45 protein-coding genes and 3 pseudogenes are annotated in these 57,671 nt (G+C 44.6%); 28 read left to right on the top strand and 20 right to left on the bottom strand.

The genetic code is table 11. The features are described from left to right. Positions 1-317: 317 nt before the first annotated feature. The 3 genes from QZ918_RS19475 to QZ918_RS19465 all read left to right on the top strand — a co-directional run bounded on the left by QZ918_RS19475 (position 318) and on the right by QZ918_RS19465 (position 4,096). On the top strand, positions 318-1,727 hold the full coding sequence (locus tag QZ918_RS19475; RefSeq protein WP_293337784.1) for an amidohydrolase: 1,410 nt from the start codon (positions 318-320) through the stop codon (positions 1,725-1,727). A 169-nt stretch (positions 1,728-1,896) separates the two neighbouring features. Next, entirely contained in the window at positions 1,897-3,087 is a 1,191-nt protein-coding gene (locus QZ918_RS19470) for a glycoside hydrolase family 10-like protein (RefSeq protein ID WP_293337782.1), read from the top strand. A gap of 325 nt (positions 3,088-3,412) precedes the next feature. Next, the gene (locus QZ918_RS19465) at positions 3,413-4,096 is read left to right on the top strand and encodes a TIGR02117 family protein (protein ID WP_293337780.1); all 684 of its coding nucleotides are present in this window, start codon (positions 3,413-3,415) and stop codon (positions 4,094-4,096) included. Positions 4,097-4,109: 13 nt separating this feature from the next. Here the strand turns inward: QZ918_RS19465 and QZ918_RS19460 are convergent, their stop codons facing one another. Beyond that, positions 4,110-4,256 (bottom strand): hypothetical protein, encoded by a 147-nt coding sequence (locus tag QZ918_RS19460; RefSeq protein ID WP_293337778.1) that lies wholly within the window; start codon positions 4,254-4,256, stop codon positions 4,110-4,112. 12 nt (positions 4,257-4,268) lie between these two features. Here QZ918_RS19460 and hisA point away from each other — a divergent pair, with 12 nt between their 5' ends. Together hisA and QZ918_RS19450 are read left to right on the top strand one after the other, a co-directional pair. Then, positions 4,269-5,042, top strand: coding sequence for a 1-(5-phosphoribosyl)-5-[(5-phosphoribosylamino)methylideneamino]imidazole-4-carboxamide isomerase (gene hisA, locus QZ918_RS19455; protein WP_293337776.1), 774 nt, complete (start codon positions 4,269-4,271; stop codon positions 5,040-5,042). A gap of 233 nt (positions 5,043-5,275) precedes the next feature. Then, on the top strand, positions 5,276-6,694 hold the full coding sequence (locus QZ918_RS19450; RefSeq protein WP_293337790.1) for a cation:proton antiporter: 1,419 nt from the start codon (positions 5,276-5,278) through the stop codon (positions 6,692-6,694). Between the two features lie 167 nt (positions 6,695-6,861). On the opposite strand, the gene QZ918_RS19445 is transcribed toward QZ918_RS19450, so the two are convergent. Next, a complete protein-coding gene (locus QZ918_RS19445) occupies positions 6,862-9,036 on the bottom strand; it encodes a glutamine synthetase III family protein (RefSeq protein ID WP_293337774.1) in 2,175 nt (724 codons plus the stop codon). A gap of 936 nt (positions 9,037-9,972) precedes the next feature. Continuing rightward, positions 9,973-10,584, bottom strand: coding sequence for a 2OG-Fe(II) oxygenase (locus QZ918_RS19440; protein ID WP_293146347.1), 612 nt, complete (start codon positions 10,582-10,584; stop codon positions 9,973-9,975). A gap of 560 nt (positions 10,585-11,144) precedes the next feature. On the opposite strand from QZ918_RS19440, the gene QZ918_RS19435 reads away from it, so the two are divergent. Continuing rightward, positions 11,145-12,269, top strand: a complete 1,125-nt coding sequence (locus QZ918_RS19435) for an ankyrin repeat domain-containing protein (protein WP_293337772.1) — start codon at positions 11,145-11,147, stop codon at positions 12,267-12,269. Between the two features lie 267 nt (positions 12,270-12,536). Here the strand turns inward: QZ918_RS19435 and QZ918_RS19430 are convergent, their stop codons facing one another. Then, positions 12,537-13,802, bottom strand: a complete 1,266-nt coding sequence (locus QZ918_RS19430) for a CCA tRNA nucleotidyltransferase (RefSeq protein ID WP_293337770.1) — start codon at positions 13,800-13,802, stop codon at positions 12,537-12,539. Positions 13,803-13,910: 108 nt separating this feature from the next. Here QZ918_RS19430 and QZ918_RS19425 point away from each other — a divergent pair, with 108 nt between their 5' ends. From QZ918_RS19425 to tsaB, 3 genes are all read left to right on the top strand, one after another. Next, entirely contained in the window at positions 13,911-14,159 is a 249-nt protein-coding gene (locus QZ918_RS19425) for a Ycf34 family protein (protein ID WP_293146353.1), read from the top strand. 241 nt (positions 14,160-14,400) lie between these two features. Further along, entirely contained in the window at positions 14,401-16,110 is a 1,710-nt protein-coding gene (locus QZ918_RS19420; RefSeq protein ID WP_293337768.1) for a serine/threonine-protein kinase, read from the top strand. Between the two features lie 2 nt (positions 16,111-16,112). After that, on the top strand, positions 16,113-16,844 hold the full coding sequence (gene tsaB / locus QZ918_RS19415; protein ID WP_293337766.1) for a tRNA (adenosine(37)-N6)-threonylcarbamoyltransferase complex dimerization subunit type 1 TsaB: 732 nt from the start codon (positions 16,113-16,115) through the stop codon (positions 16,842-16,844). A gap of 115 nt (positions 16,845-16,959) precedes the next feature. Here tsaB and QZ918_RS19410 read toward each other — a convergent pair whose 3' ends face one another. Continuing rightward, entirely contained in the window at positions 16,960-17,223 is a 264-nt protein-coding gene (locus tag QZ918_RS19410; RefSeq protein ID WP_293146359.1) for a J domain-containing protein, read from the bottom strand. Between the two features lie 251 nt (positions 17,224-17,474). On the opposite strand from QZ918_RS19410, the gene QZ918_RS19405 reads away from it, so the two are divergent. The 9 genes from QZ918_RS19405 to QZ918_RS19365 all read left to right on the top strand — a co-directional run bounded on the left by QZ918_RS19405 (position 17,475) and on the right by QZ918_RS19365 (position 26,911). After that, entirely contained in the window at positions 17,475-17,756 is a 282-nt protein-coding gene (locus QZ918_RS19405; RefSeq protein ID WP_293146361.1) for a ribbon-helix-helix domain-containing protein, read from the top strand. A gap of 194 nt (positions 17,757-17,950) precedes the next feature. After that, a complete protein-coding gene (locus QZ918_RS19400; protein ID WP_293337764.1) occupies positions 17,951-18,142 on the top strand; it encodes a hypothetical protein in 192 nt (63 codons plus the stop codon). Next, entirely contained in the window at positions 18,130-18,438 is a 309-nt protein-coding gene (locus QZ918_RS19395; RefSeq protein WP_293337762.1) for a type II toxin-antitoxin system RelE/ParE family toxin, read from the top strand. Before QZ918_RS19400 ends, QZ918_RS19395 begins: the two co-directional genes overlap by 13 nt. Before the next feature lie 114 nt (positions 18,439-18,552). Beyond that, positions 18,553-18,702, top strand: coding sequence for a hypothetical protein (locus QZ918_RS19390; protein ID WP_293337760.1), 150 nt, complete (start codon positions 18,553-18,555; stop codon positions 18,700-18,702). Between the two features lie 28 nt (positions 18,703-18,730). Then, positions 18,731-21,424 (top strand): CHAT domain-containing tetratricopeptide repeat protein, encoded by a 2,694-nt coding sequence (locus QZ918_RS19385; protein WP_293337758.1) that lies wholly within the window; start codon positions 18,731-18,733, stop codon positions 21,422-21,424. Between the two features lie 200 nt (positions 21,425-21,624). Next, the gene (locus tag QZ918_RS19380; RefSeq protein ID WP_293337756.1) at positions 21,625-22,248 is read left to right on the top strand and encodes a DUF3859 domain-containing protein; all 624 of its coding nucleotides are present in this window, start codon (positions 21,625-21,627) and stop codon (positions 22,246-22,248) included. Positions 22,249-22,339: 91 nt separating this feature from the next. Continuing rightward, positions 22,340-24,172: an asparagine synthetase B family protein gene (locus QZ918_RS19375; protein ID WP_293337754.1), complete on the top strand. Its 1,833-nt coding sequence runs from the start codon at positions 22,340-22,342 to the stop codon at positions 24,170-24,172. Positions 24,173-24,359: 187 nt separating this feature from the next. Then, complete coding sequence (locus QZ918_RS19370; RefSeq protein ID WP_293337752.1) at positions 24,360-25,589, top strand: diaminopimelate decarboxylase family protein; 1,230 nt, start codon at positions 24,360-24,362, stop codon at positions 25,587-25,589. 20 nt (positions 25,590-25,609) lie between these two features. Beyond that, positions 25,610-26,911, top strand: a complete 1,302-nt coding sequence (locus QZ918_RS19365; RefSeq protein WP_293337750.1) for a toprim domain-containing protein — start codon at positions 25,610-25,612, stop codon at positions 26,909-26,911. A 249-nt stretch (positions 26,912-27,160) separates the two neighbouring features. On the opposite strand, the gene QZ918_RS19360 is transcribed toward QZ918_RS19365, so the two are convergent. The 3 genes from QZ918_RS19360 to QZ918_RS19350 all read right to left on the bottom strand — a co-directional run bounded on the left by QZ918_RS19360 (position 27,161) and on the right by QZ918_RS19350 (position 32,479). Beyond that, positions 27,161-28,915, bottom strand: coding sequence for an asparagine synthetase B family protein (locus QZ918_RS19360; protein WP_293337748.1), 1,755 nt, complete (start codon positions 28,913-28,915; stop codon positions 27,161-27,163). A gap of 286 nt (positions 28,916-29,201) precedes the next feature. Beyond that, positions 29,202-30,026 (bottom strand): SDR family NAD(P)-dependent oxidoreductase, encoded by an 825-nt coding sequence (locus QZ918_RS19355; RefSeq protein ID WP_293337746.1) that lies wholly within the window; start codon positions 30,024-30,026, stop codon positions 29,202-29,204. Positions 30,027-31,045: 1,019 nt separating this feature from the next. Beyond that, positions 31,046-32,479, bottom strand: coding sequence for a carotenoid oxygenase family protein (locus QZ918_RS19350; protein ID WP_293337744.1), 1,434 nt, complete (start codon positions 32,477-32,479; stop codon positions 31,046-31,048). Between the two features lie 473 nt (positions 32,480-32,952). Between QZ918_RS19350 and QZ918_RS19345 the strand changes: the two genes are divergently transcribed. The 7 genes and pseudogenes from QZ918_RS19345 to QZ918_RS19315 all read left to right on the top strand — a co-directional run bounded on the left by QZ918_RS19345 (position 32,953) and on the right by QZ918_RS19315 (position 42,127). Then, positions 32,953-33,966, top strand: coding sequence for a S66 peptidase family protein (locus tag QZ918_RS19345; RefSeq protein WP_293337742.1), 1,014 nt, complete (start codon positions 32,953-32,955; stop codon positions 33,964-33,966). Between the two features lie 169 nt (positions 33,967-34,135). Continuing rightward, a complete protein-coding gene (locus tag QZ918_RS19340) occupies positions 34,136-34,897 on the top strand; it encodes a class I SAM-dependent methyltransferase (protein ID WP_293146381.1) in 762 nt (253 codons plus the stop codon). 609 nt (positions 34,898-35,506) lie between these two features. Next, positions 35,507-36,514, top strand: coding sequence for a cytochrome c oxidase subunit II (locus QZ918_RS19335; protein ID WP_293337740.1), 1,008 nt, complete (start codon positions 35,507-35,509; stop codon positions 36,512-36,514). Between the two features lie 72 nt (positions 36,515-36,586). Further along, entirely contained in the window at positions 36,587-38,398 is a 1,812-nt protein-coding gene (gene ctaD, locus QZ918_RS19330) for a cytochrome c oxidase subunit I (RefSeq protein ID WP_293337738.1), read from the top strand. Positions 38,399-38,942: 544 nt separating this feature from the next. Next, on the top strand, positions 38,943-39,569 hold the full coding sequence (locus QZ918_RS19325) for a cytochrome c oxidase subunit 3 (protein ID WP_293337736.1): 627 nt from the start codon (positions 38,943-38,945) through the stop codon (positions 39,567-39,569). A 187-nt stretch (positions 39,570-39,756) separates the two neighbouring features. Next, complete coding sequence (locus tag QZ918_RS19320) at positions 39,757-40,038, top strand: HNH endonuclease (RefSeq protein ID WP_293146394.1); 282 nt, start codon at positions 39,757-39,759, stop codon at positions 40,036-40,038. Between the two features lie 628 nt (positions 40,039-40,666). Next, positions 40,667-42,127, top strand: a pseudogene (locus QZ918_RS19315) (IS5 family transposase). Positions 42,128-42,255: 128 nt separating this feature from the next. Here QZ918_RS19315 and QZ918_RS19310 read toward each other — a convergent pair. The 3 genes and pseudogenes from QZ918_RS19310 to QZ918_RS19295 all read right to left on the bottom strand — a co-directional run. Beyond that, a pseudogene (locus tag QZ918_RS19310) lies at positions 42,256-42,678 on the bottom strand (IS1634 family transposase); the annotation flags it as partial. A 232-nt stretch (positions 42,679-42,910) separates the two neighbouring features. Continuing rightward, on the bottom strand, positions 42,911-43,348 hold the full coding sequence (locus tag QZ918_RS19300; RefSeq protein ID WP_293337734.1) for a transposase: 438 nt from the start codon (positions 43,346-43,348) through the stop codon (positions 42,911-42,913). Next, positions 43,345-43,779, bottom strand: coding sequence for a helix-turn-helix domain-containing protein (locus QZ918_RS19295; protein WP_293337732.1), 435 nt, complete (start codon positions 43,777-43,779; stop codon positions 43,345-43,347). Before QZ918_RS19295 ends, QZ918_RS19300 begins: the two co-directional genes overlap by 4 nt. Before the next feature lie 653 nt (positions 43,780-44,432). On the opposite strand from QZ918_RS19295, the gene QZ918_RS19290 reads away from it, so the two are divergent. Then, positions 44,433-45,110, top strand: a complete 678-nt coding sequence (locus tag QZ918_RS19290) for a pentapeptide repeat-containing protein (RefSeq protein ID WP_293337730.1) — start codon at positions 44,433-44,435, stop codon at positions 45,108-45,110. A 40-nt stretch (positions 45,111-45,150) separates the two neighbouring features. Then, positions 45,151-45,831, top strand: coding sequence for a pentapeptide repeat-containing protein (locus QZ918_RS19285; RefSeq protein WP_293337728.1), 681 nt, complete (start codon positions 45,151-45,153; stop codon positions 45,829-45,831). Between the two features lie 315 nt (positions 45,832-46,146). Here QZ918_RS19285 and QZ918_RS19280 read toward each other — a convergent pair whose 3' ends face one another. The 4 genes from QZ918_RS19280 to QZ918_RS19265 all read right to left on the bottom strand — a co-directional run bounded on the left by QZ918_RS19280 (position 46,147) and on the right by QZ918_RS19265 (position 53,648). Further along, positions 46,147-51,207, bottom strand: coding sequence for a DNA/RNA non-specific endonuclease (locus QZ918_RS19280; protein WP_293337726.1), 5,061 nt, complete (start codon positions 51,205-51,207; stop codon positions 46,147-46,149). A 316-nt stretch (positions 51,208-51,523) separates the two neighbouring features. Further along, a complete protein-coding gene (locus QZ918_RS19275) occupies positions 51,524-51,772 on the bottom strand; it encodes a hypothetical protein (protein ID WP_293337724.1) in 249 nt (82 codons plus the stop codon). A 607-nt stretch (positions 51,773-52,379) separates the two neighbouring features. Continuing rightward, positions 52,380-52,553, bottom strand: coding sequence for a hypothetical protein (locus QZ918_RS19270; RefSeq protein ID WP_293152810.1), 174 nt, complete (start codon positions 52,551-52,553; stop codon positions 52,380-52,382). A gap of 195 nt (positions 52,554-52,748) precedes the next feature. After that, positions 52,749-53,648, bottom strand: a complete 900-nt coding sequence (locus tag QZ918_RS19265) for a hypothetical protein (RefSeq protein WP_293337722.1) — start codon at positions 53,646-53,648, stop codon at positions 52,749-52,751. A gap of 103 nt (positions 53,649-53,751) precedes the next feature. Between QZ918_RS19265 and QZ918_RS19260 the strand changes: the two genes are divergently transcribed. Then, positions 53,752-54,687 (top strand): metallophosphoesterase family protein, encoded by a 936-nt coding sequence (locus tag QZ918_RS19260; protein WP_293152816.1) that lies wholly within the window; start codon positions 53,752-53,754, stop codon positions 54,685-54,687. Between the two features lie 99 nt (positions 54,688-54,786). Here the strand turns inward: QZ918_RS19260 and QZ918_RS19255 are convergent. The 5 genes and pseudogenes from QZ918_RS19255 to QZ918_RS19235 all read right to left on the bottom strand — a co-directional run. After that, positions 54,787-55,044 (bottom strand): annotated as a pseudogene (locus QZ918_RS19255) (transposase); the annotation flags it as partial. 179 nt (positions 55,045-55,223) lie between these two features. After that, positions 55,224-55,520 (bottom strand): (2Fe-2S) ferredoxin domain-containing protein, encoded by a 297-nt coding sequence (locus tag QZ918_RS19250; RefSeq protein WP_293152819.1) that lies wholly within the window; start codon positions 55,518-55,520, stop codon positions 55,224-55,226. A 106-nt stretch (positions 55,521-55,626) separates the two neighbouring features. After that, positions 55,627-55,839, bottom strand: a complete 213-nt coding sequence (locus QZ918_RS19245; RefSeq protein ID WP_293337720.1) for a hypothetical protein — start codon at positions 55,837-55,839, stop codon at positions 55,627-55,629. Continuing rightward, on the bottom strand, positions 55,832-56,809 hold the full coding sequence (locus QZ918_RS19240; protein ID WP_293337718.1) for a cysteine synthase A: 978 nt from the start codon (positions 56,807-56,809) through the stop codon (positions 55,832-55,834). The genes QZ918_RS19245 and QZ918_RS19240 overlap by 8 nt, the downstream gene beginning before the upstream one ends. A 63-nt stretch (positions 56,810-56,872) precedes the next feature. Then, on the bottom strand, positions 56,873-57,457 hold the full coding sequence (locus tag QZ918_RS19235; RefSeq protein WP_293337716.1) for a Uma2 family endonuclease: 585 nt from the start codon (positions 57,455-57,457) through the stop codon (positions 56,873-56,875). Between the last annotated feature and the right edge of the window lie 214 nt (positions 57,458-57,671).

Raw genomic sequence — 57,671 nt, 5'->3', positions numbered from 1 at the left:
TATGGTAATTTTACACTCGTCATAAAAATTAGGTACGTAGTTGCGCTTCAGCGCTCTTTATAATATTAGGAAAGAGGGCTCGCATCCCAACAACGTACCTTGGCTAGCGATACTTTGGGTAATTTTATATATCGTATCCTGACAATAAAACTGCCCTGCCAGTAAAGCACAGGTGAGGCTCTTCCTCGCTTATATGCGTTACCAGGCATAACCTCGGAACGAGATTAAACAATCTTTAAAAGCTGAGAACGAGATGAAAGAAGATGATTTAGTCCTAAAATAGAAATAGATGTGAATTCACCAGACAGGGTAAATCTATGAGTTTTACAATCCAAAATGCTTTAATTCCTGTTGAGAGTGGCTATGAAACCGCAGACGTGCAAGTGGCGGATAATTGCATAAGTGCGATCGAACCTAATTTAGATCCGACAGGAACAACAATGGATGGCAAAAATAAGCTGCTGCTGCCCGGTTTTGTCAACGCGCACACCCACTCTTCTGAAATGTGGCAGCGCGGGATTATTCCCCCTTTGCCCCTGGAGTTGTGGATTGGGGAACTGTACGATTTCACGCCTCTCGATCCCGAACAAGTTTACTTGAGTGCCTTGGGAACTGCGGTAGAAACTTTGCTCTCTGGCGGTACAAGCGTAGTCGATCATTTAGTTTTGATTCCGGGGCAAGAATTAGAGACAATTGCCGCCGCAGTTCGCGCTTATCAAGAAATCGGCATCCGCGCTTTTATCGGGCCGTTAATTCAAGATGAATCCCTGACAGCGGGAATGCCTGCGGGCGAGGGCGGTATCGAACACGCTGCTTACATTCGCTCGACAAAGGCAACTTTGGAACTCATGGAAGCAGCTATCAAACAGTTTCACCATCCCGAAAAAGGTGTTAATATATTGCTGGCACCGACGGGAATTCAACTGTGTTCCGATGCTTTGTTTGAAGGCTGCATCGATTTGGGCGATCGCTACAATCTTTGCCTGCACGCCCACCTCTTGGAAACGCCCGCTCAAAAACAGTTGGCTCACGAAAAATACGGCTGTAGCGCTGTCAAACATTTGCAACAAATCGGTTATTTAAGTCCGCGCACTTCCTTAGCGCACTGCGTGTGGCTGGACGATGCTGATATTGGAATCCTGGCAGCAACTCAATCGACAGTCGTACACAATCCCCTCAGCAACCTGCGGCTGGGAAGCGGGATTGCACCAATTTTAAAATACCGCCAAGCCGGAGTAAACGTATCTTTCGGCTGCGACGGCGCCGCTAGCAACGACTCTCAGGATTTGCTGGAAGCAATTAAAATTGGTTCGATTCTGCACAATATTACGGATTTGGATTACCGCCACTGGATTACACCGCGTCAGTCTGTAGAAATGGCATCGCTGGGCGGAGCAAAAGGCTTGAATCTCGGCGATGAAATGGGTTCGCTGACTGTCGGCAAAAAAGCGGATTTTGTGCTGTACGATTTAACCAGTTTATCATTGTTGCCGCGCACCGATCCGATTGGCTTGCTAATTTTGGGACGCCCGACAAATGCGGTAGACAGTGTTTGGGTAAACGGCAAACAAATTGTCGCTGAAGGGAAGGTGAAAACGATCGATGTTGATGGTTTGAGGCGGCAATTATTCGATCGCAGCGAGTGGAGTAGCAAGCGTCAATCACCAATGGTGGGCGAGATTGAATCGCACTACCGCCAAGTGATGAAATTGCCACTCGGCGGTTGAAACCAGGCTTATACAAACAAAACCTGAGGAAGCGGGTTGAAGAAAGACTCGGCGGTTGAAACCGCGACTATACAGACAAAACCCGCCTCCGCGGGTTGAAGAATAATTGTCAGGTTTGCAATGCGAACGTTACAGTATGATGTTAAATTGTGGTGTTTGCGAAAAATCGATGATTAAACTGCACAAATGGCGGCGGATACTGGCTTTAATAGCTATTTTTGCGATCGCCCTTAGCTCCGCCGCAATTTTCTCCCCCCGAATCGAAGCTCAAACTTCGCCCAAAACCCCAACAACCGAATTGCGCGGCATCTGGCTGACGAACATTGACAGCGACGTTATTTTCTCGCGCAGCAACATAATTGACGCTGTCAACCGACTGGACAAACTGAACTTTAACACCATTTATCCCACGGTTTGGCAAGGAGGCTACACGCTTTATCCCAGCCCTGTAGCCAAACGAGTATTCGGAAAGTCGATCGACCCATCACCAGGATTGCAAGACCGAGACATTCTCAAAGAAATTATAGCACAATCCCACAAAAAAAATATAGCAGTAATCCCGTGGTTTGAGTTTGGTTTCATGGCCCCCGCCGAATCGGAATTAGCCAGACTTCACCCCGACTGGCTGGCGAAGCGGCGCGACGGTTCAACTATTTGGAAAGAAGGCACGCACGATCGAGTTTGGCTGAATCCTTTTCATGCAGAAGTCCAGAAATTTATCTTAGATTTAATCTTAGAAATCGTCGATAATTACGATATAGATGGGATTCAATTTGACGACCATTTCGGTTTGCCCGTAGAGTTTGGCTACGAGCCGCAAACAGTGTTAATGTATGAGAAACAAATCAAAAGTCCTCCTTCCAATGACGCCCGCGAAACCTTCTGGATCCGCTGGCGCGCCGACAAAATCAACGACTTCATGGGACAAATTTCCCGCGCCATCAAATCCCGCAAACAAAAATGTATTATTAGTGTATCTCCCAATCCCTTGCACTTTGCCTTACCCGCCCACTTGCAGGACTGGTTTACGTGGGAAAGACGCGGTTACATCGAAGAACTTATAGTACAGGTGTATCGCAACGACATCAAGCGTTTTAATGCCGAACTGGAACGGGAAGAAGTCAAAATCGCTAAAAAACACATTCCAACTGCGATCGGTATTTTAACAGGTTTGAAAAACAGTTCTATTCCGCTGCCACAAATTCAAGAGCAAGTGCAAGCAGTCCGAAACAGAAATTTTGCAGGAGTTTCCTTCTTTTTCTATGAAAGCTTGTCAAATTGGGCGAAGGAAACTCCCCAACAGCGAGACTCTGCACTGCAAGAATTCTTTCCCGCAAAGATGCAACGCCCACCAGTTTAAAACCTTTCGTAATGAGGACTTCAGTCTTCTTCGTTCGTAGTGAGGACTTTAGTCCTTCTTTGTTCGTAGTGAGGACTTTAGTCCTTCTTTTTCAGATTATTAAGGACAGTCATTCTTCGTTCGTAGTGAGGACTTTAGTCCTTCTTTTTCAGATTATCAAGGACTAAAGTCCTCACTACGAACCTTGAAATAGGACTTTAGTCCTTCTTTCTTAAATTTTTAAGGACTAAAGTCCTCACTACGAACCTTGAAATAGGACTTTAGTCCTTCTTTTTCAAATTTTTAAGGACTAAAGTCCTCACTACGAACCTTACAAAGAGATATAATGTTTAACACTAAATTAATTTGCCGCATTTGTATTTTTAATTTATGTCTGATTGCTGTCCTTGCTGCAATCGGCTACCTGACTCCCCGAAAGTGGGGAGACACCTCGCAAAAAAATCGCACAGTTAGCGTACAAGTTTCTAACCAAGGCATCCACACCGAAATCATCGTTCCAGTTAAAAATCAATATTTTAACTGGAATCAATATTTACCAATTACAGAAATAGGACGGGAAGCAAATTATGATTATAAATATTTGTCTTTTGGGTGGGGAGATCGAGCTTTCATGTTGGAAACTCCCACCTCAGCAACCATCAACCCAGTTATAGCTTTCAACGCGCTATTTCTCCCGACTCCGTCTACCCTCCACGTTCAAGGTTATCGAGTTTTTCCCCAAGATATAGAAACTAAATGTGTTAAAATTAGTGTGGAAAATTATCGGAGGCTGGTAAATTTTATTAAAAATACATTCCAATTAGACGCAGCAGGTAATAAAATAAAAATCAGCTACGGCTACTACAACAGTGACAGTTTTTATGAAGCAAAAGGCAGTTACTCGATTTTGAGAACTTGCAATGACTGGACGGCAGAAGCTTTGCGAGAAGCTGAGATTGATACTCCTTTGTGGTCAACTCTATCGTCATCGATTATGTTTCATTTAAATAGCGGTTGCGAATGTATTTAAACCGTTGACAGCGTTAATCAGTTGACAGTTGACAGTTGACAGTTGACAGTTGACAGTTGACAGTTGACAGTTGACAGTTGTTAGTAGGAATCACCAATTCCCAATTCCCAATTCCTGATGCCCGATGCCCAATTCCTGATGCCCAATTCCCAATTCCCAATTCCCAAATATTATGAATGTAATTCCAGCGATCGACCTTTTGGATGGAAAATGCGTCAGACTCTATCAGGGAGACTACGCCAAGTCCCAAACTTTTAACGAAAATCCCGTCGAAGTCGCCAGACAGTGGGTAAATGAAGGTGCGACAATGCTGCATTTGGTAGACCTCGATGGAGCAAAAGCAGGTCATCCTGTAAACTTAGCAGCTATTGAGGCGATCGTCCGCGCAGTAGACGTTCCCTGTCAATTAGGAGGCGGAATGCGCGATCGCCCTTCTGTCGCGGCAATTCTCAAATTAGGCGTTCAGCGCGCCATTCTCGGCACTGTCGCCGTCGAACAACCGCAATTAGTCGGTGAATTGTGTGCCGAATTTCCAGGTCAAATTCTCGTCGGAATCGATGCCAGAAACGGTAAAGTTGCGACTAGAGGCTGGCTGGAAACTTCCGAAGTGTTAGCGACAGAATTGGCGCAAAAAATGACAGAATTAGGGGCGGCTGAAATTATTTACACCGACATTCACCGCGACGGTACCATGGAAGGGCCGAATTTGGAATCTTTGCGGGAAATTGCTAGCGCCATCTCGATTCCGGTGATTGCTTCCGGCGGCGTCAGTTCGATCGCAGATTTGTTGAGTTTGTTGGCTTTGGAACCAATTGGTGTCAAAAGTGCGATCGTTGGTAGGGCAATTTATACCGGCGATATCTTGCTAAAAGAAGCAATTCAAGCCGTTGGACAAGGGCGGTGGCAGGATGTACCCCCAGATTTGGGTTCTTCGAGTTTTGCTTAATAGTCATATCGACACGACTTACACAACTGGTATATATTGTAAGGTGCGTCAGATATTAGATACCTGATAATCGTTCGATAATTTTATATGACGCACCCTACAAGTTGATGGGATGATGACAGTTGCGTAAGTAAAAATTGAGTTAAGTGGCTACCCAAAATCTAGCATTTATCAGTTTTGCAACTCATTGTCAACTATCAACTGTCAACTGTCAACTGTTTAACACGTCACCCATGTTTTTGAACCCTACAATTACAGCCTTAAGTTCAGGGATGGCATCACTAATTGCCCCCATACCTCTGCTAGCAGCAGTCGATCCCGAAAATTCGCCGATCGTCCTCAGCGGAGTTTTGCTCAGTTTAGTAGTGATTTATATCGCCAGTAAATTAGGCGCAGAAGTAGCGAGAAACTTCGATTTACCGCCCGTATTGGGTGAATTGGTAGCAGGGGTAATTGTCGGGGTGTCTGCTTTACACCTGATCGTTTTTTCCGAAAGCGGGCTGTCAGCTTCCGACTCGGGGATTATGAGTGTTTTGCAATCGCTCAACCATCTATCCCCTGCCGCCCTTACCAGTGTCTTTGAGTCGCAGAGTGAAATCATATCTGTGCTGGGCGAATTAGGCGTAATTATTCTGCTGTTTGAAATTGGCTTAGAGTCCGATCTCAATCAACTAAAACAAGTCGGAGTTCAAGCCGTCGTTGTCGCCTGTGTAGGCGTGGCTGTTCCCTTTGCCGCAGGTACTGTCGGCTTGATGCTCATTTTCCACACTCCGGCAATTCCGGCGATTTTTGCAGGGGCGGCTTTGACAGCAACCAGCATCGGAATTACCTCAAAAGTGTTGTCCGATTTAGGACAACTTACATCTAAAGAAGGTCAAATTATTGTCGGTGCGGCGGTGATTGATGATGTGCTGGGAATTATTGTCCTAGCTGTTGTCGCTAGCTTGGCTAAAACTGGTGAAATTGATGTTGTTAATGTCATCTATTTGATTGTCAGCGCCACTGTATTTCTGTTAGGTTCGATTCTGTTGGGCGGTGTCTTCGACAAAACCTTCTCGGCGGTGGTGGGCCAACTCAAAACTCGCGGCAATATTATCATCCCAGCTTTTATTTTCGCCTTATTCATGGCATTTCTGGGCAACGCAATTCATCTGGAAGCGATTTTGGGTGCGTTTGCGGCTGGTTTGGTTTTGGATAAAAGCGATGCGCGCAACGAGTTGGATGAATTGATTAAACCCATCGCTGATGTAGTTGTGCCCATCTTTTTTGTGACAGTGGGAGCCAGGGCAGATTTGGGAGTTTTGAACCCAGCGATACCGGACAATCGCGCCGGACTTTTGATTGCTGCTTTCTTGATTGTGGTGGCGATTATTGGCAAAATTGTGACAGGTTGGGTGGTGTTTGGTGTGCCCGGAATCAATCGATGGGCGATCGGAGTTGGGATGATTCCTCGGGGCGAAGTCGGTTTGGTTTTTGCCGGAATTGGTTCGGCGAGTGGGGTGTTGGATAAGCCGTTGGAAGTCTCGATTATTATCATGGTGATTCTGACGACTTTCTTGGCGCCGCCGTTTTTGCGGATTGCTTTTGGCGATTCAGTAGTACCTCCTGCTAGTGGGGAACCTTCTAGCGAAAAAACCGCGATTAGCGGGTAATTGAGTTCGATATTCCTCTTTAGGTACGTTGTTGCGCTTCAGCGCTCTTTTCTATTATATAAAGAGCGCTGAAGCGCAACAACATACCTTTATTTGAAATCCAAGACTCACAAAAAAATAAGGACACGGCACTGCCGCATCCCTACAGAAATTAACTCAATTTGCTATTACTTAACAAACAGCATTTCTTGATAAGTAGGCAGCGGCCACAAATCATCAGCCACTTCAGCTTCCAAAGCATCAACATACTGACGAACCTCATCCATCAAAGGACGAATGGTTTGCGAAGCAAACTGCATATGCTCTTCAGTTGTAGCAAAATCGTGCTTGCCCAAAGCATCACTCAACTTGCTCGCAGTATCCATCATCGACTTAACCAGCGTCGCGACTTTTTCAGCAGTTGCCTTTTCTAATTCAATGCCAATCTCTTTCAAGCCAGCAATTGTGTTAGAAAGATCCGACAAATATCTCACCGCTGCCGGATAAATCATTGTTTTGGAAATGCTGCCGACCAGTTTTGCTTCGACTTCAATAGCCAGTATATACTGCTCTGCATACACATCAAAACGGCTTTCCAATTCAACCGGAGTCAGAACGCCTGTCTTTTCAAACAAGTCCTCAATGTATTCTGCCTTCAATACGGGCAAAGCATCGGCGGTAGTCCGCAAGTTAGCTAAACCGCGTTCTTCAACGGCCATTTTGTGCCATTCTTCAGAATAGCCGTTGCCACCAAATACTACGGCGCCGTGCTCGTCCATCACTTCTTTCAAAAGTGTTTGGATCGCAGCATTTAGTTCAGTTCCCTTAGCCAAATCGCTTTCTAATTTGTTAGCAACCCAGTCCAAAGAATCGGCAAGAATTGTATTCATTGCCACCAGCGGGCCGGAAACAGATTGACCGGAACCTACTGCGCGGAATTCAAAGCGGTTTCCAGTAAAGGCAAAGGGCGAAGTCCGGTTTCTGTCACCGGCATCTTTTATGAAAGTAGGCAGTGTTTCTACGCCTAAATTCATAATTCCCCGACCTTGAGAACCCTTAACTCCGCCCTGGCGAATTTGCTCGAAGATATCTTCTAATTGCGAACCCAAGTAGACGGAGATAATCGCTGGCGGAGCTTCATTGGCACCCAAGCGATGGTCGTTGCTAGCAGTTGCAACTACTGCGCGCAACAAGGGGCCGTATTTGTGAACGCCGCGAATTACAGCGCCGCAGAAAACTAGGAATTGTATGTTGGAGTGCGGTGTATCGCCTGGATCTAATAAGTTGCCTTGGGTGGCGTTACCGACTGACCAGTTAACGTGTTTGCCGGAACCGTTGATTCCTGCGAAAGGCTTCTCGTGGAGCAAGCACATAAAACCATGTTTCTTCGCAGTGTTGCGTAGAATTGTCATGGTTAATTGTTGGTGGTCGCTGGCGACGTTTGCTGCTTCAAAAACTGGTGCAATTTCAAACTGACCGGGTGCTACTTCGTTGTGGCGGGTTTTGGCAGGAATGCCCAGGCGGTACATTCTTTCTTCAACTTCTTGCATGAAGACTTGAACGCGCTCTGGGATTGCTCCAAAATAGTGGTCGTCAAATTGCTGACCTTTGGCTGGAGGTTTGCCGAACAGGGTGCGACCTGCTAATAGTAAATCGGGGCGGCTGTTGGCGAAGTTGGAATCTATTAGGAAGTATTCTTGCTCGGAACCGCAACTGGAATTTACGGGAGCTACTTCGGTATTTCCTAACAGTTTTAAGACTCTGGTTGCTGCTTTGTTCATGGCAGCAATGGAGCGCAAAAGCGGGGTTTTCTTGTCTAGGGCTTCACCTGTCCAGGAGATGAAAACAGTGGGAATGCACAATGTCATGCCGTTGTCTGTTTCCATGACATAGGCGGGGCTGGTGACATCCCATGCTGTGTATCCGCGAGCTGCTGCGGTGGAGCGAATGCCACCGTTGGGGAAGGAGGAACCGTCGGGTTCGCCTTGTACTAGCAGTTTACCTGCAAATTCTGAGATGACGGAGCCGTCGCTTTGGACGGAGATGAAACCGTCGTGTTTTTCGGCGGTGCTGTTGGTTAGCGGGTAAAATACGTGGGCGTAGTAGAGGGCTCCTTTGGAAATAGCCCAATCTTTCATTGCTACTGCAACGACATCGGCTACGGAAGGATCTAGTGTTTGCCCGGTTTGAATGGTATTTTTTACTGATTTAAAAATACTTTTGGGCAGGCTTTCTTGCATTTTGCTCAGACTGAAAACGTCTGTTGCCCACATTTCTTCTAACCGCTTGGGAGGCTTTGCGGGAGTGATTTGGCGGTTGACGATTTGAGAAATTGCTTGAATGCGCGATTCGTTTCCACTCATGGTTATTTTTATGGGAATTAGGGACAGGTAGCTGTGAAAAAATATAGGTTAGTGCAAGTCTAACCGTTGACGAATATGTTGGATCTACCAACATTTAGTCTGACCTAACTTTTTGAAGAATGCCTTATTTGGCAGGCTCTCAAAGATTGGAAAATCGAGGCGGAATCTCTTCGCCGTCCGTGTTGGTGAGAATCCGGTGTTCCATAGATGCGGTTCGATTTCGATTATTAGCAAGTAAATAGATGACTGGATACTGTACTAATTTGAGTCAACATCGTAGATGTCGGCACTGCACAGATTTACTAGCTAATTTTCACCCTGATCGGCTCAAAAATTTTGTGCGAGTTAATTCCTATGAATTCTGGTCAAAACTACTTATGGTTTTTAATGGTTCGACGATCGCTAAATCGCTGTCCAGCAAACAACGCACTCGTTTATGGTTTTGGGGAATTATGGAGAGTACACAATCTACACTTGGAGAGTGTAAACAATCATTAAGGAAATAAATGTATCGTAGGCTACAGAATTTTAGTTTTTTTCCAAGCTGGCGATCGCCCGATCGCGCATAACGGCAGAATTAGAGTTGTAGGGTGTGTCAGCAGCGCGTTATTTTATCCAGAATTGAGGGTTCAAAGCTGACGCACCTACTTCATGTCATGTCTGTTAAATTGCGCGCGATCGAATTTTGTCGTGTGGTGGGGGCGGGTTTATGGATATTGTTGGTTTGAGTCAGAGATTGTTTGTGAGGGGCGCCCCTACAAGCATGGTTATTCATGCAACGTATCTGATATCGATTATCGAATAAACTTCTATTGAATTGCGCGCGATCGAATTTTGTCGTGTGGTGGGGGCGGGTTTATGAGATTGTTGGTTTGAGTCAGAGATTGTTGGTTAACCGGCCCCTACAAGCATTTTGATTATTTTACTAGATAAACCTCATTTGATTTTTGCTTTCGCGGCCCTCGACTCGATTGTAAATCCGGGAATATCTTGTAATTCTGTGGCGCTCAAACTGTACTGTTCGCAAACCAAACTTAAGCGAGTCCCGCTACTTTTTACGGCGTTGACTGAGTGTGTCAAATCTCCTTGAAAATAGATCAGTGAATTGACTTGTGGCTTAATCTGTCCGACTTGCTGTTTGTTGCGCCGGAGTATCAATTCTCCGCCTTGCAAATTTGGGGGAACTTGTACGTACAAAACGCTGACGGCGGCGGGAGGTTCAACCGTTTTGCAGTACGATCGCAAAGATCGATCGATATGCGGATCGACGCGGGAACCTTCGCCCAGAAGCAGGGGATTGAGGTAAAAAGCGTTGCATTCCGGCTGTAATGCTTGGTCTAGATAGGGTTTGAACAAGGGGAAGCGGCGCTCGACTTCGGCGATTTGAGCGCGCCCAAATACCACGGAAAAGCCTTTTGTGCCGATGAAATCGCGGTTGAGGTTGTTGGTTGCAAAGTAAGGTGAGGCGAGAATTGCTCCTCGTAAGTCGTTGAGATAGTCGATCGAGAAAGCGTTAGGATGTTGGCTGTAGTATTTCAAGGCGCTCAAAAATCATCAAAGTTTAAAAGTTTAACGGAAACAGCGGATAGGAATGCAGCAATTGCTCAGACTTGGGAAAAGCTTAGTTCCTCGCCGAGGATATGCGGAAGTTTTGCGAATTAATAGTAACACGAAGGGAACAATCAGCACAAGCTCCAACGGGAATGGCCGGACTTTGCTGGATCGAGGTTTTTGCATTAGTTGTTGTATGTAATATCGTTTCCGCTTGGATCGGAATGATTTAACCGCAGAGAATACAGATAAAGGGAAGAGAGAGATAAATACAGGACGATGTTAACGGATTTGATATAAATCGTGGATCGAGAACGACTATTACAACTCTAGCTTGCAGTAAATTTTGCCGATCGTCCAAAACGCGATTGTTGTTTGCTAATTCCCAAAGTGCGATCGGCCGACATAGGTTAAGAGTTATATAGCAATCCTAAATCATTTGTGAATTTCTTCTTACTCCCTCCCCTTAATAAGGGGAGGGTTGGGGTGGGGTAAAAAAACTTTACGAGTCATTTAGGACTGCTATAGTCGATCGCATAAGCTACCTTAAGATAATTATGCGTTTCTTTCGTTTTGGCTGTCTTGGTATTTTAGGCTTGTTAATTATCCTCTCGGTTGCTCCCCGACAAATTATGAAATTGGGTATTCGCACGGCCGAATTTAGTCCTGATGGCAAATATTCGATCGCGATTCTCAGATATCCAATGCTGTTTTCTATGCCCGGTGGAGGAAGCGATGCCCCCTGCGATGTATTTCTGTTCGATGCGGCTGGAAGAGAGTTGAATAGTACAAGTGTTGAGATGGTGCAACTTGTGTCTGTGCACTGGCAGGGCGATCGGGTGAGAATTGGGGATATGTTAGATGAATGGAAATTGCCCAAAATAGATAATATCAACATTTTGCTGTTTAGTGCTGCTTACACGGGCGATCGCGCAGCAGTCGAAAAGCTCTTGGCAAAAAATGCAGATATCCATTTCAAGACTTATTTAAACCAAACACTGTTACACGCGGCTGCTTTTGGCCCGAATCAGGCAATTGTACAGTTGTTTCTCCAAAAAGGATTGGATGTAAGGGCTCTCGACAAATCAGGACAAACGCCCCTGCACGCGGCGGCTGCTGGACGGGGTAGCGGGGCGATCGACCTTTTAATCGCCAGTGGTGCAGACATGGAGGCGATCGATCTCCCCCGTCACGATACTGGACAAACAGCACTCAACATCGCAGCAGATAGGGGCAATTCTCAAGCAATGAAAGCCTTGATCGAGCGAGGTGCCAAGGTGAATGACAGCACCTTTTTTTCTGTAATCAAGAGGTTTAAGTCTGAAAAAACGAAGCAAGAGATAATTGAATTACTGCTAGATCATCAAGCTGAAGTACCATCAGGTTTACTTTACAGCGCTGTCTCCGGTCGAAATATCGAGCTGGTAAAATTATTGATCGATCGCGGTGCTGATGTGAACGAACCAGATCCTTACGATAATACTACTCTGTTGATGAGAATTGTGCAACCCCATACTGGTATCTCTCCGCAATTAAAACCTGCCTTAGTGAAGTTATTTCTTGCAAAGGGTGCGGATGTAAATGCTCGAAACAAAAATGGTGAAACTGTTTTAAGTATTGCTTACAAATCATCCACTCCGGAGATTGTGAAGTTACTCCAACAGCACGGAGCTCAAAGATAAATCGGCGGTTTAAACCTATTCTCAATAAATTTTCATCTGCCCAGGCGGATTTAGGAATAAACGAGATATGAAAGTTGTATTTTGTATGCGGTAGTCAGAGGGCTAAAGCCCAACAACGTACCTCATACCTCATCTTTGATCTGTCGAGGCGAATTTAGGAGTCAACGAGGTTTCAAAGTCGTATTTTGTATGCGGCAGTCAGGAGGCTCAAGCCCAACAACGTACCTAATCTTTCTGATAACCGCTATACATTTTAGGGATTTGTATTTATATCAAATCTGGCTGTACCGCAACAAAGTCTGACGCCAATTTCAGTGCATCTTCGCGAGTCGCAATTCTCCCTTCCACCCGCGCTAATTGAATCTCCATTAACAATTGACCGATGCGCGGACTTCTGGGAATATTCAAAGATTCCATTAACTCATTGCCGCTCACTAATTGTGTGGGATGGGCGACTATATCACCGACATCGAGATAGCGATTAATTAACAGTGCAATCTCCTCAACCGCAATTCCCACCGCCATGGCTAAAACTGCTAAAATTGGAAATACTATTCCCACGTCGCGAAACAAGAAATATTGTTCTCGTAACGACATTTCTGCAATCGGTTGTGCTTGCAGTTGTGGCAAATATTTCAAAAGCTCGATCGCACTTTTAATCTCTGCATTGCTGTACTTCAACCGCAGCAACTCGGTTTCAGCAATTGTCGGGTCGGAATTTGCCAAAACAGCCAACTTCCCGATCGCCAACAACGGCGTTTTAATTGTATCCCGAATCGATCGCCCAAACTCTTTCCCCAACTCCGGGTAAATTGCCGCCAATTCAGCAGCACACGCGTCGATTTTTGTCAAAATATCGAAACGGTCGATCGCACTTGCAAACCAAATCGAAAACAATCCATCTTCGCAACCCTTACAAATCCAAGGAACACCGTTATTATTGCTCAACAAATAACCCAATTCTGTCCGCACCCGTTCCACCGCCACCCGACTCAACAACGGCGCCAATTCCCGAATCGCAAATTGTGTTTCCGGTTCGATCGCAAAACCCAACTGTGCTGCTTGGCGGTAAGCTCTTAATAACCTTAGCGGATCGTCCTCTAAATTCGATCGCGAAATCATCCGCAGCAACCCCAACCGCAAATCAGTTTGACCGTCTAAAGGATCGATGATTTCTCCAGTAAAAGGATTGCAGGCGATAGCATTAATCCGAAAATCCCGGCGCAGCAAATCCCCCTCCAGACTCCCCCCGAAAGCCTGGGCAAAATCCACCGTACCGCCCGCAAACACCACCCGCGCAATCTGTCGTTCGGCATCCAACAACACAAATCCGCCTTTCGTGCGATCGGCAATTTTTCTAGCAGTTTTCACCGCCCGTGCTAACATAACGAAATCCAAATCAAAATAGTGCGATCGGCGGCCCAGCAGCGCATCCCGCACCGCGCCGCCCACCAAATAAACAGGCGGTGTCAGCAGTTCCAAATCGAACGGCCAAGTCTCAGGAGATAACGCAGGTGGCAAATTCATCGGCATCGCAACAAAAATCTACTTTCCTTACAAACAATAAAACTCTTGCTACGCTAGATTAACAGAAAGCTCAAAATTCACCAATCTTTTTGAAATGCACAGAGGATATCAAGAATGTGTATTTGTATTAACTGCCACTATGTAGACCGCTGCTTCACCTACCACGCCGTAGAAGGACAGCACGAACAAATCCACCTCACCGAAACACCCGATTTCGATCCCGTAGAACCCACCATCAACGTCAACATCCGCCCCCGTCAAGACGAAGTAGAAATGGAATGGGATGTAGTCGGGTGTCAAAGTTTTAAGCAAGAGACCGGCAAATGGGCCAAATTGCGGCCCGGTGAACTTGTACCAACTTGAGTCAGTTGACAGTTGACAGTTGACAGTTGTTAGTTATTAGTTATTAGTTGTTAGTAGACCGTAGACATTTGACCTGTGGTAGGGGCGGTGTCCCCGTGCCCGCCCTCTTCGTTAACAGTTGGTATTTTTTAGTTCCAATTCCCGATGTCCGATGTCCGATGCCCGATGCCCAATTCCCAATTCCCAATTCCCAATTCCCCATTCCTAAATCTAAAATCTAAAATCTAAAATCTAAAATCCAATGTCCTATTGCTTAAACCCAACTTGTCACAATCCGCAGAACCAAAGTGATGCAGAATTGTGCCAAAGTTGCGGCTCAAAATTGTTGTTAACTAACGAACAATCGCCATCAGCATCTCGCTACCGTAGCATAAGGGCGATCGCCCAAGGAGGCTTCGGCAGAACTTTTCTAGCAGTGGATGAAACCAAACCCCAGCCTTTTGCCCAGTGCGTCATCAAGCAATCTTTGCCACAAAACACCGCAGCCGAAAAAGCCGCGCAACTCTTCCACCAAGAAGCAGCCCAGCTAGAAACCTTGGGGAAACATCCCCAAATTCCCGAATTAATCGCGCATTTTGAACAAGAGGGAAGACAATATTTAGTACAAGAATTTATAGACGGCAAAAATTTAGCTCAAGAATTAGAACAAAAAGGAGCATTCACCGAAACCCAAATTCGGCAAATCCTCAACGATTTATTGCCAGTGATCCACTTTGTCCACAAATCCAAAGTCATTCACCGCGATATCAAGCCCGAAAATATCATTCGCCGCCGCCTATCTCCCGCCCCTTTACCCGCCTTAGAAAATTCCTATCAACCCTCTCCTTTCCAAAAAGATATCGTTTTAGTAGACTTTGGTGCAGCAAAGAAAGTAACAGCAACCGGATTGCCACAAACTGGTACAATCATCGGCAGCGCTGCTTATACAGCCCCAGAACAATTGATGGGAAAAGCCGTTTTTGCTAGCGATATCTACAGTTTGGGTGTTACTTGCATTCACTTGCTGACTCACATTCCTCCCTTCGACTTGTTCGACAGCGCCGAGGATTCTTGGGCTTGGCGAAATTATTTGAAGAGTGCTGTTAGCGACGATTTCGGCCGCATCCTCGATACGATGCTCCAAAGTGCCACAAACCGGCGCTACAGTTCAGCATCCGCAGTCATCCGGCAGTTGAACCCCAAGCCGGTCTATTTAGACGTGCAGCCCGTGTTGGATGCGCCGGAAACAGGCGCAGAATCCAAGCCTGCACTGGCGCCCGCACCTGCACTTTTCAGTCGGGAAGAGCAAGCCGAAATTCAGCAAGCTTTACAAGAGGCGATCGCCCCGTACAATGTTACAATCCAAATCAGTCAAGCCAAGCAAAAGCTCAATATCGTCATCAACAGAACCGAAGACAATCCCGTTTACTATCCGCACTTATCCCAAATAATTGCCACCAAACTCACCGCTTTGCAGTTAAATAAAGTCGCAGCCATTAAGTTGTTGGGAAGAGTAAACAATTCTCGCGTCCCCGAGTGGAAGGAAGTATTGCAAATCGATCCCAAGATTCAATTGAGAAACCAAATCGTGCGGCTGCAACAACATCAATTAGCCAAGAAAATCGCCCCAGTTGCTACCCAAGAATTTTGGCTTCCGAAGTTGAAAACTCAGGAATTCTGGCTCGATTCCCTCATGTTTGCTTTAGTTTGGTTTATATTTGGCTCTCAAATAGTCATCTTTAATTCTTGGTTCGCGCTCATAGTTGCATCCGGCTTTATGGTTGTCAAACATCAAGTTTCTCAAGACAAAGAATTTGCAAACAAGAATTTATTTGCAAGTTTGGTAGTGCTGTTTTTGATAACCGGTGGGATGGGCAATTCACGGATTTTAAACACGGGAATATTTGGCATTTTATTGGGTTGCTTGGTTGTGGCATTGCCTCTGTTTTTTGTGAAGGAAAATTATCAGTAATCGTGAATAGCAATCCCCAAGACGGAACATTAGTAAAAAAATACGGCTTAGCGTTGCACACCTCAACACCCGAATTAGGTTTAGCAATCAGCAATTTTTCCGGCGATTATCGCTGCCAAACTTGGAATTTGGGCCGCAATTTAGCAACGGATTTACACCAGCATTTAGTAGAGTTTATCGCGCCACAAACTTGGGCAGATTTGGCTTTTATTGCAGTGGCGAAGGGGCCCGGAGGTTTTACGGGGACTCGCATGGGTATGGTGACGGCGCGGACTTTGGCTCAACAGTTGAATATTCCGGTTTTTACTATTTCAACTTTGGCGGCTGTTGCTTGGTTGGAACCTCAATCCAGGGCGGGCACGGGGGCACCGCCCCTACAATCGGGGGGGCTTTTGGAATTAGAACCGCCCCTACAATCGGAGGGGTTTTTGAGACAGGATATTGCGCTGCAAATGCCTGCACAGCGGGGGCAATTATTTGGCGCTGTTTATTCAGTTAACAGTAATTGGGGTGTAACTGAGTTGTTTTCTGATGCAGTAATGACGGCGGAATCTTGGCAGGAAAAGTTAGATAATTGGGGAAGTTCCTATCAGTTGATTGAAGTTGGTAGCGAGTTGGGTGCGTCGGTTTCTGGCGTGTTGGATTTAGCTTATTTGGAGTGGAAACAAGGAAGTCGCCCTGATTGGTGGGATGCTTTGCCTTATTACGGGCAACATCCGGTGCAGGGGCAATGAATATTGGGCGTTGATGTGGCATTTTTTAAGGGTTTGTGAATGAGTTTTTTTATTGAACCGCGAAGGCGCTAAGGGCGCTAAGGAAGAGAAAAGAGGAGAGAGTTTTTGTGTTTGTTTATTTAAGGGCGATACAAAGTTCGAGGCAAAATGTTAATGTCAGCGGATCTGGGTTTTCGGTTCGCAATTGGTCGATTTCATCAGGATTGCAGCCGCGAGATTCCATAAAAGCGAGCATCCAGCTAGTTAGTGTATCAATATCAATATATTTTGCTCCGAGACATTCGGGACAAGTTTCTCCGTTGACAGTACCTGTGCCTTCGCACTCAGGGCAATCCCAGTGGGTGTTTATCGGATTGGATTCGATTAGGCTGTTGCTCATTTTAGGCAAAAGTTCGATCGCACTACTCGTTCAGTTTAGCAATTCCGGCAAAATGTCGATCGCCCTCACTTCTTCCTACCTTTACACCAAGCGGGCTAAAGACTAAGATCGAAGCAAATACAAAAGGGGTATTTATGTTCGATCGCGCTCAATGGTTTTTGGCTGGAATGTCGCCCAATAATATGGCGGCTTTTCTGCTGCAAGGAGAGTGGAAATGATATAATAGTTAAAGGTTCTCAGAGGTAAAATCCATGAAAATTACTCTCAAGCCCGATCAGGAAAAGTTCATAGAAGCACAAGTTACAAGTGGCAGATATCCTTCACCGGAGGAGGTAATCGCAGCGGCATTAGAACTATTAGCCGAAAACAGCGAGACAAAAAAAAGCAATAGCTATCAAAAATGGGTTGAAGAAACTCGCCCCAAAGTAGCAACAGGGATAGCTCAACTCGATCGCGGTGAAGGGATTGATGGAGAAATAGTCATCGCAAAATTGCAGGAAAAATTTCGCAAAATGCGGGAGAATCAAATATGAGTCGCTACATTGTTTCTCCAGAAGCGAGTCGCGATTTAGATGAAATTTCTGATTACTTTGCAGCTAGAAGTATCGCATTTGGGTTTATTTGTAGAGTCTGCGGTTTTTGCTTTGGGCTTGAGTTGGGCGCTCGCTTACCTCAAATCTGTACTTGTGCTATATTCTATAGATGATTCAATAGGAGAAAGATTGTCATGGCAAATACTACAGTAAAACATAAAGTGCTCAAGGCGATCGAAGAAATGCCCCAAGAAGTTACTTTTTCAGAGGTGATGGAGCGCCTTTACTTCCTCTACAAGATAGACAGAGGCTTGAAGCAAGTCGAGGCTGGTGATACTATGTCTCACGAACAAGCTAAAAAGCAGATTAAGACATGGCACAAATAAGATGGACTTCTCAGGCCTTAGCAGATATTGAAGCGATCGGGGATTTTATTGCGCGAGATGCGCCCAGTTTTGCTGAGGTATTTGTGGAGCGTATATTTGAGGCAGTAGAGCGTTTAGAAGCTTTTCCACGCTCGGGGCGTACAGTACCCGAGATCGGTGAAGAAAATCTTAGAGAAATTATCTTTGGTAGTTACCGCATTGTATATTTGCTAAACAGCGATGAGGTTAGCATTTTAACTATTTTTCATTCAGCGAGGCAGCTCAGACTTTCTGACTTGCCAGACTCAGGCGAATAGAAGCGATCGCTATAGTATTGCATTAACTTTAAAAATTTAACCCGATCGCACTATATTTTTCATACAGCAGATTGCAGGTCGATCGAACAATCCTCGCAAGGACACGGCAATGCCGTGTCCCTACCTACAATCTTTGTATGCCTCACCTACATGAAAAGCGCTGTAAATCATTCGATCGCACTACTCGTTCAGTTTAGCAATTCCGGCAAAATGCCGATCGCCCTCACTTCTTCCTACCTTTACACCAAGCGAGCTAAAGATTAAGATAGAAGCAAATACAAAAGAGGTGGTTATGTTCGATCGCGCTCAATGGATTTTAGCTGGAATGTCGATCGCGCTTTCGCTTCATTTAAGTCAGCCAGCAGCAGCGATGCCCGTTGGCAAAGTCGAACAAACCGCACAAACTAACAGTATTGATGCTGCCTACTCAGCATTAAAAGAGGGACGGCTGCTCTACCAGCAAGGAACGGTAGAATCGAAAAAAAGTGCTTTAGCACAGTTTGAAATAGCATTAAAATTGTTTCGGGAAGCGGGCGATCGTCACGGGGAAGCTGTCGCCCTCCTTGGCATCGGCAGAGTCTACAATGATTTGGGAGAAAAACAGAAAGCGCTAGAGTATTACAGCCAGTCCCTTCCCCTATTTCGGGCAGTGGGCGATCGCTCAGGGGAAGCTGCCACCCTCACCAGCATCGGCAGTGTCTACTCACATTTAGGAGAAAAACAGAAAGCGCTAGAGTATTACAGCCAGTCCCTTCCCCTATCTCGGGCAGTGGGCGATCGTCGCGGGGAAGCTCGCACCCTCGACGGCATCGGCAGTGTCTACTCATATTTAGGAGAAAAACAGAAAGCGCTAGAGTATTACAGCCAGTCCCTTCCCCTATCTCGGGCAGTGGGCGATCGTCGCGGGGAAGCTCGCACCCTCGACGGCATCGGCAGTGTCTATCTATTGAGAGACCCACGGAAAGCGCTAGAGTATTACAGCCAGTCGCTTCCCCTGCGTCGGGCTGTGGGCGATCGCTCTGGGGAAGCTGCCACCCTCAACAACATCGGCTTAGTCTACGATCTATTGGGAGACCCACATAAAGCGCTAGAGTATTACAGCCAATCCCTTCCCCTGCGTCGGGCTGTGGGCGATCGCTCTGGGGAAGCTGCCACCCTCAGTAACAGCGGCTTAGTCTACTTAGCATTGGGAGACGAACAGAAAGCACTAGAGTATTACAGCCAGTCCCTTCGTCTTAATCGGGCAGTAGGCAATCGCTCTGTGGAAGCTATCAACCTTCTCAACATGGCTTATGTCAAACGCGAGCGAAACAATCTTCCTGAAGCCATCAAAGACATTGAATCCTCGATCGCGATCGTCGAAAATCTCCGCACCAAAATAACCAGTCCAGAACTTCGCAGCTCGTACTTTGCCACAGTACAAGAATACTACGAATTCTACATCGACTTGTTAATGCAACTGCATAAAACTAATCCTAAATCCGGTTACGATACCAAAGCCCTAGAAGCCAGTGAACGTTCGAGGGCCCGCAGCCTCCTAGAACTCCTCCAAGAAAGTAATGCCAACATTCGCGAAGGCATTTCTCCCGATTTATTGCAACAAGAAAAGAGTTTGCAACAGCAATTAGACGCCACAGAACAACGCCACATCGAATTAGTCAACAGCCCCAATCCCAATCCAGATTTAGTTGAAGCGACCGACAAAAAACGCATGGAATTACTGCAACAATACCAGCAAAATCAAACTCAAATTCGCAGCACCAGTCCCCGCTATGCTTCCCTCACTCAACCCCAACCTTTAACGCTGCCAGAAATCCAAAAACAGATTCTTGATGACAATACTATTTTATTGCAATATTCCCTCGGCGAAGACCGCAGTTATTTGTGGGTGGTGACAGCTACTGGAATCACCAGCTACGAACTTCCCAAACGCGCCGATATTGAAACAGCAGCCCGCACTTTTCGAGACTCTGTAACTGACGGCCGTTACAGAGAGATACCGAAAAGAGTTGCCGAGGCAAGTGCAGGTTTGAGTGAGTTAATTTTACAGCCAGCCGCAGCCCAGTTAGGACAAAAACGGCTATTAATTGTTCCCGACGGCGTGCTGCACTATACTCCTTTTGCTGCTTTATCACTGACACAGGTAGCAGGACAAAATGCTAGTAATTTCTTAATTGCCCGACATGAAATTATTACCTTACCTTCCGCATCAACTCTCAGTATTCTCCGGCAAAATTACGCAGACAGAAAACAGCCAAGTCGAACTTTAGCAATTTTAGCCGATCCAGTTTTCAGTCCCGATGATGAACGAGTCAAGAGTAAAGTTCCTCAAGCAACGACTGAAAAATTAGAATTAAATAACCTCGGTTTAAATCGATCCAGCCGCGCTTCCAATCTAGCATGGCCGCCCACACGCCTGCCTTTTACGCGCAAAGAAGCCGACATAATATTAAGTTTAGTACCTTCAGTTGCTAGAACTCAACAATTTGATTTTGCAGCCAGTCGCACGGCGGCTACCGATCGCAATTTAGCCAATTATCAAATCGTTCACTTTGCTACCCACGGCATCGCCAATAGCAAAAATCCCGAACTGTCAGGAATTATGATGTCGATGGTGGATGACAAGGGCAATCTTGTAAATGGCTTCTTGCGACTGAATGATATTTTCAACTTGAAACTGGCAGCAAATTTAGTGGTTTTAAGTGCTTGTCAGACAGGATTGGGGCAGAACATTCAAGGTGAGGGAATGGTGGGATTGACAAGGGGTTTCATGTATGCGGGGGCACAGCGGGTAGCGGTGAGTTTGTGGAATGTGGACGATGAAGGAACTTCTTTATTGATGCAAAAATTTTATCAGAAAATGCTGCTACAAAAGTTACCACCTGCCGCAGCTTTGAGGGCGGCGCAGATGGAAATGATGCAGCAGGAACCATGGAAGTCTCCCTATTATTGGGCTGCTTTTACCCTTCAGGGCGAGTGGAAATGAAGTAATAGGAGATTTGAGATTGTAGGTGTGTTATGAACTTGTTAAGTTTAGCTGGAATGTCGATCGCGCCTACAATATGACTTTTATGAGTTCAAAATTGTGAAATTTATGAATAGACTTTAAGTTCAGCTTGCCCTACAATAACGATCGAGTGATGAGGTAAATCAACCGCATCAAAAACTATTATTGGGTTGCGACTTATGGAAAATCGACTGACTGAAACTCAACTAACGCAAGTAGTAGCTGAAGTAGAACGCCTTTCTAACCTCCAAAAAGCTCAACTTGACTCAGCAGAAGTCAAAGAAATTTTGCAGGAATTGAATCTACCTCCAGAGTTGCTAGATGAAGCTTTAATTCAGTTGCAGCGCCGGAAAGCATTGGCCCGACAGCAGCAGCTAAATCGCTTAATTGCCGGAGGATTGGCGATAGTGGCAGTAGGGGCGATCGCAATTACCGGATTTTACATCCAACAAAGTCAACAAGCCCTCGATCGCATTTCGGTGCAACAAAACCGCATAACATCGGTGCAGGATAATGGCGGCAATTTGACTGTTATTTCCCGCCAAAACAATCCCGAAATCTTTTACCGTACTACATTAAAAGATGCACCATTAGGCAAAAAACTATCGATATCCTGCGATTGGATCGATCCTAGTGGTCAAGTTGTCAAACAAAACCGCTATCAAACTCGCGAAATCGACAAACCCATCTGGAATACTCAATGCCGCCACCAAATTGGTACTGCTGCTGCTACCGGAAATTGGCAAGTTAAAATGTTTCTTGAAAATCGCGCGATCGGCAGTAAATCCTTTCAAGTTCAATAATCATAACACAAACTCTCTTTTTTCTCCTACTCTGCGTTCTCTGCGCTCTCTGCGGTTAATAAAAAAAATTAATTCCCATAGTATCTTTCCTATGACAATCACCAAACCGCGTCAATTTGTCGGATACTGGGGCTGCGACTCTCGCCAGAAATTAGAATCGCTGCTGGCGAAAATTATCAACCAATCTGGGAGACAAATTCCTGTTCCAAAAGTTGAGAATTCCTCCAATTTTACCACAGTAGACAGCCCAAATCCCCCTATTTGGAATGTTGCCAGTAGCGAATGCGATCGCCCGCAGCACTTGCCAACCCAAAAAAGCGCTAAAACTTGGCAGATCTCTGCCCTCTCAGCATCTGGACTATCTACCTATCCATCAACCAACGGCTTGCTATTACCCGATGCCTGGGCAAACGTCCGCGAAAATTGCCTAATTTTGGGACGAGAACCCTTTGGGCGAGTAACACTTTACTGGACGCAAATCGAGCAGAGTATTTGGTTCTCATCGAATATACAACTATTATTAAATATTGGCAAAAAACCAGATATTAGCATTCCCGGCTTGTACGGGTATAGCTGTTTTTCTTACGTTCCAACTCCCTTAACTCCCGTAGAAAATGTGTTCGCAGTTCCCGCCGGAACCGAATTGACATGGGAGTGCGATCGAGATAGCGGTGTCATTCTTGAAGCCAACTCAAAACGTTTGTTAGAATGGCGAGAAAGTTCAGAAGAAATACAAGACGAAGTAGAAGCAATAACACAATTGCAAAGCTTACTTAAAGATGCCGTTGAACGTCAAATTTCGGACATCAATAGCAATGAAACAGTCGGAGTATTTCTGTCAGGTGGTTTAGATTCCTCAGTAGTCGCAGCATTATTAATCAAAGCCGGAGTCAAAGTCCGCGCTTATACTCTCGACTTCGGCGATGCTGGAATTCCCGAATATCCTTGGGCTCAACAAGTTGCTTACTTTCTGAACATTCCCTTAGTCAAGGTAGATGCGAGCCCGCGCCGGATTAAACAAGCCTTGCATTCTGCGGTGAAAGCTTTAGATTTGCCCTTTGGTGACGGAGTGACAGTCCCGCTGTACCTGTTAAATGAGGCTGCAAGTCAAGAATGTGCGATCGTTTTTAACGGCGAAGGTGGCGATCAGTTATTTGCAGGCTGGACGAATAAACCTCTGATTGCAGCGGCTGTTTATCAAGCAGCAAATGCCGAAAAAGATGATAATTTTGCCCTGCAATATCTGCGAACTTTTCACCGTCTGTCGGGATACGAATCTAAAGTTTATCAGCCGGAATTTTACACGGAAATTCTGAATGTGCAGCCTCAAGATTGGCTGTTAGAGGCTCTTAATCCTTCTGTGGGCGCGTCTTTGCTGCACCGCCTCCGCCGCGCGGGTTTGATGCTGAAAGGCGCGCAGAACATCCATCCGCGGGCTGCTAATTTGGCTTTGGCTTTTGGTCTAAAAGTTCGATCGCCCTTTTGCGATTTTGCCCTCACAGACTGGACATTTCAACTGTCGGGAGAACTGTGTTTGCGAGGTGCTTGCGAGAAATACATCCTCAAACGGGCGGTAGAACATTGGCTACCTGCGGACATAGTGTGGCGGGAAAAGCGCGGTATGGGCGTGCCCTTAACTTCGTGGTGTTTTAACGAATTTTGGCATGACATCGGCGATTGGTTGAATCCTGCCGTGTTGCTGTCAGAGAAACACTGGAAACCAGATTTAGCGGCTCAAATTATGTCCGGCAAATTCGCAGCCGGAATTCAAGGCCGACGCATTGGCGAGATGATTTGGCTGTTGGTGATGTGGCAAAATTGGCGATCGCAAATTTTAGGTGAGTATGTAAAAAATAAGTCTTGGAATCATCCGTTTTGGTTGCCTCGAACAGTTTGGAACTACCGCCAGCGGTGGGCAGAATAAAATCAATACAGTTTAATTAAGCCTGATCCCCCCTAGCCCCCCTTGAAAAAGGGGGGAACAAGAAATTACTCAAAGTCCCCCTTCTTAAGGGGGATTTAGGGGGATCTCCGGGGAATAAACATCATTAACTAAACCGTATTGAAATAAAATCAACATTTTTGATTAAACAAACATCTATTTTACCATAATGCAAACAATTACCGCTAACCAATCAACTCTCAAACAACCGCCTTTCACTCTTGCCATAGCCCAAGAGTTATTAGCTACTTACGGTTCGCCGCTGTACGTTTATCAAGGCGATATTTTGCGCCGAACCATTGCCCGCATTACTAAGGCGATCGACTATCCGCGAACTCAATTTTGTTTTGCCAGCGTTACCAACGGTAGCATCGCATTGCTGCAAATCTTTCGGGATAGCGGGTGGGGATTGCACGCCAATACACCGGGAGATATTTATTTAGGAATTCAGGCAGGTTTTGCACCCCAAAATATTGTTTATAGTGGCAGCAATCTGCACCGAGATGAGATGGAACAAGTTCTCAAATGGGGTGTCAAAACTCTGAATTTCGACAGTCTTAGCCAGTTGCAGTTGTGCTGCGAAGTGTACCAATCTCTGAGGGAAAATCAGCAGGCTTTAGAACCGCCCAGTCTGGGTTTGAGGCTGAATTTGCCCGAATTAACGGGGGAAAGTCGCATTGGAGTGCGATCGCCCGAATTTCCCGCAGCAATTGCGATCGCCAAAACAGCCGGATTAAAGCTGAGTGGCTTGCATTTTTATCGCGGTACCGGCACTAATTCTACCGCAGCCTTTACTCAAGTAATTGATACCATAATTGCCGCAGCCCAGCAATTGCCAGATTGGGAATATCTCGACTTTGGTGGCGGCTTTGGCTATCCTTACCACAGCGGGGGTACAGCCTTTGACTGGGAACTATTTGGGGCAGAATTGACCAGCAGAATTTGTCAATTAGACCGCGCAATTGACTTAATAATTGAACCAGGGCGATCGGTTGTAGCAGGATGTGCTACTTTGCTCGCTCAAGTTGTTTCCACAAAATGGCAGGAAGCTAAACAAATTGTCGGTGTAGATACGACTGTTGCTAATCTTTCAGTACCGTCGGTTCATGGTGGTTATCGAGAAATTTGTACCTGGAATTGTCGGGATGCTCTACATTTTACTGATGTTTGTGGCAATACGACTTATTCGCGGGATTATTTGGGGAAAAACTGTCAACTTCCGGCTTTGACTATTGGCGAAATCCTTGGTATTTTAGATGTGGGAGCTTATGGTTATGCCATGTCATCGCACTTTTTGCACCGCCCCAAACCTGCGGAAGTGCTGTTAGAAAATAGCCAACATCGCCTGATTCGCCAAAGGGAAGATTACAGCATTTTGCTAGCTAATCAAGTTTTTTGAATCATCACTAGGAGATTTTTATGAAGTGCATTAACTGCCAAACTGACAATAAGTTAAAAGATCGCACATCTAGAGGTCGCTGTATGCGATGTGGCCATCAGTTTGCTTTTGAACCAACTACTATGACTGGTGTCAAAATAACTGACCCCATGTTTGCCAAGGCGATCGCAGATATTTCGGTTAACGACACGCTGTTTTTCACCCCTAAACAGTTATTTTACCTTTTAGATAGGCGATCGAAACCCAAAATTTATGATGGGTTCTACACAATCCCAGGATACCTAATTATTAATATAGTTTCAGGTATCATTGTTGGGTCCTGGACAGCAACTATATTTTCCGAATGGAGTATAGCTTTCAATCTGGTAATGTTTTTGATTAATACCTTATTAATTAGACAAACTTTTATTGCTAGCCGTTCTAGCAAGTATCCATACCAACAACGCCAGAAATTTGCAAAGACTTTGCAAGTTTGGGGAGGAATAGTTCTGGTATTCGGAATCGGTTTTAATCTGTTATCAAGTTCCTTTCCGCTGTTTTTAGCTAGCTCTGCTATCGGAATGCTATCTATCTATTATGGGAATCAAAAAATTGACAAAACACCTGCAAATAATCAAAATTTCACGATTGACTCAAATCAGTTTCAAGGCTGGATGAATACTTGGACAGAAATTAACTCTCTGGCTAAAGTGCTGCCATCTCCCCGCGATACAAATGCAAATGCCACCGTCAGTCCTGATGTCAGCGCTTACAGTTTTGACAGATTAGTTGTGTGCGATCGCCCGGAAATTGCCCAATTTTTAATCGCCAACAATTTTCACTTTGAAAACAACTGTGCAGTCCTCAGTATAACTGGATATCCCCAAAGTATCTTCGACATAACTATGCAAATGCTGCGCCGAAATCCCGAATTAAAAGTCTACGCTTTGCACGATTGCACTCCCAAAGGAATTGGTTTGGTTGACCGCTTGCGTACCAGTCCTAATTGGTTCCCAGATAACAGTGCGATAATTATTGATATCGGACTGCTACCCCGGCAAATTATGGCGGCTGGTGATAATATGTTTGTTCTAAGTTCTGAGCAAAATGCACGAGATGCTAGACAATTATCAGCTCAAATCCGCCAAGATTTATCCGCTGAGGAATTGCAGTGGTTGGAATTAGGTAATTATGTAGAATTGGAATCGTTTAGTCCTCAGAAACTGATTCAAATCTTGAATCGAGGAATTGCCGGTAGTCGAGATTTAGGTGGCGATGACAGCAGTTTGATTCTGCTAGGTGGTACGGATAGTTCTATCTATGTTGTTGATAGTTTTGGTTGAGGTTTTTATACCATATCCCCGCTCATTCAATATCGCAACTAAATAGGTTCGTAGTGAGGACTTTAGTCCTTCCTCATCAAATTCAGAGGGAGCATCTCAGTTTTGATTTTATAGTGCTGTCCCCGAAGAGCGAGCTATCCAACACTCGCTCTTCGGGGACGATCGCACTGTAAAGAAATTGCTTTTTTCCAAAAGTGAGATGCTCGCAATTCTGAGGACTGAAGTCTTCACTACAAACGTTATTTGATATTACTTATTACCTTGCAGCCAAAGTTCCAAACTCACCAACAACCACAACTTAACACCATAACGCCCCCAGGTATCTCCTTCATAATCTAACCATTGACGTATCAAAGATTGATTGAAATAAGGAGCGATCGCAGCTTTTTTTGACAGCAACAAACCCTTAGCTTCTCGTTGCCAAAACTTCTTAAATCCCAACTGCACCGGAACCAACATTCCGCTTTTTGGTCTGTCTAAAATTTGAGGGGGTAAAAGGTCGGCAACAGCTTGTTTGAGCACAGCTTTCTCCACAACCCCGGATAGTTTGTACTCAGGCGGAATCGTCATACTCAAATCCACGATTCGCTGATCAAACAAAGGCGATCGCCCGTGCAAGCCCGCAGCTTGAGTCAAATTGTTCACTTTGGTCAAAATCTGGTCTGCTCCCTTAAACTTGATATTTAACGCCATTAATCGATTCAGATAATTGCCGCTAGCATTCAAATCCGCACTAAATACCGAAGGTTCTGCTTGCATCGCTGCCCAAATTTCCGGTTTTAAAAGTTGAGGTAAATCCGCAGCGCACTTTTGAAATGAAAGCAAATATGCTGGCAGTGCATCCAAATTTGTGACAGAATTGTACAAGCTGTTCATTAACATTGGTTGATTTTTCGGGCCGCCAAAACAAGGATCGCCACCTTCGCCGTTCAGAATTACTTCGACGGATTCCCGCGCCATTCTTCCTAATAGCAAATTTGGCACTGTCAGCGGGTCGCCGATCGGATCGTCTAAGTAACCCATAGTTTCTGGCAACTTTTCCCACATATCCCGAAAGCTAATTTCTAAAATGTGGTGTTCAGTTTGGCAGTGTTCGGCGACTAAACTGGAAAATTCTAATTCGTTGGCGCATTCTTCGCCAAAATGAATTGAGTAACTGTGAATTGACCGATCGCAAAATTGAGCAGCTAAAGCCGCGATGCAGCTAGAGTCTAACCCGCCGGAAAGAAAGACGCCTACAGGTTGATTTGCTGGCAAATATTCCCGGACAATTTCGTCTAAAATAGTTCGCAATCTCGCGCCGTGCCATTCTAAAGATTGTTCCGCCTCGACAACTTGTTCTCGCAGTTCCCAGTATGCCGAAATTGTCTCGTCAGGGAAGCTTAAAACGCATCCTGGACGCAGTTCTCGGACTTGCTGCCACAGGGTACGATCGCCCGGAACGAACGAACAACACAGGTAATCTCGCAGGGCTGTGAGGTCGATCGCCCTTGAGTGGTATTTTGCGATCGCCCGCAGTTGAGGCGCAATCCAGCGAGTCGCGCCAACATTAGTGTAGTAGAGAGTGCGGGCGCCCGTGCGATCGCGCGCCAGCCGCAAAACCTGCGATTCTCTGTCCCAAACCGCAAACACAAACATACCCGCCAGCAGCGGCAAGCATTCAGGGCCCCAGCGTTCCCACAGTTGAGCCACCAATTGGCGATCGCAGCCCTGCCAACTACTCGCAGAAATGCCCAATTTTTCCAGCAATTGCGATCGATTGCTGAGCCAAATATCGCCAACAATCACAAATTTTTGAGAGGGACTGAGAATTAGCTGAACGCTTGGGTTAGAGCAAATAATCGCTATTTTACCATCTCGCCACGCTGCATCATCTGCGATCGCATCTATTTTCCCCCAAGCTATCCGCCAACTTGAGGCAAATTCAACCAGAGGACTTGGAGGAACTGAAATTTTTTGTTTTTGGCTACTCTTGTAATTCAGTAATGATTTTATATTGTTCATTCTGGCAAGCTTAATATTATTTAGAATAATATCAAGCTTAACAGAAACATACACCCTGCGATCGCTTTATTTCTTAGGATCGCGAATTAAATAATTTACACAAGCTGGTGGGATGGGCATCCCGCCCGTCTATAAATAACGGGCGGGACGCCCATCCCACAATAATGAAAATTGTAAGTTATTTAATTCTCATTCCTTAGTCGGCGTCTGGCGGACATCGTTTGTATAGGCGCGAATGACCTTCGCCGACTAACTCGCCGCCGAGTTAGTCGGCGGCGAAACAGATTTATCGCCCGCCAGCTAAAACCGATCGCAATTTGCGATCGCGCTGGGATTTATCCCTAAGTTCAGGAGTTGCCATCCGCAACACAAAATCGAGCAGCCAAGGCGCAATTCTGTGACACCAAACTGCTAAATGACTTTGATATCCTACCAAGATTTCCGGCGCATCTTTGTGCAATCCCTCCACCAGTGCGAGGGCAACTTTTTCGGGAGTTGTGGGCACTACCCACCGGAATTGCTCTAAGTCTCGCACCATGTCGGTATCTGTTAGAGATGGGAGCAAAGCAGTTACCCGAACATTATACCCTGCTAACTCGCTGCGTAAAGCTTGGGTGAATCCCAAAATGGCAAATTTAGTAGCAGAATAAGTTGCCATTGTCGGAGCCGCAATTTTACCCATCAAGCTCGAAACATTGACGATTGTTCCGTCTTTTTGGGCAGCCATTCGCCTCGCTATTAACCGGGTGATTGTGTAGGTTCCGAGCAAATTCAAGGCAATTTCTTCCTGAATTAATGGGAGTGGCGATCGCAAGAATGATGCTTGGTGCGCGACGCCGGCACAGTTGACTAGCAGGTGAATTGGGCCGTTATCTCGCCAAGCTTGGGCGATCGCAATATTCACCGCCACTGACTGAGTTAAATCTAAAGCTAATGGCACTACTTCTACACCAAAAACATCGATTTCCTCTGCCAATTCAATTAATTGCTGGCGGTTGCGCGCCACAATCAACAAACGTTTGATGCCTTGTTTGGCTAATTCAAGAGCGATCGATCGCCCAATTCCACGTGAAGCCCCTGTAACAAGAGCTGTTTTTCCTTGAAGCTGCATAATAGATTAAACCTTCTGATTTTGATGCTTGCTGCGGCACGGAGTTAGGAGTTGTGAGTTATGAATTATCAGTTATGAGTTGAATGTTTTCGCGGTAACAACTCAGAATAGATAATTGTGGTAAAGGCTATCTAGTTTAGATATACCTAATTTATTTGTGGAGTTAACTCAAAACTCAAACCTTTTGAATCGTGGACGTGCGCGCAAGCTGAACTAAACTTTAAGTTGCCAGAAATCTGTCAGAAATCTGGTCGTTCAACCTCATTCAAGCAGACAAGCCTGACATGAGAAAACCTAGTTGAAAATCATTGCCAAGCGGGCTTTATTACCGCTTTTTCTTCAGTCTGCGGAGGCAGACTTTGCTTGTGTAGGTGCGAATTTATTCGCCGAGTTATCTTCAGTCTGCGGAGGCAGACTTTGCCTGTGCAGCCGCGAATTTATTCGCCGGATTGGTTATCATTCTTCAGTCTGCGGAGGCAGACTTTGCCTGTGCAGCCGCGAATTTATTCGCCGGATTGGTTATCCTTCTTCAGTCTGCGGAGGCAGACTTTGCTTGTGTAGCCACGAATTCATTCGCCGAGTTATCTTCAGTCTGCGGAGGCAGACTTTGCTTGTGTAGCCGCGAATTCATTCGCCGAGTTATCTTCAGTCTGCGGAGGCAGACTTTGCTTGTGTAGCCGCGAATTTATTCGCCGGATTGGTTATCCTTCTTCAGTCTGCGGAGGCAGATTTTGCTTGTGTAGCCGCGAATTTATTCGCCGGGAATATTCACCGGGGTTTTATTACCCCTTTTTCTTCAGTCTGCGGAGGCAGACTTTGCCTGTGTAGGCGCGAATTTATTCGCCGAGGATATTCGCCGGGGATTCGTCGAAATTTGCACAGGATATATGAGCAATATAGAGCATAAATTCCACACCTCCTAGATATGAGAATTTCCTATCTACACACACGTTAACAACTCCACCTCAAAGCTGCAACAATTTTTAATAAATCTTCCGCAACACTTCTTTACAATCTTCTCAGACGGCCGATTTCCAAGTACCGTGAAAGCCCAAAGGTATGACACCGGGCAATTCTAGCTGACAAACAGGCGGGCGGGAAAGTCCGTCGCCCTCATATATCCACACTTCGCTGCTATCAGAATTGCCGTCGTAAATAACTGTCAAAATCCAACCTTTCTCCGAGGAAATATCTGGAACGTAGATGGGTTCTGCGGGATAGCGATTTTCGCCGCAGTCGGCAATTGTGAGATTGCGGGTTTTTGTGTCCAAACGGGCGATCGCGCCATAACGTTCCGGTACAATATTCACATCAGGTCTATACATTGCCAGATAAATATACCGCGAGTCTTGCCCAATTTCTGAAGCAGGTACAATCGGAAACTCGCAAGGTTTATCCAACAATTCTTCTATTCCTGTCACTTTTGCCGTTAGAGGATTGAGATGTACTCGGCAAAGAATACCCTCTGCATCGGTGTGAGTTTCACCAGTCGCTACTTCTTTCAGTCGCTGATTAGTTGTAAAATCAGCAAAGCGCACAAAATCAACGGCAACCTCACCATCTTCTTTGACAAAGCCGTTAGCAAAATGCCACTGAAACCAAGGATCGGTTTTGCCGCGACTAACTAAAGATAGAGTTTCTGAATCGACAACTAATATTTCTGTTCCCAACTCCGGCTTCCACTCAAATGATTCACCATAACTGCTAATTCCAGCTAACACAGGTAAAAAATTGAGTCGCACTGGTGGCACAAAAAATATTAAATACTTCCCAGCCAAAACAAAGTCATGAATCAGTGGAAGTCCATTTAAAGCAATAGTTGTTTTTTGGACAACTGTACCTGTAAAATCACTTTTATAAACATTTAACTTCGTAGGAACACCAGGCAATACTCCAAAGTTATAAATATTACCGCTAATCGGGTCACGTTTGCAGTGAGCCGAATAGCTAAATTCTCCTGCTAAATTTCCTAAGTTGTCTGTACCAATAGTTTCTAGGGTTTGTAAATCAAGGCTATGAGGCGGCCCACCTTCCCACAATGCCAAAAGGCGATCGGGCAAAGCTAAAACAGAAGTATTCGCAGCATTTTTAACAGTTTTAGTCCACCGCAACCACACCGGGCCCGGCGCTGTCATGCCGTAATTACTGTAGAGAAATCGATCGGCTTTTTCTTCAGCTAGATATCCCGCTGTTTGCACGTAGCGATAGACAGCCGTAGCACCAACATCAGTAAAATGTACTGCCAAAATTGCACCGTCGCCATCAAACCAGTGTCCCGCAGCAACACCGCCACGTTCCAAACGTGCGGGCCCGTTGCGGTAGAGAGTGCCGCGCAATCCGTCGGGAATTTTACCAGTTTTAACCGATAGCTGAGTCAGCGGAAACTCGTCAGCAGGACGGGCTAAAGATTTCGCCCAGGATTTTTTAGCTGAGACTTTACTGTCTGTTTTCATGAAATAATCGCAAAATCAAACTAAGCTACTATACACTTTATTATAGAGTAATATAGCAAGGATTAATACGGTTTGGACGTTTTCAATAGGGGGAGCATCTCAGTTTTGATGTTTGGATTTTATAGTGCTGTCCCCGCTCGCGAGTATAGATCAATACCGTTTACTGGTATGCAGTCCTGGGGGTAAACCGCTATGAAAAATAGATACGGAGATTGCTTCGTTCCTCGCAATGACCATTTTAAGTAAACCGTATTGGAGCATAGATCGCGAGCGGGGACGCTCGCACTGTAAAGAAATTGCTTTTTTGTATTCATTGAGATGCTCCCTTAAATGGCGACTCAAACCATTAATTTTCTTCCTTCTTCCTTCTTCCCTCTTCCTTCTTCCTTCTTCCCTCTTCCTTCTTCCCTCTTCCCTCTTCCTTCTTCCCTCTTCCTTCTTCCTTCTTCCCTAGTACAAATTAGCTAACAGTTATGACTTTCGCCCGCCGCTACCTGCTCAGAACTTTTGGGTTGACTGCTATTGGTACTCAGCTTTTACCCCTAGCCCAAAACAACCTTTTTCCCAAAAGTGCGATCGAGCCGCGCCGCCTGCAAGTCGGCGATACAGTAGCCTTAATCAATCCTGCGGCTTTCAACTACGAAAAAGAAGTGCAGCAATTTTTCAAAGTGCTGGATAACCTAGGTTTAAAAGTTAAACTAGGAGAGCATTTTTACGATCGCTACGGCTACTTAGCAGGCAAAGATGCCGATCGCGCCGCCGATGTCAACGCAGCCTTTGCCGACGACTCAGTGCAAGCTATTTTTACCGGGATGGGCGGCTGGGGCTGCGGTCGCATCTTGCCCCTCCTGGATTACAATATAATCCGCAACAATCCCAAAATTATTATGGGATTCAGCGATATTACTGCGCTATTATTGGCAATTCATGCTAAAACTAATATAGTTACTTTTCACGGCCCTTTAGGCGTTTCAAGTTGGAGTCCCTTTACAGTAGATTACGTCAAAAAAGTTTTGTTTGACGGAGGTTCTGTGACCCTGCAAAACTCCAAAAGTATGCCTGTAGAAACCATCCGGCGCGGCACAGCTAGGGGAAAACTCATCGGGGGCAATTTATCGGTAATCTCAACACTAATCGGTTCAGCTTATTTGCCGGATTGGGAAAACAGTATTTTGTTTGTCGAGGAAGTTAGCGAAGAGGTTTATCGTATCGATCGAATGTTGACGCACCTCCAATTAGCAGGCATTCTCGATAAAATATCCGGTTTTGTTTTCGGACAGTGTACCAAGTGCGAGGCGGAAAAGCCGCAAGAGTCCCTCACCTTGTCTCAAGTCTTGACGGATCGCATCCGCCCCTTGAATATTCCCGCGTGGTACGGTTCGATGGTGGGACACATTCGGGATAAGTTCACTTTGCCGATCGGCAAAGAAGTCGAAATCGACGCAACTGCTGGTACAATCAAATTATTATCATCAGCCGTAAATTAAATATTGAACCATTCTCAATATTCTTAAGGTACGTAGTTGCGCTTCAGCGCTCTTGATAATATAAGCGTATAGCGCTGAAGCGCAACTACGTACCTAATTACGTTTAACGTTAAGTCATCGCCAATGGGCAGATCGCGAGCAACCATTCAAATACACAATCATAAATACCGTGAATAAAATTCCACAATTCATTAAATTATTAACAGCAATCATCCTGACAATAGTTTGCGTGTTTCCGCTCAATATCGGGGCAGCAGCAGCAAATAAAATCGCCAACCAAGATACAATTTATCAGCAGCGAACAATCCACAACCCCGACGGCACAGGCAAATTTTACATGGGTCGAGAAATTGCCCAAGTCATGGGATATCAAGGGGCTAGTTGGCTGGAAAGACCATCTCGCGGCATGGAAGAAAAATCAGCTCGATTAGTCAACAATCTTGATTTAAAACCAACAGACATTGTAGCAGACATTGGAGCCGGAACCGGATATTTTAGCTTTCGCATCGCCCCCCTAGTTCCCGAAGGAAAAGTTTTCGCCGTTGACGTACAGCCGGAAATGCTCAACTTTATTGAATTGAACAAACAAGAAAAAAATATTGCTAACGTTGAGCCAGTTTTGGGAAGTATCGACAATCCGAATTTGCCGGAAAACAGCGTCGATTTAGTTGTGATGGTGGATGCCTATCACGAATTCGCATATCCCAGAGAAATGATGCAAGGAATTGTCAAAGCACTCAAACCGGGAGGCCGCACGGTATCGATCGAGTATCGGGGCGAAAATCCGCTGATTCCCATTAAAGGTTTGCACAAAATGACGCAGCAGCAGGTTAAAAAAGAAATGGCCGCCGTCGGTTTAGTATGGAAAGAGACAAAAGATATGTTACCCCAGCAGCATTTAATGGTGTTTGAAAAACAATCTCAGATTTAGTAGCAAAGAAAACAAATTTATTACCATTTTTTCTGATTTTTGTCAAGGGACCTAAGCCGTATTAATCCGAACAAGCGATCGCCCACAAATACTAAGCCTTAAGTAAGCCTTAAGATAGGCATTGTGTTCAAAATGTCAATCTACAATTAAAAATTGACAACCCAGAGGCGCTTCCCTAATTATTCCAGCGAAGAAGTGTCGCTACTAAAAGGTACCAGCGTCAGGAACTCATGGCTAAGTGCCATTGAGCTTGTAAGAAATTGCAAGCTGTTCTGACCAGACCCCTTGTAAAAGGAGCCGTTATTTAGGTCACGATACTCCTTGAATGCGACGCCAGTTTTGGGCTCTGTCATCTGCAATTAAACAGTTTGAAAGTCACGCTCAACAGTGTTGCAGGTTTAACAAGCCTTTATAACAGGTCTGCACGAACATTACCCCGCAAGGGAGAAAGGAGACAACCATATCTCCATTTCTAGAGGCAACCATACCTCTCCAACCTCGAAAGGGAATTCAATGCGGCGGTCACTGAGCGCAGTCGAATGTGTTGAAACCGTCGCGTCGTTTTCCTCTCAGGTCTAAAGACTCGCTTCCCACTTACCGGATTTCTTTGTGAACATTCCAAGTTCCATCCTCACCATGCTCGTCGGCATCGGAGTGACTCTGATCAGTCTCTGGTACGGCCAGAATCATGGATTAATGCCGATCGCCGCCTCGGCTCAAGCATCGCAGATAGACGGACTATTCAACACAATGATGACACTTTCCATAGGATTATTTATCCTAGTCCACGGAGTGATCGTCGTTGCTGTAATTAAATATCGCCGTCGTGAAGGAGACAATACAGACGGGCCAGCTTGGCATGATAACTTTCCTTTAGAAATTCTTTGGACAGCCCTACCAGCGGTGATTATTTTAGGTATCGGAGTCTACAGTTTTGAGATTTACAACTCAATGGGTGGCCTCGATCCGATGGGTAATCACGACCACGGTACAATGCAATCGCACTCTAAAATGCGCGGAAGTGCGATCGCAGGCACGCTGTCAGATACACCACAAAAAGCCCCTCAAATTCAGCCAGAAAAACAAATTGCCCTAGGCGTAGGTGCTGCCCCAGAAAACGAAGAAAAACCAGCAGACTTAGTAGTAAATGTCATGGGTTTGCAGTACGCCTGGATTTTTAGCTATCCAGAAAGTGGCGTTAGTTCCGGTGAACTGCATATGCCACTCAACGGCGACGTACAGCTAAATCTTGCAGCTCAAGACGTGCTGCACGCATTTTGGATGCCCGAATTTCGGCTCAAACAAGATGCAATTCCTGGGCGAGGAAGCGAACTAAGATTTATACCAAACAAAGTCGGCGAATACCGAATTGTTTGTGCTGAATTGTGCGGCGCATATCACGGAGCAATGAAAGCTGTAGCATTCGTTCACACACCCGAAGACTTCGACAGTTGGGTGAAAGAACAGCAAGTTGCTAGCGCTCAAAACTTAGAGCAAGCAGTTGCCATCAATCCAGAAAAAATGTCAGACGGGGAATTCTTAGCTCCCTACGTCAGGGAAATAAAAATCAATCCCGAAAGTCTAGAACAACTTCATCCAACTCATCACAAAAAATAGTCATTAGTTCCTGGCAATGGATATTTAATCCAGAGCAAATAACTAATGACTAATAACTAATGACTAATAACTATGACACAAGCACAGTTCCAAGAAACTGCCAACATAGATGCTCGCGGAACAGCACCCGCCGATAGACATTGGCGAGATTATTTCACATTTAATACCGACCACAAAGTCATCGGTATTCAATACCTAGTTACAACTTTTGGATTCTATCTAATCGGCGGCGTGATGGCTACCTTAGTGCGAACCGAACTCGCCACACCCGACTCCGATTTTGTCGCCCCCGAACTCTACAACAGTTTATTTACTGTTCACGCCACGGTGATGATTTTCCTATGGATTGTCCCCGCAGGCGCCGGATTTGCTAACTTTTTGATCCCCTTAATGATTGGGGCAAAAGACATGGCATTTCCCCGGCTCAACGCCCTGGCTTTTTGGATGATTCCCGTAGCGGGCGTGTTGCTGTTGAGCAGTTTTTTGGTGGGAGCTCCCCAGGCTGGTTGGACTTCCTATCCACCTTTGAGCTTAGTTACTGCTCAAATGGGAGAAGAAATTTGGATTCTCAGCGTTTTGTTCCTCGGAACTTCTTCGATTTTGGGGGCGGTAAATTTTGCCGTTACCATCTTCACGATGCGGGTTCCGAGCATGAGTCTCAATGAAATGCCTTTGTTTTGCTGGGCAATGATTGCGACTTCAGCGCTGACTTTAGTTGCTACTCCAGTGCTAGCAGCAGCCTTGATTTTGCTATCCTTTGACTTGTTAGCAGGAACGGCATTTTTTAACCCGACTGGTAACGGCGATCCCGTCGTCTACCAGCATTTATTCTGGTTTTATTCGCACCCGGCAGTTTACATTATGATCATGCCCTTTTTTGGGGTGATTTCAGAAGTGTTGCCAGTGCACTCGCGCAAGCCAATTTTTGGTTATTTGGCGATCGCCTATTCCAGTCTTGCCATCAGCTTTTTGGGCTTAATCGTATGGGCGCACCATATGTTTACCAGCGGTACTCCCGGCTGGCTGCGGATGTTTTTCATGATCACCACCATGATCATCGCCGTACCCACTGGGATTAAAATATTTAGCTGGTTGGCAACTATTTGGGGCGGCAAACTCCGCCTAGTGAGTGCGATGTTATTTGGGATGGGTTTTATCTCAACATTCCTCCTCGGCGGCATCACCGGGATCATGGTAGCTTCGGTACCTTTCGACATTCACGTTCACGATACTTATTTTATCGTCGCTCACTTACACTACGTGCTGTTTGGCGGCTCAGTGTTTGGAATTTACGCGGCTTTTTACCACTGGTTCCCCAAAATGACGGGGCGGATGCTTAACGAATTTTGGGGTAGAGTTCACTTTGTTTTAACCTATGTGGGCTTTACTGTAACTTTCTTGCCGATGCACGCTTTGGGGATGCAAGGAATGCCCCGGCGAGTGGCAATGTACGACCCAAAATTTACGACAATTAATGTCATTTGTACTGTGGGCGCTTATATGCTGGCAGTCTCGACAATCCCGTTTATTGTTAACGTGATTTGGAGTTGGAGGTACGGCCCGAAAGCAGGTGACAATCCTTGGCAAGCTTTAAGTTTGGAATGGATGACGACTTCGCCACCGCCGATCGAAAATTTTGAAGGAATACCAGTATTGGCAACCGGGCCTTACGATTACGGCATGGAAAAAATTCAGAACACTGGCGAACGTCTCAGGCTGAAGTTGAGGGAAAATGCGATCGCCAGCGCCAGCGGCCAGAAACGCGGTATTCCGATTGCAGAAGCTCAAGCTTCCACATTCTTTGGCGGTACTGCAACTTTGGTCGAGCCTGAATCGGAGATAAATGTTGATTCTCCTGCTGATGAAAGTCAAGATGACAATTAGTCATTAGTGATTAGTCATTAGTGATTAGTCATTAATGTCAACAAACAAGTCAAACATAGTAACGATCTGCTGTCTGACGATTAAGCTCTCGATCCCCCCCTAACCCCCCTTAGGTCGGCTACGGTGTACACACAACTCCTAGAAACCTGGCTATGTCTGACACAACCTGACGTAGGCAAGGTTTTGAGAGTAGCGAACTTTTGATCGAGAGTTTTAGCTTATTGATAATGGTTGACGGGAAATCAAGGATTAAAAAAATAAATTTCCGTTTTTTTCCGTCATCTGATTTCCAACTCGACTTGTGTGTACACCGTAGCCTTAGGTCGGGGGGAACAAGAAGAACTCAAAGCTTCCTTTAGAAGGCAGGAACCGTCCACTCTCTCAAAGTCCCCCTTCCTAAGGGGGATTTAGGGGGATCGAGCCTCGGCTATAAACGAGAAATACAAAGTTTTTCAGACAATTGTTGGCACGAATATTCTCTTCCTTCTTCCTTCTTCCTTCTTCCCTCTTCCCTCTTCCCTCTTCCTTCAACTAGCAATTTATTATGCAACAAATTCCAGCGATCGATCCAGAAAAAACGGCTCTAAATTACCACCACAGCGCCGAAATAGAAGCCCACGGCGAAGAACATCCCGACCACAGAATGCTAGGCGTACTTGTGTTCTTGGGATCTGAAGGCATGATATTTATGGGTATGTTTGCCGCGTATTTGATTTATCGGGCGATGGCCCCGATGTGGCCGCCTGAAGGTACGCCCGCGCGAGAGTTATTGCTGCCGGGAATTAACACGGTAATTCTGATTGCTAGTAGTTTTGTGATTCACAATGCAGATGCTGCTATCAAAAAAAATGATGCGACGGGTATGCGAAATTGGTTGCTCGTGACTATCGCTATGGGCGTCGTTTTCTTGTGCGGTCAAGTTTACGAATACACTCATTTAGAGTTTGGGTTGACGACTAATTTGTATGCCAGTTGCTTTTACGTTTTGACTGCTTTTCACGGTTTGCACGTGACGTTTGGAGTGGTGCTGATGGCTGGGGTCGTTTGGCGATCGCGCATTGCCGGTCACTATTCTAGCGAACACCACTTCGGCATCGAAGCGACTGAGATTTATTGGCACTTTGTCGATGTAATTTGGATTGTTTTGTTTGTGCTGCTGTACATAATTTGACCGTAGGCTTTTCTACTTAGCGGGCAGGCAAGAGGCCTGTCTCACCTGAAATTAAGACCCCCGGTTGGGGTTTTTTTATTGTTTGCGAAGTGCGATCGACCTCTACTCACTTTCTCAAAGCCGATCGCCCTAAATTACGCTAAATTAAAAGAAGCAATTCTCCCCATCCACCAGCATTGAGGAAATTATGCAGTGCGAATTGTGCGATCGACAAATGGAAGCATTAACCGCCCACCACCTGATCCCCAAACAAAACACCAAGCGCAAAAACGAAGATCCCAGCGAGACGATCGACATTTGTTCAGCTTGTCACCGCCAGATACACTCGCTATTTGACAACAAACACCTCGCCCTAGAGCTCAACACCCTAGAAAAGCTCAAAAATGACCCCGAACTCCAGAGATTTATCTCTTGGATTAAGAAACAAAAAACCGACAAACGCATTCAAGTACACGGCAAAAAAGCTTGAGTATGCCAGCAATCACCGATCGCCAATATAATTCAATACGGTTGACTTAAGAAGGATCTGACTTGCAAAAAACTCCTGTACTGCCTATAACCCACATTCCGCAGATGTGGGTCTGATTTTTTTATCAGTTGTGAAAACTTGGAAGCCAAACACTTTTGGGCTGAAATTATGCAGTGTTAGCGTTACAGAAGCTTGTTAAATTCAGCTAAATTAAGTAAGTTGAAATAACGCTCTTTAATCACTCTAAGAAAGGAAAAATCTGACCATAATTTGATAATGCTAATCTGGCATGGCTTTGTGGAACGATTTTCTAACACCTTGCTGGCTTTGGGAGCATTTGGCAAGAGATCCTTTGCTGTCGTGTCTTCGAGAATTTACTCTCATGAAAGTGACAAAAGAGCGATAATTGACTTTTTCTCACATATTCACATTGCTTTTTATTATGGTCAATCATTTTTTTTAAGCAAGGCAACTTATGCCAAGAGCAAATTATCTTGACTAACTAGGGCTTGCTGAATAAGCCTAAAACCCTTACCTGAAAAAGCTTTGACTTGTGTTCGGTGCGAGCGCGAGTGTAAGACTATGAGCTAAAATTAGTCAAAAGCCATGCACAGCATCACTTTCCTTCATGTACCGAAAACTTGACCCAACCCCAAAAGAACCTTCCAACTTTGACCTACTTGCACGAGGGACAATTGTCAGAGAATAATCGTTGGGTAATCATGGCAAAAATAATTCCATGGGCTGAATTTGAAGATGAATATGCCCAAAAATTCACCTGTGCAACTGGAGCCCCTGCCAAATCGTTTCCTATGGCACGCTTGGGCATTAATAATCAAAGAAAGATTAGGAACTAGCGATGCAGAAACAGTAGAACAAATAAGAGAAAACCCATACCTACAATACTTCCTAGGTCTGAGTGGCTATAGTAATGAATCACCATTCGACTCATCCATGTTCGTTTATTTTCGGAAAAGAATAGGAGTCAACCTAGTCAATAAAATCAATGAAAAAATGGTCAAAGACCACACCCAAGTACAGGGACAAGAAGTAGAAAAAAAGTCATCAGAAAGAAGTGAACCCAAAAACCAAGGAAAATTAATATTAGATGCAACCTGTGCGCCAGCCGATCTTAAATATCCGACAGAATTAGGACTATTAAATCAAGCCAGAGAAAATACAGAAAAAATCATAGACAGTCTACACAATCAAACTAAATCACCGTAAAAAAAAAGCCAAGAACCTATCGAAACCGAGCCAGAAAAGAATACCTAGCCATAGCAAAACAAAAAAAAACACGACTAAAAAAAGAAGAAAAGCAATTAAAGAACAACTACAATACATCCCAAGAAATTTGGCTAGTATAGAGCGAATGGGTGAGCTACAGTTATTAACCAAATCTGATTATAGAATGCTGTTAGTAGTTGCAGAAGTCTACCGTCAACAGTTGTTAATGTATAAAAACAAAAAACATAGTATTCCCGACAGAATAGTAAGTTTAAAACAACCACATATCCGCCCTATAATCAGATGAAAAGCTGGGAAATCCGTTGAATTTGGGGCAAAACTCTCAGCCAGTTGCCGAAATGGGTACGTATTTTTAGACCGAATTAGTTGGGATAACTTCAACGAATCAGGAGACCTTAAAAGACAAGTAGAAGCCTTTAAACAATTTACCGGATATTACCCTGAATCAATTCATGTAGATCGGATATATCGAACCCAAGAAAATAGAGCTTGGTGCAAAGAACTCGGCATTAGAATGAGCGGTGTTCGTCTAGGAGGAAGACCTCCCAAAAATCCGAGCAAAGCAATCAAAAAACAAGCTCAATCAGACGAAAGAATTCGTAACTTAATTGAGGGGAAATTTGGAGAAGCTAAAAGAAAATTTAGCCTTGGTAGAGTGATGGCTAAACTTAATAATACTTCTGAAACAAGCATCGCTATAACTTTTCTGGTGATGAATCTTTCTGCCCTGCTAAGGCAGGCTTTTTGGCTTTTTTTCGGTCTATTTCATAACAAAAACCTTTGGGGATGTTTTTTGGCTCAAATGATCGGCAAAAGCTATGTTTTGCCATCACAAGATTGAGAAAACTTATATTGCCGAGGCATTCTCAAATTCACTCATCTTTCTAAATGCTGTTTTCTGACTTTTTCAGCAAGCCCTAATTAATGACAATTATTGACAACTATCTACACCTCGAACTCAATCGTTATTCACTTGAAAAAAATTAAATAGTATTGACAACAATACTCTCCTAAATGTCGCAAGATATCTTGAAGTTCTTTGGTTAAATTACTGACCTGCTTCGCTCCATTTATTGTCACTAAATGCACCGCCTGAAACATCTGAAATATCCAGCGCATTGTCGGCTTATTGGTCAATTTCTTTACCTGATTTTTCACTTGCTTGTTGGTAGCTGATAATTGTTGTCTCAATTTCCTTTGTGCCAGGTTATATACTAACAAACACAGTCCCATTATCATTCCAATTGCTTCAACTCGCTCCGGCTTTTTCACGAATACACTCGAAGTGAAAAATAAAGGATCTTTGATAAATCTAAATCCTCTCTCATTACTTTGCTGCGCTTTGTATTCCGATAATACCTCTGAATTACTCACTGCTTCAGTATCTAAGATATAGCCTTTCTCAGAAAGATGAGGTACAATAACAGCAGTGTGTAAACCAGTTAAAAATATTTGATGATGTAACTTGACCCAACGCCAACTCTATGGCTTTGGCTAATTCTTGATAATTATAGCAATCCTAAATCATTTGTGTAATTCTTGTAGGGGCAATCCGACCCCTACTCCCCGTGGTTGCCCAATCTCAGAGGGCGGGCACTCTTGGCACCGCCCCTACATATCTGTATTAATCATTTAGGATTGCTATAGGTGTCTCGATCGAACGGAGAATATTTTTAAGCTTTGACCACAGATTTTCAATTGGTAAAAAATCTGGTGAATAAGGAGATAACAATATTAATTTTGCCCCTTTTTTTTCGATAGCTTTTTTCACTTCGTCTCCCAAGTGAATGGGACAATTATCCATGACTACACAAGCCCCTTTCCATAGTTTTGGCACAAGTTTTCTGATAATAAAAGCTTCAAATGTAATTGCATCAGTTCCGCCTATTAGATTAACCGATGTCAAAATTTCAGACACTGATATTGCTCCAATTATTGAGACATTTTGACCACGTTTAGTTGGCTTTGCCCCCTTGGCTCTCTGACCTTTCAAAGCTCTAGCATATAATCTAACCATTGCCAAATTAACTCCAGATTCATCAATGAATATTAAGTCTTTCAAACCTTACTTTTTAATTTGTTCCCAGAACTCACATCGCAGTATTTGCACTCGCTCTGTGCCTTTGCCTGAAGGGAATAGAGTCTTTTTTTGAATGTAATATCTAAGAGTTTTATCATTCTTGCTATTGTAGATATACTAACAGAAAATCCAATTTTTCCATAAAGTAAATAACGAAGTTCTTCAAGAGTGGCATCATTATTTTCTTCAATCAATTTCCCCAATATGAGTAGTTGCTCTGCATTCAGTTTGCCTTTGACTCCACATCGGTCAGTTCGGGGAGTAATATTTTTTGTTTCACGATATTGTTTAAGCAATTTTTGTACAAAGCTGAGGGCTACAGAAAAACGCTTAGCTATTGCTTTTTGTGAAATCGGTTCAGTATGATAAGTATCAAGAATTTTTTGCTGAAAATCAATCGAATACGTTTTCATTTTTCACAATGTATGAAGAGGAGTACAAGTAAACGTGTTGTGAGTCAACTTCTTCGTGCTGTCAGAACAATGCTATTATGTGTTATATCGCTTCCGCTGGGCTTTACTGAACCATATAATTATAGTTCATTCGATCGTGTCTTATCTGTTTGATCCTCATGAGTAAGTGTCAGTAACATCATACCTCATCTTTCTGAGAAAGGCTATAGACTTCTCCTCAAACATGAGTTCGACGGTGAATCCGACGGGAATTGCGATTTCAACCAAGTCTATTTCAGCCAGAATGTGAGCTATTGTGAAAGAACCTTCTGCACTTTCTTGAGCCTTTCATTGGGTGCATATCATTTTTTTAAATATATTCGTAGGGGCGAAGCACCTGACGGCAGTAAATCTCTGGTACTCACTAATAAATTGTCTGCCGTCAGGTGCTTCGCCCTTGCCAAATAGAGATGCACCCCTTTCCTTAATAGCAGAATTGGGGATATTAGAAACAAAATCGTATTGACTGTCTGTCGATGTTCGCTTCTGCGAATCTGTGATGCCACGAGTTGATAAACATTTGCTCCCGAAGTAAGTATTTGCTATTTTTCAAAGATAGAGTTATTTTAGTAGTATCAACATTTTTATTCTCAACAGATTCTAGAAATAAAGTCATGAACGAAGAAGAAGAAGCAGAATGGATCAGAATATGCAACAGTAGAAAACAGGTGTGGTTAGAAGAAGTGCTCAGGCGCTATGAGGCAGGGGAGAGAGACTTTTCTCTAATTCAAGTGTACTTGAGCGACCAGCAATCTAAGGAGCGCTACTTAAGTGGAGTGAACTTGAGTGGAGCTAACTTCAGGGAAAGTGACTTGGAATCCCTGGTTTTTTACGGACAAGGAATCAATTTTAGTGGCTCAGATTTGAGCGACCTCGACTTGGCCTACGCACATTTTGAAAATGCGGATTTGAGTGGGGCTAACCTGAGCGGAGCTTGTCTGTGGCGAGCTAACTTTGGCAGAGCGGATTTGACTGGGGCGAATTTGACTCAGACTGATTTGCAGGAGACTAAGTTTTACGACGCGAATTTGAGTAGAGCAAACTTAAGTGGAGCCAAGATGATTGAGACAAGTTTTGGTGATGCTAACTTAACCGATAGTGATTTTAGGAATGCTAAGTTTAAAGATAGCGTTCGTTTTTATCGGGCTGACTTGACGAGAACTAACTTTTTTGGTACTGAGTTGGATCTGGATGAAATTAGAGCTAACAAATCTGAAATGGCTATTTTTACAGATGCTCAATTTAAAGATACCATCATGCCCGATGGTACTATTTGGAATAGTGAAGACTAATCCGTCATTTTTATTGTCAACAGATTCTAGAAATAAAGTCATGAACGAAGAAGAAAAAGAAGCAGAATATATCAGAATATACAACAGTAGAAAACATTTGTGGTTGGAAGAAGTGCTGAGGCGCTATGAGGCTGGGGAGAGAGACTTTTCTTTGATTAAAGTGAAATTGAGCAACGAGCAGTCTAAGGAGCGCTACTTAAGTGGAGTGAACTTGAGTGGAGCTAACTTCAAGGAAAGTGACTTACGATCCCTGGTTTTTTACGGACAAGGAATCAATTTTAGTGGCTCAGATTTGAGCGACCTCGACTTGGCCTACGCACATTTTGAAGATGCGGATTTGAGTGGGGCTAACCTGAGCGAAGCTTGTCTGTGGCGAGCTAACTTTGACAGAGCGGATTTGACTGGGGCGAATTTGACTCAGACCGATTTGCAGGAGACTGGTTTTCACATGACTAATTTGAGTAGATGCAAATTTAGTGGAGCCGAAATGATTGACACCGGGTTTGGTTTTTGTGACTTAATTGATAGTGATTTTAGGGATGCTAAGTTTCAAAAGGGGGTGGGTTTTTATAAGTGTGACTTGACGAGAGCTAACTTCTTTGGCACTGACTTTAAAATAAGTGAAGTTAACAATTACCAACCTGGAACGGTTGTTTTCACAGACGTTTACTTTAAAGATACTATCATGCCCGATGGTACTATTTGGAACAGTGAAGACTAATTCGTAGCTACTATAGCACGTCTAAATGAGTTGTATAATCTTGGTAAGGGTAATCCCCCCTGAAGAACCCCGTGATTGTCAGGGCCGACACTCTTGGCATCGCCCCTACATATCTATACAAATGATTTAGACGGGCTATAGCGATCCTAAATCATTTGCATAATTCTTGTAGGGGCAATCCCCCCGTGGTTGCCCTTAGATGCTGGGGTAGGCACGGGGCACTACCCCTACAAATCCTCATGAATGATTGAGAATTGCTATATATCAACTAATTACCTACCCTCAGCCAAAGAGGAAGTTAGTTGAGCCAATTTTTTAGGGAAGAAGGGATATATTTTTTTTCATTTTGTCCTTGCTGTTAGGATCTTTTATCTGAGAAAGAAAGTCATATCTAAATGAGTCGCCAGATTTTTGTAAATCTGCATTCAGTCTTTCTTCTAGCTTGCCAATGGGAATTAAACGCTCTTCCCAGCCCAAGGTATTATTTTTGACGATAATATTTCCCTTGGCATCTTTTGTCGTGTAATCTAGGCTCTTCTGAATTTCATAGGAATTGTTCGGCATCCAAAAAGCAAAGTGATAATCTGGCTTGTCAGATGTTGAATTTGGCTTGAATCCCAGCACAACTTTCCAGAGAGCACTAGGAACTGTTATCGTTCGATCACCGTCCGCTGTTTTGAATGTTTTAAAAGAATTGGGATTATCCTGAAGTGGAGCTTCCACAACTCTTCCTCTTTCATTTAAAACTTTCACAGTAGGAGGAGTAGAATATTTTGTTAACTCTCCACCACCAGCACCGTACACACCAGAAGAGATATAGAACTTATAAGGTGTTGGCTGTCCTTGTTCATTTTTAAGACGCGCCAGATCCTGTAGCTTCTCTTCCAAACTACTCCAAGCACCTCCATTTCCCTTGGCATCTTGAGGAACAATATTCGTAGTTAAGAAACTAGCATACATATCCTTTGTGCTTCTATTTCGGTCGTTAGAAGCACTCATGTGTCCCCGTACTGGCCAGAAGATAGCTGGCTTTTCAAGATTAAATAAGTCATACTCGCCCTTCTTCTCATAGTTAATTTGACTATCGAAGTTATAGTCTTTATGAGCAACCCGGTAAAAGGAACTATTTAAATCGGGGTCTACCGCAAACTCACGAGGTCTGTCTTTACTTTTAATATTTCCTGGCCACGAGCCATCCAGAACCCAACTAACCCAGTTAGGTGTATTTTTTTGACCATTATAGGAAACAGTGTACTGTGGCTTCTCTATCAAATAGTTATTTTGATAGGTCTTATTAGTCACTAGGTCAGTTCTTGCTGTAGTTGGATTGCCAAACCTCAGCGACTCGCTTTGGAAAAAGACATTATCTAGATAGACGGGAATAGATGCTTCGATCTTGAATTCAAGAGTTGCTGGCTGACCGCGAAGTTTTTCTGGTACATCAACAGAGAAAGATTCAAAGCCTTCTATCCCGTAATCTACTTTGTATTTATCTGTTAGGTAACTAGCAGGAGCTTTATTAGTGTCCGTTTGATTTTCAGCTTTTTGAAGAGTTATTGGTTGAGAAAATGCTGGAATTGAGGGATCTAATGGTCGAATAGTGACATTCAGCGTGCCTTTAGATTTGGCATTAGAGCTATTGGCAATCTTTGGTGCGTGCAGATCGAATCGAAGAGCGCCCCAATCGGGTACAACAAAGCGATTGTGAACAATTTCCTTCACCTTGCTGGTTTCTAACTTAAAGGCATAGTTTGGTTGGCTGTTCCCTTGGATAAGTTTTACGTCTTCCAAACTTTGAACCAAATCAATATTTGCGGATTGACCGTTGTGGAACGACCATCCAGGTAGACCCTTAGACAAAGGAGTTCGAGTTACTCCCGAAGGATCGAAAACAGCATCAAAATTCCCATTAAACAAAGTAGGAACTGCCGCATCTCCCCGCATCCTGGCATCATAAGTATTGTCAAAATCTAGCGGGATACGCTCTACATTTGTTTTGGGGCGGGAACTGTAACCGCCACCCAGAGCCGAATAAAACCAGCCCGTACCAATCCCTTCCCAAGGAGCAGCATCTGCACCGTGTTGGAATTTGCTTTCCGGCGTATACCAAGGGCTAACCCGAGCCGGGCCTGTCACAACACTATTGTTAAATGAAAAGTTTTTATCGAACAACTGTTCTCGATACTCATCGCCTCGCCGACGAAATACAGGATTAACTTCTAAGTTTTGATCGGACGGAAAGTTAGTTGGAAGCAAGTCGGATGTTCCTCCGTACCAACTCACAACACGTCCGTGTACGCCTCCCGTTCCAAAAATAGGATCTGTTTCTCTCGTAAACCCAGCACGGCTGTTATTGTAACCTGGGTTATTTTTATTAGTTCCCAAGAAAACCGACAAATCCGGTTCTCCTAACAGCTTACCATTAGGATTGGGAGTTTCCGATCTCCAACCTTCTCGCGGAAACTTAAGTCCTGGGGCTGTTCCGTTCTCAGTAGACGGTAGATTTGGAATATTGCGACCCGCTGGCGTAAGTGTACCGCTCAATAAATTCGGGACTGTCTGATAATAATTGTCGGCAAAAGTAACATTTTTCCACACCTGAACTTTCGGTTCGCGGAAATCGCTGAAATCCCCTAGTGGCACCTTTAGACCCGGTTGCTTGAAATCATGGGGGTCTAAAGTTGTCATCTGAAGGTCGCGAGTACCAGAGTTGGGTTTGCCGCCAGCATCAGGAAAATGAGTACCCAAACGCTGAATAATTTCGCTGTTAACAACTGTACCCCGACTGAAACCAACAAAGTGCAGCGGTGAATTGAAAACTGCACCTTGTTTGGTAGGGCTGGTTTTATTCTTCAGCACTCCATCCAACTGCACGAGGGAAGTAAAGAAAGCATCTGCGGCTGCTTCTGTGAAGCCTGAATCAGGAACTGCCGACTCATTATTTTGTGACCAGTTATTTAGCAGAACTAATGGTTGTTTTTTGGCAAGGTATGGAGCTATATAACTTCCCAGCTTTGTGAGATAGTTTGGGTCGGCTTTGGGATTCAAACCTGCTTGGAAGTCTGGCGAAACTGCACCATTTTTGTTGATAGGAATCCAGTAACCAGTAGCGAGATCGTACTGCATCATCAAACCGCCGCCGTCGATACCTGCATTGGCAATGCTATTACCCATTTGGTAAAACTCTGAAGGAATTCCCGGCTCATTGAACACAGGAGGTTTAAAGCCGTGAGTCAGCACGGTGACGCTGCTGAAGGTATTGTCACCGTTGAGGGCTGGCGGTAGCGGCGTCCAGAAATTACCAAACTCCTCGTTGCGTTTTCCTTCTTTATTCCAAGCTTCAACTGCCCAATTATACTTCTGGCCGGCAGTCAGTTTGAGACTGGGAGGAAGTGTAAAGCTGGTATTGCTTCCCTGAGTAAATGTTTTACCGCCATCGAAAGTCCACTTGCCGATATTGGTGCTATCTTTCTGCCAAGTTGCGGTTAAAATGCGGTTGGGATTGAAATCGTTTTCTTTGCGGTAAGATGATGTATTCCAAGGTTTTGTCAGTAAATCTAACTGCTGCGGTTTGCTCAATCCTTGGTCGAAGAGAAATTTGTTACCGTTAGGGTCGGGTAAATCAACTACTTTATCCCAAGGCAACAAGCCCTCACCTTCGTCAAACACGCTGACGAAGAGATTAACTTCTGTAATGTCCTGATTCGGTGGACTGTCAAAACTCCATTGGAACTTTGGGTTAAGGGGATTTTCTGAATTTTTGCTAGTACCTATTGGCTCTTTCAAATCCAACCAATCCAGCGGTGTCGCCGCCAAACCGCGAGGGTTAGTCACAGAAACGGGAGCTTTCTTACTTCCCGGCGGCACGCCGTAAGTATATTGATTGTTCGCGTCGGTCAGAATCTGAAAATCAGCAGCAATACTAACCGCTGGATTAATATTATCAATTGGAATCGCCGCCAAGTCAGCAACCGTAGCATTTCGTGCTGTAGCGCTGTTGAACAAAGGCAGCCCGACACCCCGACCTTTAGCATCAATTTGAAATTGACCGGGGTTGGTCACAGTTCTAATGAATTCCTGAGTGTCAAAGACATACACTTTGCCGTTCGCACCGCTCAAATTCGGATAGGAAGCATAGAGGTACTTGCTGTCACTAGAAAGCACTAAATCAGTAGCAAACCCGTTGGGGATTGGTCGAGTTGCTGCTACTAATTGCGGATTCGTCAGTGGGTCTTTGATAATGCCGATATTGCTCCCGGCCCGCGGGTCTCCATCTATGCTGGGTATTTCCTGACCGAAAAATTTTGTATCCGCATTCCGACCCACAACAAACGCATAACTAGCATCCGGTAAAACTGTTACCGAAACTCCCTCATTCACATCGAAGTAATCAAAGGTTGAACCCAGCCCTAAACTTGCATAGCGAGTAGTAGCAGCAAAACTTACGGGGTCGTTATTGGTAATATCCAGTACCCCAAATCCTTTGCTATCTTTGCCGCTGTTTGTAAATGTCATTTTCAACGGATTGACCGTAGCAGCTAATCCTTCTAATCCTTCATCGGCTGTTATATTTGCGATTAATTGATTCCATTTTTTGGGGTTCGCGCCGGGGCTGATTGGTCGGTCTTTGGGGTCGATGTTAACGGCGTAAATCTTGCTGTTCGCGCCGTTTGGTGCGGTAACAAATAGCTTTTTGCCGTCGCTGCTAATTGCCATCTGTCGCAAACCGCTTGGTGCTGTACCGACTGGGATGGTTTGGGTGACTTGGTGATAGGTTGGTGAAAACGGGTTGATATCGAGAACGTAGATGGAATTGCCGCCAGCTTTGCCGTCAGCGATGTAGGCGTATTCGTCGCGGGGGTGTATGACTATCGATCGACCTTCTGCACCGCTGGGCAAATTGATCGGGTTGATACCAGCGGTATTGGGCTGAGTATCTATCTGTTGCCGCGTCATCGGATCGACTACAGCAACGCGCCCAGAACGATCCATTACTACGTAAGCGCGGCTGCCGTCACTGGTTACAGTTAGTTCTCGCGGGCGATCGAGTATATCATCCGTGCCTACAGAAACGCTGGCAATGGACAAGTCGCTGCTATTAGTAGCTGCGACGACTGATTTGGGATTTGCACCGTTAATAATTGCAACTTTATCTGCTGTCCACTGCGCGGCAAAGATGTATGCTGTATTGTTTTCTATTCGGTAAGGACTGCTATCGTATTTAACTTGTTTGGCTGTTTCTAAGGGATTTGGGCTGACTTTTTCGTTTTGCTTGCGGCTGATGACGATGCGGGATTCACCTAACGGTACGGTGTTGGGAACTTGAACGGCGATTTCAAATTGATTGTTTGCTAATTTGCGACTTTTGTCTGTCAAAACTGTTCCTTCGTAAGCTTGTTTGCCTACGAAAAATTTTACGGTTAAGTCGCTGAATCTGCTGCCTGCGGGGTCGCCAAAATTGTCAACTAATACATTGGTAGCCGTGATGAAGAGAACGGGTTGATTGTTGGGAAAAGGTTGATTGTTGCTGTCTGTAAACTTAAGTTCGGCGTTTTGGATGATGGGAGGTTTTTTAGGATTTGAAGCTGTTGCTGCGAGTAGGGATGCGCGTCTTTCGCCGATTAAAATATCTTTGTCTGAGTAGTCGAGATCCCTTTCGCCTATAAATTCCCCAGTCAGAGCATCCAGTGCGCTATTTTTTCGGGGGGGTAAAATCTGTGTTGGAGAAGCTCTGAGTCAAACTAAGGGAGTTAGAACAACTGGCGATGTCTTCAGCGCTATTGTTCTCATTGGCTGGAAGTGAAGCGAGTGTTTGTTCTGGGATGGTGTTGGCGAGCGATCGATTATTGAGTAAGTTTTTGCTATCAATCTCGAATTCTGGGGTGAGGAAATTCTGAAACGGATCTTGAGTGTTAAAAGGTGAAGGTTGAAAAGGTTTCATATTTGATTTCGGTAGATGCGAGTGAGCTGTTGGATTTTGGTAGTTTCAAACTAACTAATTGATGCGCTTCAGAATTCGTTCAAGAGGAATGTGTGGATTCCGATTCGATCGATTTTTTAGTGCTTGATTTTTATTTAGTTTCCAAAGTTTTATTGAAAATAATGTTCCCGTATTTTCGGAACCAGTCAATCACGGAAATTACTGAGATTTTCAGTCTGGCACTGAAAAACTGGCAGTGTCGGCAACAACTTAATACCAGCCCATATGTGAAACTTGCTGCGCTTGTTAGTTTGTTTTACTTATAAATTGTGATTCAATTGTTAAAAGTTTACAGATTCTTTATGAAAGTAATGTACGTTACTCAGTAATCATACTTAAATTGTTCTAGGATTTCATTTCAAGCCTACTCAAATTTACTGCCTTGAAATTACGGAACAATGTTGTTCCTTTCTTCATAATAAGGAACGAAAATTTAATAATTTAAACAGCTCCTACAGTCCTCTGTCCTATAAGCTGGTTCGTCAAAGGAGGCAGAGTGTCGCCTATCTGCGTCACCAGGTAGAGCGAAAATAACAAGCAAATTGCTTAAGTGATTTAATTGCTATTTCTAAATGAAAGAATTCGCTGACACGTAAACATCAGAACGCCCTTGAAAGTAAAGGTTTGCAGCTTCTACAGCATAAGTCATGTAATCGCGCGTGATGTCGCTTTCGGCCATCGGCTCTCCGTCACTGCTCGGATATTGAATTTCTACTTGTTCGACTTGAGTTAAAATTGTCATTGTTCAATTTCCCTCAAAGTTAATTAATTTAATCTCTGCTAAATCAGCTTTTTAAGGTTCGATCGTTCGGACTTCAGTCCTCATCAAATGAGAGAGGGCTGAAGCCCAACAACGTACCTCACCTATCTGAGAAAGGCTATATATCGTGGCTCCTGGACTTTCCGACTTATCAGACCGTTTGCAGATATAGAGGATTTAAACTTTATTAATGCCTCTTTCTAGAATAATCATCTCCGAACCAACAACCGGACTTCTAGCTATTAACTTCCCTTCCAAATTTGCAATTTGTAACTTGCTAAAATCCAGCGAGTTAGCTTCTTTCCACATTTGACGGGCGAGCTGATTTTGCTCTACATCGCTGAGTTTGTACCAATCTTGAGCGACTTTGACAGTCAAAAGACCGATCGAGAAATCAGCATCAACAGACTTAACTAAACCGCCGCCGAGTCGATTCGTAATCTCAGCAACTTGAGTTTGAATCGCCGCAATCAGAGACTGTTCCGGCGTCAGTGGCAGCGGGATAATTTCTACAGGTTCTGGTTTTTTCGGGGCCGCTAAATCGGGCAACTTGCTTTTAAATTTAGCGGGTGTAGGCTCAGAATTTGCGATCGCCTCTGGGGATTTCGCTGTTGGCGGCGCCACAAAATCGTCAAAGGTGGGGGATAGCTGTGCTGCTGGGATAGGCGCTTTTGCTACTTTCTGGGGCGGTTTTGCCGAAAAACTGTTTACAGTTAAACCGATCGCAACGATCAGAATTGCAGCTAAGGAGGCGTTTAAAATTGGATCGGACAGCTTGGCGTTCGCAGATGCAGGTAGGAGCGATCGAACTAAGCGCACAATACTTTGCCACAGTACACCGACTTTTGCTAAAAAACTACCGCCCGCAGGTTTAGAGACAGGCTTTTTATCGAATTTTACCGCAGCTTTTTGCGGGGGTACGCTGTTAACTTCCGCGATTTTCTCATTTGTGGGAACAGCGCTGCTCGCATTTTGAGCTGTACTGGGAGTCGCCGCCGACTTTGCTGGCGAGTCTACCTCCGGTGTCGGAGATTCAGACGGTTCTGGAGTTGGTTGATTTAGTGGTTCTTCTGACATTTTCTCTGCCTTGGAGCGTTACAAATATATCTAAACAGGATAAATTTTAGGTGAGCCATCTCATCCCTAATTTATCATTTAATTAGTTCTACCCAAATTTCTCATGAGCATCAAACGCCGTCACTTTCTAATTTTAGGCAGTCTGGGCGCCCTAGGTTGGGCAGGAGTCTCGAAAATGCTTCAGCTTCGGACTTCCTGGGGTAAAGACGCCAATGCTGCTGTGCCTTCTAACCTTGAGGCCCAAAGGGCGATCGTCCCATTGCCGGCCTCACCGCCTATTTTACGCTTTATTTCGCTGGCCGACACCGGCACCGGCGCTGAAGGTCAGTATGCTGTGGCTGAGGCGATGGCGCAATATCACCGGGAAAATCCTTTTAATCTGGCTGTTCTCGCCGGCGACAATATCTACAATAACGGCGAAATTGAAAAAATTAATGCTGTTTTTGAGAAGCCTTATCAGCCGTTATTGCAGCAAGGCGTAAAATTTTATGCTTGTTTGGGAAATCACGACATTCGCACTGCTAACGGCGACCCGCAAGTTAAATATCCGGGTTTTAATATGCAAGGTCGCTACTATACTTTTCGGCGCGATCCGGTACAGTTTTTTGCGTTAGATACTAATGATAATGCGGATTGGAAAAATCAGCTTGCTTGGCTGGAGAAAGAGTTGAGTCAAAGCACTGCACCGTGGAAAGTTGTGTTCGGCCACCACCAGATTTATTCCTCTGGCGTGTATGGATTGAATCAACCTTTTATTAAGACTTTGACGCCTTTGTTTAAAAAATACGGCGTGCAGCTTTATATCAACGGACACGAACACAGTTACGAACGCACCCGTTCGATTGACGGTACGACTTATTTAATTTGCGGTGCTGGCGGAGGCACTCGTCCGGTGGGGCGTTCTGAGTGGACGGAGTTTTCTGCTAGCCGCCTGAGTTTTGCGACGTTTGATGTCTATGAAGACCGGATGTTTGTCAGTGCGATCGGTACTGACAAGCGGGTTTTTGACCGGGGAGTGCTAAAAGTGCGATCGGCTTAATCAGATTATATTCAGGAGCGAACAAAATGAATAGGGGTTGTACAGCCAATAAAACGGGTTTTGTTTTAGAAGCAACTGTAGAAGGTACGTTGAGAGGTCAACGGCATCCCCTAAGTCTATCAAAACCGCATAAAATAGCCAACTAGCCCAGATTTGGATCTGGATTCCGTTGAGCGAACCTGTCCATAAATAACTTAAATTTAAAACTCTCTTTACTGTACAAAAAATCTCTTCAATTCGCCAGCGTCTTTGATACAAATCTGCCACTACATAGGGGGGTAATATTTTAGGTTCTCGGACACTTGTTAGATAAGAACGCCAGGATTTCTTTGAGCGAACTTGTACTAATCTTATAGTCCAATACGGTTTACTTAAGGCAGATACCCCCTAACCCCCCCCGAACCAAGGGGGGGGACAAGAAAGCTCTTAAGTCCCCCTTGGTTCGGGGGATGCGAGGGGGATCTCCGGGGCATAAAAAGTGTTAAGTAAACCGTATTGCAATATAATTAATTAGTGGAATACAGGCGATCGGCTATTTAGCACTTCACATGAAATTTGCGGTAAAGCATCGCCTCTACTGGCTTTCCTCCCCGCAAATGTTGCTCAGTTATTGCCGCAACTTCTTCAGCAGAAATACCGCTATACCAAACCTCTTCTGGTAGTACCAACACCATCGGGCCGTTACCGCACTGTCCCAAGCAACCGCTAGCAACAACTTCAACTTCAGAAGGTGACAATTGTTTAAAAGCTGCCAGTACCTTTGCTGTACTTTGCTTGCGACAAGTGCGGTTTTGGCAAACAAGAACTTGCCTCGAAGATTCTTTGATTTTCATGTTTTTTTACTTGACACTCGGCTGAATATATGCTATTTTTTTATCATGGGAATAGGTGCGGCCATATATACTCTCATTATAAAGTGAGCAAGGCGCACGTGGGGGATTATTCAGGTACACCACAGGCACCCGATATTAATCTGATGATAAACCTTTTGATGCCAACCATTGGCGATCGAGCTACATAAATCTGGGATGAATCCGCTAACCGCAGATACTTTTGAAACAAACACTGATAGACACAGATAATTTCCCAATGATTGGTGAGTTGGACTGCGCCACACCAATCTCGATACACGTGTGCAACGTGCCTACTCATCTGATGATAAACCTTTTGATGCCAACCATTGGCGATCGAACAAACGCGACTGATACCGAGCTCCACCGTCGCAAAGTACCGTCACAATCCTATGTCCCGGCCCCATTTGCTTCGCCAAAGCCACGGCTGCCCCCACATTAATCCCAACAGAACCGCCCATAAATAAGCCTTCTTTCCTCAGCAATTGGTAAACCACGCGGACAGCCTCAGTATCATGAATTTGGATAGCATCATCTACCGGGGCATTCTCCATATTTGCAGTAACGCGGCTGGTACCAATTCCCTCAGTAATCGAACTACCTTCAGTCTTAATTTCCCCAGTTTTGAAATAACTGTAAAGCCCGCTGCCCATCGGGTCTGCCAAGACACTTTTAATCGCGGAATTTTTTGATTTCAAAAACATTGATACACCCGCGAAAGTTCCACCCGTACCCGTTGCAGCCACCCAAGCATCAATTTTTCCATCGGTTTGTTCCCATATTTCCGGGCCAGTTGTCTCAAAATGAGCTTGGCGATTGGCTAAATTGTCAAACTGATTTGCCCAGACGGCATTCTCCATTTCCGCAGCCAATCTTCCCGACATTTTGACATAATTATTCGGGTCTTTGTAAGGAACAGCAGGAACAGTCCGAACTTCGGCGCCCAAGGTTTTCAAAGCATCAATTTTTTCTTGTGATTGGGTATCAGGAATCACAATCAAACACTTGTAACCTTTAGCGTTGCAAATGTGTGCTAAACCGATGCCAGTATTGCCGGCAGTGCCTTCAACAACAGTTCCCCCCGGTTTCAGCAAGCCTTTTTCTTCAGCGTCTTTGATGATGTACAAAGCAGCCCGGTCTTTGACGGAACCGCCGGGATTGAGAAACTCTGCTTTGCCGAGAATTTCGCAGCCGGTTTCATCGCTGAAGCTGTTTAAGCGGATGAGGGGAGTATTGCCGATAGTGCCTACAAAGCCGTTTTTGATATCCATATTTTTTGATTGTTTCTATACTATATAACTCTGACAATAACTTTGATATTTCGTGCTAGCAGTTTACCAAATTTTGCTCATATTTAGCAAAAATCCCGGCAAAACTGGGTCGCCACTGACTGTCACCGGATTCTCCAAGCATTCCTCGGTCAAACCGGGGCGGTAAATGTAGACTCTGCGATTTTTGCGGTCTATCAGCCAGCCCAGCCGCACTCCTGGTTCTCTCATATATTCTTGCATCTTTTCTTGTAGTGGCTCTAAGTCCTCAAAATCTGGTCTGAGTTCAACTACAAAGTCAGGGCAAATTGGGGCAAATTTTTCTTGCTGTGCTTTTGATAAAGCATTCCACCTTTCTAGTTTAATCCAGGAAGCGTCAGGCGATCGCACGGAGCCGATCGATAAAGTAAATCCTGTACAAGAAGCAAAGCCAACGCCTGTTCCGTCTTCTTCTGTCCAAATGCCCAGTTCTCCAGTTAAAATAGCATTGCGGTTGCTGCTGATTCCGCCAACAAGAGTCAACAATAGTATTTCTCCTCGCTGGTTGCGTTCAATTCGCAAATTGCGATTGATTTGACAGAAGTCGAAAAACTCGTCTTCTGTCATTTGCAATTCTGGTAGCATTCGCAATACGATCGGAGATGACAGCATTTGGCATTTCCTCAAATCTAAATTGTTCTGACAAGATAGCAAAACTTATTGGTTGGTAGTGAGGACTTCAACCCTCAAAAATCTGGAAGGACTAAAGTCGAATGGCACTGAAAAAGTGACCAAAAAAAAATCTGTAAGGCAAGATATACATAGATAGTTGCCTTACAAACCAAAATATCTTTCTCCATTATGCCAAATCGTGCGTCCATTCTCA

The sequence above is a fragment of the Microcoleus sp. CAWBG58 genome (assembly GCF_020883045.1).
In the GTDB taxonomy this organism is placed as follows: Bacteria; Cyanobacteriota; Cyanobacteriia; order Cyanobacteriales; family Microcoleaceae; genus Microcoleus.
This window is presented reverse-complemented; position numbering and strand designations above follow the sequence as displayed.

Coding starts and splice junctions, on each gene's coding strand:
- QZ918_RS19355 (WP_293337746.1), bottom strand. CDS start 30,026: ATGCAGCTTCAAGGAAAAACAGCTCTTGTTACAGGGGCTTCACGTGGA.
- QZ918_RS19245 (WP_293337720.1), bottom strand. CDS start 55,839: ATGAGTAGGCACGTTGCACACGTGTATCGAGATTGGTGTGGCGCAGTC.
- QZ918_RS19420 (WP_293337768.1), top strand. CDS start 14,401: ATGTCCTATTGCTTAAACCCAACTTGTCACAATCCGCAGAACCAAAGT.
- QZ918_RS19370 (WP_293337752.1), top strand. CDS start 24,360: ATGCAAACAATTACCGCTAACCAATCAACTCTCAAACAACCGCCTTTC.
- QZ918_RS19350 (WP_293337744.1), bottom strand. CDS start 32,479: ATGAAAACAGACAGTAAAGTCTCAGCTAAAAAATCCTGGGCGAAATCT.
- QZ918_RS19400 (WP_293337764.1), top strand. CDS start 17,951: ATGGCAAATACTACAGTAAAACATAAAGTGCTCAAGGCGATCGAAGAA.
- QZ918_RS19240 (WP_293337718.1), bottom strand. CDS start 56,809: ATGGATATCAAAAACGGCTTTGTAGGCACTATCGGCAATACTCCCCTC.
- QZ918_RS19250 (WP_293152819.1), bottom strand. CDS start 55,520: ATGAAAATCAAAGAATCTTCGAGGCAAGTTCTTGTTTGCCAAAACCGC.
- QZ918_RS19270 (WP_293152810.1), bottom strand. CDS start 52,553: ATGACAATTTTAACTCAAGTCGAACAAGTAGAAATTCAATATCCGAGC.
- QZ918_RS19375 (WP_293337754.1), top strand. CDS start 22,340: ATGACAATCACCAAACCGCGTCAATTTGTCGGATACTGGGGCTGCGAC.
- QZ918_RS19475 (WP_293337784.1), top strand. CDS start 318: ATGAGTTTTACAATCCAAAATGCTTTAATTCCTGTTGAGAGTGGCTAT.
- QZ918_RS19235 (WP_293337716.1), bottom strand. CDS start 57,457: ATGCTGTCATCTCCGATCGTATTGCGAATGCTACCAGAATTGCAAATG.
- QZ918_RS19395 (WP_293337762.1), top strand. CDS start 18,130: ATGGCACAAATAAGATGGACTTCTCAGGCCTTAGCAGATATTGAAGCG.
- QZ918_RS19360 (WP_293337748.1), bottom strand. CDS start 28,915: ATGAACAATATAAAATCATTACTGAATTACAAGAGTAGCCAAAAACAA.
- QZ918_RS19320 (WP_293146394.1), top strand. CDS start 39,757: ATGCAGTGCGAATTGTGCGATCGACAAATGGAAGCATTAACCGCCCAC.
- QZ918_RS19365 (WP_293337750.1), top strand. CDS start 25,610: ATGAAGTGCATTAACTGCCAAACTGACAATAAGTTAAAAGATCGCACA.
- QZ918_RS19470 (WP_293337782.1), top strand. CDS start 1,897: ATGATTAAACTGCACAAATGGCGGCGGATACTGGCTTTAATAGCTATT.
- QZ918_RS19445 (WP_293337774.1), bottom strand. CDS start 9,036: ATGAGTGGAAACGAATCGCGCATTCAAGCAATTTCTCAAATCGTCAAC.
- QZ918_RS19295 (WP_293337732.1), bottom strand. CDS start 43,779: ATGAAAACGTATTCGATTGATTTTCAGCAAAAAATTCTTGATACTTAT.
- QZ918_RS19290 (WP_293337730.1), top strand. CDS start 44,433: ATGAACGAAGAAGAAGAAGCAGAATGGATCAGAATATGCAACAGTAGA.
- ctaD (WP_293337738.1), top strand. CDS start 36,587: ATGACACAAGCACAGTTCCAAGAAACTGCCAACATAGATGCTCGCGGA.
- QZ918_RS19380 (WP_293337756.1), top strand. CDS start 21,625: ATGGAAAATCGACTGACTGAAACTCAACTAACGCAAGTAGTAGCTGAA.
- QZ918_RS19285 (WP_293337728.1), top strand. CDS start 45,151: ATGAACGAAGAAGAAAAAGAAGCAGAATATATCAGAATATACAACAGT.
- QZ918_RS19410 (WP_293146359.1), bottom strand. CDS start 17,223: ATGAGCAACAGCCTAATCGAATCCAATCCGATAAACACCCACTGGGAT.
- QZ918_RS19345 (WP_293337742.1), top strand. CDS start 32,953: ATGACTTTCGCCCGCCGCTACCTGCTCAGAACTTTTGGGTTGACTGCT.
- hisA (WP_293337776.1), top strand. CDS start 4,269: ATGAATGTAATTCCAGCGATCGACCTTTTGGATGGAAAATGCGTCAGA.
- QZ918_RS19450 (WP_293337790.1), top strand. CDS start 5,276: ATGTTTTTGAACCCTACAATTACAGCCTTAAGTTCAGGGATGGCATCA.
- QZ918_RS19425 (WP_293146353.1), top strand. CDS start 13,911: ATGTGTATTTGTATTAACTGCCACTATGTAGACCGCTGCTTCACCTAC.
- QZ918_RS19435 (WP_293337772.1), top strand. CDS start 11,145: ATGCGTTTCTTTCGTTTTGGCTGTCTTGGTATTTTAGGCTTGTTAATT.
- QZ918_RS19385 (WP_293337758.1), top strand. CDS start 18,731: ATGTTCGATCGCGCTCAATGGATTTTAGCTGGAATGTCGATCGCGCTT.
- QZ918_RS19325 (WP_293337736.1), top strand. CDS start 38,943: ATGCAACAAATTCCAGCGATCGATCCAGAAAAAACGGCTCTAAATTAC.
- QZ918_RS19430 (WP_293337770.1), bottom strand. CDS start 13,802: ATGCCGATGAATTTGCCACCTGCGTTATCTCCTGAGACTTGGCCGTTC.
- QZ918_RS19265 (WP_293337722.1), bottom strand. CDS start 53,648: ATGTCAGAAGAACCACTAAATCAACCAACTCCAGAACCGTCTGAATCT.
- QZ918_RS19465 (WP_293337780.1), top strand. CDS start 3,413: ATGTTTAACACTAAATTAATTTGCCGCATTTGTATTTTTAATTTATGT.
- QZ918_RS19260 (WP_293152816.1), top strand. CDS start 53,752: ATGAGCATCAAACGCCGTCACTTTCTAATTTTAGGCAGTCTGGGCGCC.
- QZ918_RS19275 (WP_293337724.1), bottom strand. CDS start 51,772: ATGAAACCTTTTCAACCTTCACCTTTTAACACTCAAGATCCGTTTCAG.
- QZ918_RS19405 (WP_293146361.1), top strand. CDS start 17,475: ATGAAAATTACTCTCAAGCCCGATCAGGAAAAGTTCATAGAAGCACAA.